Origin of the sequence: Butyrivibrio sp. INlla16 (genome assembly GCF_900104155.1) — a bacterium.
In the GTDB taxonomy this organism is placed as follows: domain Bacteria; phylum Bacillota; class Clostridia; order Lachnospirales; family Lachnospiraceae; genus Butyrivibrio.
The window spans coordinates 1-40,698 of record NZ_FMYB01000041.1; the positions used below are offsets into that span (position 1 = coordinate 1).

At 41.0% G+C, this 40,698-nt stretch carries 52 protein-coding genes and 1 pseudogene; 7 read left to right on the forward strand and 46 right to left on the reverse strand.

From position 1 onward, the window contains the following. From BLR42_RS16200 to BLR42_RS16210, 3 genes are all read left to right on the forward strand, one after another. A partial coding sequence (locus tag BLR42_RS16200; RefSeq protein WP_207648564.1) for a transposase occupies window positions 1-165 on the forward strand: 165 nt, incomplete at its 5' end. 191 nt (window positions 166-356) lie between these two features. Beyond that, complete coding sequence (locus tag BLR42_RS16205) at window positions 357-713, forward strand: hypothetical protein (protein WP_091871300.1); 357 nt, start codon at window positions 357-359, stop codon at window positions 711-713. Continuing rightward, the gene (locus tag BLR42_RS16210; RefSeq protein ID WP_091871303.1) at window positions 697-906 is read left to right on the forward strand and encodes a hypothetical protein; all 210 of its coding nucleotides are present in this window, start codon (window positions 697-699) and stop codon (window positions 904-906) included. Before BLR42_RS16205 ends, BLR42_RS16210 begins: the two co-directional genes overlap by 17 nt. A gap of 89 nt (window positions 907-995) precedes the next feature. Here the strand turns inward: BLR42_RS16210 and BLR42_RS16215 are convergent, their stop codons facing one another. Then, the gene (locus BLR42_RS16215) at window positions 996-1,892 is read right to left on the reverse strand and encodes an alpha/beta hydrolase (RefSeq protein ID WP_091871306.1); all 897 of its coding nucleotides are present in this window, start codon (window positions 1,890-1,892) and stop codon (window positions 996-998) included. Between the two features lie 42 nt (window positions 1,893-1,934). Beyond that, on the reverse strand, window positions 1,935-3,317 hold the full coding sequence (locus tag BLR42_RS16220; protein WP_091871309.1) for an MFS transporter: 1,383 nt from the start codon (window positions 3,315-3,317) through the stop codon (window positions 1,935-1,937). A gap of 191 nt (window positions 3,318-3,508) precedes the next feature. Here BLR42_RS16220 and BLR42_RS16225 point away from each other — a divergent pair, with 191 nt between their 5' ends. Continuing rightward, complete coding sequence (locus BLR42_RS16225; protein ID WP_091871312.1) at window positions 3,509-4,411, forward strand: AraC family transcriptional regulator; 903 nt, start codon at window positions 3,509-3,511, stop codon at window positions 4,409-4,411. Window positions 4,412-4,833: 422 nt separating this feature from the next. After that, on the forward strand, window positions 4,834-5,961 hold the full coding sequence (locus tag BLR42_RS16230) for an IS110 family RNA-guided transposase (RefSeq protein ID WP_242879384.1): 1,128 nt from the start codon (window positions 4,834-4,836) through the stop codon (window positions 5,959-5,961). On the opposite strand, the pseudogene BLR42_RS24255 reads toward BLR42_RS16230, so the two are convergent. The 28 genes and pseudogenes from BLR42_RS24255 to BLR42_RS16365 all read right to left on the reverse strand — a co-directional run. After that, window positions 5,861-6,115: pseudogene (locus BLR42_RS24255) on the reverse strand (Sir2 family NAD-dependent protein deacetylase); the annotation flags it as partial. The gene BLR42_RS16230 and the pseudogene BLR42_RS24255 sit on opposite strands and share 101 nt — an antisense overlap. A gap of 242 nt (window positions 6,116-6,357) precedes the next feature. Further along, on the reverse strand, window positions 6,358-6,921 hold the full coding sequence (locus BLR42_RS16240; RefSeq protein WP_091871317.1) for a histidine phosphatase family protein: 564 nt from the start codon (window positions 6,919-6,921) through the stop codon (window positions 6,358-6,360). 48 nt (window positions 6,922-6,969) lie between these two features. Next, on the reverse strand, window positions 6,970-8,010 hold the full coding sequence (locus BLR42_RS16245) for a phosphotransferase enzyme family protein (protein ID WP_091871319.1): 1,041 nt from the start codon (window positions 8,008-8,010) through the stop codon (window positions 6,970-6,972). Window positions 8,011-8,183: 173 nt separating this feature from the next. After that, a complete protein-coding gene (locus BLR42_RS16250; protein WP_022762984.1) occupies window positions 8,184-8,747 on the reverse strand; it encodes a flavin reductase family protein in 564 nt (187 codons plus the stop codon). Between the two features lie 22 nt (window positions 8,748-8,769). Continuing rightward, window positions 8,770-8,919: a hypothetical protein gene (locus BLR42_RS22910; RefSeq protein WP_170832833.1), complete on the reverse strand. Its 150-nt coding sequence runs from the start codon at window positions 8,917-8,919 to the stop codon at window positions 8,770-8,772. A 111-nt stretch (window positions 8,920-9,030) separates the two neighbouring features. Beyond that, window positions 9,031-9,489 (reverse strand): GNAT family N-acetyltransferase, encoded by a 459-nt coding sequence (locus BLR42_RS16255; RefSeq protein ID WP_091871322.1) that lies wholly within the window; start codon window positions 9,487-9,489, stop codon window positions 9,031-9,033. Between the two features lie 22 nt (window positions 9,490-9,511). Further along, complete coding sequence (locus tag BLR42_RS16260) at window positions 9,512-9,880, reverse strand: TIGR04076 family protein (protein WP_091871325.1); 369 nt, start codon at window positions 9,878-9,880, stop codon at window positions 9,512-9,514. Then, window positions 9,864-10,238 (reverse strand): flavodoxin domain-containing protein, encoded by a 375-nt coding sequence (locus BLR42_RS16265; RefSeq protein ID WP_091871327.1) that lies wholly within the window; start codon window positions 10,236-10,238, stop codon window positions 9,864-9,866. Before BLR42_RS16265 ends, BLR42_RS16260 begins: the two co-directional genes overlap by 17 nt. Beyond that, the gene (locus tag BLR42_RS16270) at window positions 10,235-10,714 is read right to left on the reverse strand and encodes a MarR family winged helix-turn-helix transcriptional regulator (protein WP_022763521.1); all 480 of its coding nucleotides are present in this window, start codon (window positions 10,712-10,714) and stop codon (window positions 10,235-10,237) included. The genes BLR42_RS16265 and BLR42_RS16270 overlap by 4 nt, the downstream gene beginning before the upstream one ends. Window positions 10,715-10,857: 143 nt before the next feature. Then, the gene (locus tag BLR42_RS16275) at window positions 10,858-11,460 is read right to left on the reverse strand and encodes a class I SAM-dependent methyltransferase (RefSeq protein WP_022763520.1); all 603 of its coding nucleotides are present in this window, start codon (window positions 11,458-11,460) and stop codon (window positions 10,858-10,860) included. Window positions 11,461-11,638: 178 nt separating this feature from the next. Further along, window positions 11,639-12,829 (reverse strand): winged helix-turn-helix domain-containing protein, encoded by a 1,191-nt coding sequence (locus BLR42_RS16280; RefSeq protein ID WP_091871330.1) that lies wholly within the window; start codon window positions 12,827-12,829, stop codon window positions 11,639-11,641. Further along, entirely contained in the window at window positions 12,826-13,068 is a 243-nt protein-coding gene (locus BLR42_RS16285; protein WP_091871332.1) for an immunity protein Imm33 domain-containing protein, read from the reverse strand. Before BLR42_RS16285 ends, BLR42_RS16280 begins: the two co-directional genes overlap by 4 nt. Then, window positions 13,061-13,744, reverse strand: coding sequence for a YczE/YyaS/YitT family protein (locus tag BLR42_RS16290; protein ID WP_091871335.1), 684 nt, complete (start codon window positions 13,742-13,744; stop codon window positions 13,061-13,063). Before BLR42_RS16290 ends, BLR42_RS16285 begins: the two co-directional genes overlap by 8 nt. 145 nt (window positions 13,745-13,889) lie before the next feature. After that, window positions 13,890-14,549 (reverse strand): flavin reductase family protein, encoded by a 660-nt coding sequence (locus BLR42_RS16295; RefSeq protein WP_091871336.1) that lies wholly within the window; start codon window positions 14,547-14,549, stop codon window positions 13,890-13,892. A gap of 30 nt (window positions 14,550-14,579) precedes the next feature. Beyond that, a complete protein-coding gene (locus tag BLR42_RS16300; protein ID WP_091871339.1) occupies window positions 14,580-15,059 on the reverse strand; it encodes a GNAT family N-acetyltransferase in 480 nt (159 codons plus the stop codon). A gap of 57 nt (window positions 15,060-15,116) precedes the next feature. Next, window positions 15,117-15,644 (reverse strand): GNAT family N-acetyltransferase, encoded by a 528-nt coding sequence (locus tag BLR42_RS16305; RefSeq protein WP_170832834.1) that lies wholly within the window; start codon window positions 15,642-15,644, stop codon window positions 15,117-15,119. Between the two features lie 49 nt (window positions 15,645-15,693). Then, a complete protein-coding gene (cls, locus tag BLR42_RS16310; protein ID WP_091871344.1) occupies window positions 15,694-17,241 on the reverse strand; it encodes a cardiolipin synthase in 1,548 nt (515 codons plus the stop codon). 181 nt (window positions 17,242-17,422) lie between these two features. Beyond that, entirely contained in the window at window positions 17,423-18,040 is a 618-nt protein-coding gene (locus tag BLR42_RS16315; RefSeq protein ID WP_091871347.1) for a trimeric intracellular cation channel family protein, read from the reverse strand. Next, the gene (locus BLR42_RS16320; RefSeq protein ID WP_242879385.1) at window positions 18,040-18,528 is read right to left on the reverse strand and encodes a hypothetical protein; all 489 of its coding nucleotides are present in this window, start codon (window positions 18,526-18,528) and stop codon (window positions 18,040-18,042) included. Before BLR42_RS16320 ends, BLR42_RS16315 begins: the two co-directional genes overlap by 1 nt. A 53-nt stretch (window positions 18,529-18,581) precedes the next feature. Continuing rightward, window positions 18,582-19,124: an N-acetyltransferase gene (locus BLR42_RS16325; protein WP_242879386.1), complete on the reverse strand. Its 543-nt coding sequence runs from the start codon at window positions 19,122-19,124 to the stop codon at window positions 18,582-18,584. Continuing rightward, window positions 19,108-19,689, reverse strand: coding sequence for a GNAT family N-acetyltransferase (locus tag BLR42_RS16330; protein WP_091871350.1), 582 nt, complete (start codon window positions 19,687-19,689; stop codon window positions 19,108-19,110). Before BLR42_RS16330 ends, BLR42_RS16325 begins: the two co-directional genes overlap by 17 nt. Further along, complete coding sequence (locus BLR42_RS16335; protein WP_091871407.1) at window positions 19,686-20,129, reverse strand: GNAT family N-acetyltransferase; 444 nt, start codon at window positions 20,127-20,129, stop codon at window positions 19,686-19,688. Before BLR42_RS16335 ends, BLR42_RS16330 begins: the two co-directional genes overlap by 4 nt. Window positions 20,130-20,143: 14 nt before the next feature. Then, the gene (locus tag BLR42_RS16340) at window positions 20,144-21,016 is read right to left on the reverse strand and encodes a GNAT family N-acetyltransferase (protein ID WP_091871353.1); all 873 of its coding nucleotides are present in this window, start codon (window positions 21,014-21,016) and stop codon (window positions 20,144-20,146) included. Between the two features lie 23 nt (window positions 21,017-21,039). Next, entirely contained in the window at window positions 21,040-21,483 is a 444-nt protein-coding gene (locus BLR42_RS23975; RefSeq protein WP_330387377.1) for a GNAT family N-acetyltransferase, read from the reverse strand. Beyond that, entirely contained in the window at window positions 21,443-21,847 is a 405-nt protein-coding gene (locus BLR42_RS23980) for a GNAT family N-acetyltransferase (protein ID WP_330387378.1), read from the reverse strand. The genes BLR42_RS23975 and BLR42_RS23980 overlap by 41 nt, the downstream gene beginning before the upstream one ends. A gap of 397 nt (window positions 21,848-22,244) precedes the next feature. After that, window positions 22,245-22,814 carry a hypothetical protein gene (locus BLR42_RS16355; protein WP_091871360.1) on the reverse strand — a complete coding sequence of 190 codons (570 nt, stop codon included), beginning with the start codon at window positions 22,812-22,814 and terminating at the stop codon, window positions 22,245-22,247. 21 nt (window positions 22,815-22,835) lie between these two features. Further along, window positions 22,836-23,096, reverse strand: coding sequence for a fructosamine kinase family protein (locus tag BLR42_RS16360; RefSeq protein WP_091871362.1), 261 nt, complete (start codon window positions 23,094-23,096; stop codon window positions 22,836-22,838). Next, window positions 23,086-23,457 (reverse strand): fructosamine kinase family protein, encoded by a 372-nt coding sequence (locus BLR42_RS16365; protein WP_091871365.1) that lies wholly within the window; start codon window positions 23,455-23,457, stop codon window positions 23,086-23,088. The genes BLR42_RS16360 and BLR42_RS16365 overlap by 11 nt, the downstream gene beginning before the upstream one ends. A gap of 171 nt (window positions 23,458-23,628) precedes the next feature. On the opposite strand from BLR42_RS16365, the gene BLR42_RS22915 reads away from it, so the two are divergent. Beyond that, the gene (locus BLR42_RS22915) at window positions 23,629-23,796 is read left to right on the forward strand and encodes a hypothetical protein (RefSeq protein ID WP_022763173.1); all 168 of its coding nucleotides are present in this window, start codon (window positions 23,629-23,631) and stop codon (window positions 23,794-23,796) included. Window positions 23,797-23,922: 126 nt separating this feature from the next. Here BLR42_RS22915 and BLR42_RS16370 read toward each other — a convergent pair whose 3' ends face one another. The 14 genes from BLR42_RS16370 to BLR42_RS16435 form a co-directional block, all read right to left on the reverse strand. After that, complete coding sequence (locus BLR42_RS16370; protein ID WP_091871367.1) at window positions 23,923-25,281, reverse strand: ATP-binding protein; 1,359 nt, start codon at window positions 25,279-25,281, stop codon at window positions 23,923-23,925. Window positions 25,282-25,398: 117 nt separating this feature from the next. Next, window positions 25,399-25,851, reverse strand: a complete 453-nt coding sequence (locus BLR42_RS16375) for a GNAT family N-acetyltransferase (RefSeq protein WP_091871370.1) — start codon at window positions 25,849-25,851, stop codon at window positions 25,399-25,401. Window positions 25,852-26,114: 263 nt separating this feature from the next. Further along, window positions 26,115-26,882 carry a ZIP family metal transporter gene (locus BLR42_RS16380; RefSeq protein ID WP_091871372.1) on the reverse strand — a complete coding sequence of 256 codons (768 nt, stop codon included), beginning with the start codon at window positions 26,880-26,882 and terminating at the stop codon, window positions 26,115-26,117. Between the two features lie 34 nt (window positions 26,883-26,916). Continuing rightward, on the reverse strand, window positions 26,917-27,192 hold the full coding sequence (locus BLR42_RS16385; RefSeq protein WP_091871375.1) for a helix-turn-helix domain-containing protein: 276 nt from the start codon (window positions 27,190-27,192) through the stop codon (window positions 26,917-26,919). 296 nt (window positions 27,193-27,488) lie between these two features. After that, window positions 27,489-28,889, reverse strand: a complete 1,401-nt coding sequence (locus BLR42_RS16390; RefSeq protein WP_091871378.1) for an MATE family efflux transporter — start codon at window positions 28,887-28,889, stop codon at window positions 27,489-27,491. An 18-nt stretch (window positions 28,890-28,907) separates the two neighbouring features. Further along, a complete protein-coding gene (locus BLR42_RS16395; RefSeq protein WP_091871381.1) occupies window positions 28,908-29,570 on the reverse strand; it encodes a GDSL-type esterase/lipase family protein in 663 nt (220 codons plus the stop codon). A 77-nt stretch (window positions 29,571-29,647) separates the two neighbouring features. Beyond that, window positions 29,648-30,673, reverse strand: coding sequence for a LacI family DNA-binding transcriptional regulator (locus tag BLR42_RS16400; RefSeq protein WP_091871384.1), 1,026 nt, complete (start codon window positions 30,671-30,673; stop codon window positions 29,648-29,650). Window positions 30,674-30,749: 76 nt separating this feature from the next. Continuing rightward, window positions 30,750-32,237 carry a cellulase family glycosylhydrolase gene (locus tag BLR42_RS16405; protein ID WP_091871386.1) on the reverse strand — a complete coding sequence of 496 codons (1,488 nt, stop codon included), beginning with the start codon at window positions 32,235-32,237 and terminating at the stop codon, window positions 30,750-30,752. Window positions 32,238-32,261: 24 nt separating this feature from the next. Continuing rightward, window positions 32,262-33,125 carry a carbohydrate ABC transporter permease gene (locus tag BLR42_RS16410; RefSeq protein ID WP_051200961.1) on the reverse strand — a complete coding sequence of 288 codons (864 nt, stop codon included), beginning with the start codon at window positions 33,123-33,125 and terminating at the stop codon, window positions 32,262-32,264. Then, on the reverse strand, window positions 33,118-33,993 hold the full coding sequence (locus BLR42_RS16415; RefSeq protein WP_026492212.1) for a carbohydrate ABC transporter permease: 876 nt from the start codon (window positions 33,991-33,993) through the stop codon (window positions 33,118-33,120). The genes BLR42_RS16410 and BLR42_RS16415 overlap by 8 nt, the downstream gene beginning before the upstream one ends. Before the next feature lie 3 nt (window positions 33,994-33,996). Further along, entirely contained in the window at window positions 33,997-35,307 is a 1,311-nt protein-coding gene (locus tag BLR42_RS16420; RefSeq protein WP_170832835.1) for an ABC transporter substrate-binding protein, read from the reverse strand. Between the two features lie 131 nt (window positions 35,308-35,438). Then, on the reverse strand, window positions 35,439-35,771 hold the full coding sequence (locus BLR42_RS16425; protein ID WP_026492214.1) for a helix-turn-helix domain-containing protein: 333 nt from the start codon (window positions 35,769-35,771) through the stop codon (window positions 35,439-35,441). 2 nt (window positions 35,772-35,773) lie between these two features. Beyond that, window positions 35,774-36,946: a glycoside hydrolase family 130 protein gene (locus tag BLR42_RS16430; RefSeq protein ID WP_091871392.1), complete on the reverse strand. Its 1,173-nt coding sequence runs from the start codon at window positions 36,944-36,946 to the stop codon at window positions 35,774-35,776. Next, window positions 36,936-38,141: an AGE family epimerase/isomerase gene (locus tag BLR42_RS16435; RefSeq protein ID WP_091871394.1), complete on the reverse strand. Its 1,206-nt coding sequence runs from the start codon at window positions 38,139-38,141 to the stop codon at window positions 36,936-36,938. Before BLR42_RS16435 ends, BLR42_RS16430 begins: the two co-directional genes overlap by 11 nt. A gap of 392 nt (window positions 38,142-38,533) precedes the next feature. Between BLR42_RS16435 and BLR42_RS16440 the strand changes: the two genes are divergently transcribed. Then, window positions 38,534-39,076, forward strand: a complete 543-nt coding sequence (locus BLR42_RS16440) for a hypothetical protein (RefSeq protein ID WP_091871397.1) — start codon at window positions 38,534-38,536, stop codon at window positions 39,074-39,076. A 63-nt stretch (window positions 39,077-39,139) separates the two neighbouring features. Here the strand turns inward: BLR42_RS16440 and BLR42_RS16445 are convergent, their stop codons facing one another. Together BLR42_RS16445 and BLR42_RS16450 are read right to left on the reverse strand one after the other, a co-directional pair. Continuing rightward, a complete protein-coding gene (locus BLR42_RS16445) occupies window positions 39,140-40,114 on the reverse strand; it encodes a hypothetical protein (protein WP_091871399.1) in 975 nt (324 codons plus the stop codon). A gap of 185 nt (window positions 40,115-40,299) precedes the next feature. After that, window positions 40,300-40,698 (reverse strand): ATP-binding protein (locus tag BLR42_RS16450; protein ID WP_139165188.1); only part of this gene is annotated, 399 nt, incomplete at its 5' end.

Here is a 40,698-nt window from a genome sequence, read left to right on the forward strand (position 1 = left end):
AAACACCTTATTGATACTGTCAGGCTCAAGCTTTTAAAGATTGCTACAAAAGTGGTTCACTCTGGCAGATACATAAAATTCAATCTGTGCAGTAGCTGCCCGTACAAAGATGAGGTTTTTCAGATCTTTGAGAATATCTGGCAGCTCAAAGTGCAGTTAGAATAGCAACTATAAACGAACCTTGACAACCTAAAAGCCATTCCAAACGAGCTATAGGGATAGTCTACCCTTTTTCAGTCTCTAAACGCGCCATTTTTCAGCGTTTGTGCTTCGAAAAATTTCCGAAGGCAATTTTGAATGGTTCTAAGGTGTCATGAATAATTCAGGTTAAAACATGTGAGGAGGAGAAAAAGTATATGAAAAACAGATTGATATCTTCTATTATGATGGCGACACTGGCACTAGAACTTGTCGCATGCGGCGGCGCAAAGGATACAGATACTTCTAAAGAGGAAACAACAGTTACCGAGCAGCAGGAAGACGCTGCAGAAGAAGCATCTTCAGAAGAGGCAAGTGCAGAGGAAGAAGCAAATGCCGCTTGTCCCCGCTTATTCAAGGCACCTGAGGATGCAGTTGTAAACGGGTGGAGCCTTATGGATGCGAACAGCAATGAAAACGGCGTTCCCGGAGCACTGGTAGAGCTCGATTTTCGTATGGAGGGCATGGATTATACAGCCAGAGCACAGCGAATGGGTAATGCACGGAACATATGATGAAAGCACACAAACAATTACCTACAGCGACTGCGAGAAACATGATTTTGTTTTGAAGGAAAACGGCGAAGTTGATACCGATGATATTGCTTACACAGACGGTTCAGGCAGCATCAAGATTGTCGATGACAGCTCAATAATCTGGACAGATGATCAGGACCATATCGCAGACGATTTAACTTTGGAAAGATAATAATGTATACAGTATAAAAAAGAGAGTTCTAAAACATCACAGTTTTAGAACTCTTTTTTTTCATTATATATAGCGCTGACAGTACAGTCTTACATCAGATTTCTGAAGAATGCTGTCTCATCATCATTGCACTGTGCTGCTTCCGGAAGCCTCATATTGCAGTGGAATACATGTCCAAGCTCTCCATTGGGACTTGTATAGTACTTGCAGGTAAAGGGCACGGAATTCTTTATCATAACGGCTGCCATCTTGGGAAGCTCATTATTTAAGAAGTCTCCCGTTGCAGACATAAGGAATGACGGAGGATACGCATTTGTTATATATTTTCCTGCGTTCATAACATCGAGATCTTCCTCTGTTACCCTCTTACCGAAAAGATCATCCATGAGATTTCCCATGTTTTCATCTGTTTCGCTTACAGATTTAATCTCAAATGCTGCACAGTTAAATGCAATACCCTTGAAATTAAACTTATCGGATACTGTGAAGTCAAACTTTTTGGAATATTCCTTATTTGTAAGGAAAGCAGCTGTTATGCCTATAAGCGTACCGCCTGCGGAATCACCTACACCAAAAATGTTGTTAAGATCAAATCCGTATTTATCCTCGTTCTCTACAATCCAGTTTGCAACTGCGCAGGTATCCTCCAGACTTGAAGGGAATGTGTATTCCGGTGCAAGTCTGTATGAATAACAAACTACTGCGAAACCTCTCTGGCAAAGAGATGCAGAATAGTATTTGTAAACTTCCTTATCTCCATATACCCAGCCACCGCCGTGAATAACTACAATAACGGGGAGTTTTTTATCTTCCGGAACATCTGCCGATCTGTATACATCAAGCATCTGCCACTCGGGATGTTCACCCTTATCACCATATGTGATATCAGTATATCTTTTTACATCGGAAGGAATTTCAAGTCCTTCATCTCTTATGGCATCGCCTTTAGCAAAATTTGTTCTAATAAATTCGCTTGCTTTTGACATTTCTTTACCTCTTATGATACTAAAATTCTAAATTCTTTACTCTTAATATTCTGCTACTGCTCTCTTAGCTTCAAGATCTCTCTGGATCTGGCCGATGTGCTTATCAATGTTCATAATGATGCACAGTGCCAGAACAACAAGTGAAAGGATTGCTCCGAAGTATCCATAACCGAAACGGATAGATGCAAGAGCTGCCTCTGTCTGAACCTCTGCTGTTCCAACATAACCACCGAAAGCGATGATCCATGTGCAGATAGCAGAACCAAGACCGATACCAACCTTCATACCAAAGCTTGTGCAGCTGTTTACAAGACCTTCTGAACGAACGCCTGTCTTCCATTCGCCATAGTCAACTACGTCAGCTGTTGTAGCGAAGATACCTGACATGATGGGGCCTGTACCAAATCCCTTAACAACAAGTCCGACAACTACAAGCGGAAGATTTGATCCTGCAGCACCGATGAGTACTGAACCCAGAGCCATGATAACAGCACCTGTTATCATAAGTTTTCTCTTACCAAACTTAGCTACGAGCTTAGGCATTGCAAGGTTTACAATCATTGCAGGTATTGTTCCGGCAACAGATGTCCATGAAAGGAATGCGATGTTACCAAGTACGCTGTTGCAGAAGTAGTATGTCATTGAACCTGTTGCAACTACGTTGATGTATAAGAACATGAACATAAGTGCCTGAATAAAGAAGTACTTATTCTTTAAAAGTGCAGGAAGTGCTTTGGAAAAAGGCACCTGCTCTACTTTAACATTTCCGTCCTCTCCTGCATCTACATGCTCTCTAACTCCAAGGAAGCAAAGAATGCACATTGCGCAAGCGATTGTTCCATATATTGCTGAGATTGATCTCCAGCCCATGCTTGCAATAAGGTTAGCTGTAATAACGTTTGTAATAAGTGATGTAACCTGAGTCATTACAAATCTGATAGATGCTGTCTGAGCTCTGTCCTGTACATCAAGTGTCATACGGCTAAGAAGTGCATTATAAGGCAGGTTGTTTGCTGTATAAATAATGCAGTTCTGGAAAATGTAAGTAAGGTAGATATATACCAGTTTGCCGCTGGCACCAAGCGATGCCGGTACATTGAATATCATGAAAAGTGATATTCCCATAAGCGGTGCTGTCCACAAGAGCCAAGGTCTTGCTTTACCATATTTTGTATTAGTCTTATCAACAAGTGCACCCATGATAAGATCTGTTATACCGTCAAATACTCTGCACAGGAGCATCATTGTTCCGATAGCTGCAGCAGCGATTCCAACTGTATCTGTATAATATCCTGTCAAAAAGGATGAGGCCAGCGCAACTATTACATTAGCTCCGCAATCTCCGATACCATATGAGAACTTCTCACTGAATGAGAGACGCCCCTGTTTTTCCTGTTGTTGTTCTTCATAAATTATTGCTTCCATTGTAACCTCCAATCTTGTATTGGGAAACCATATCCCGTTCAACGAATCTTAATATATAAAAAAATGGCAGGTTACTCTTTACATTCCTTGTCGTAAAAATTACGTTTTCTTGACATTGATCAAAAATACACTATAATGACAAATATTGCGATTTTTAATTATTTGAACCATATATATAAAAAGGATTAATCATGTCAGATATGCAAAACAGGGACATCTCCTATGAAGTTGTCCATTACCACACTGAGCTGCCTTTCAAAATACTAAATGTTCATAAAAAGGACTTATACCCGAATAAAGATCTCTCCGCGGTCAGCGATGTCCTCGACCACTGGCACAACGAGCTCGAAATAGTTTATTCTTATTCAAATGATGGAGAATACTATACCGACGGAGTTGCTCATCCCATACAGGAAGATCAGTTTATTATCGTCAACAGCCGAAGCATCCATAAAGTTATCTCAAACAGAACTACGCCTTATGATAAACTGCCCCCGACACTTACGACTGTACTTCAGATAAGTGACTCATTCCTTCGCAATTACATCCCAAACTTCGACGAACTTTACTTTATTCCTGTTTTTAAACCCGGAGAAGAAAGACCCGTCGAAATAATAAAGGATCTCGCACAATATGCAGATGGCAAAGCTCTCACCAAGTATGAAAACATGCGACTTTTAGGCCTTGTTCATGAGCTTTTATATTACATCTGCAAAGATGATCTGAGTCTTAAAGACACCGAATTGCCCGAAAAGAGCAGGAAGAACGCTGATATCCTGCGAAAAATCATTTCATATACTGAAGAAAACTATGACAGTGCCATAAATGAAATGTCTGTTGCCGAGACTTTCGGTTATTCCGCCAGCTATTTTTCCAGATTTTTCAAGTCAAATATGGGAATAACCTATAAAGAGTTCCTGACACGAATGCGCGTCAATGCTGCAAAAGACAGCCTGGTTCAAACCCATAAGTCTATCCTGGAGATTGCCATGGACTGCGGCTTCTCAGACTCCAGAGGCCTTATAAATATGTTCAATAAACTAGAAGGCATAACGCCTCTTCAGTACAGAAAAAAGTATGCGGAAACTATGTAGAGAAATTATCATGCGCTGGCATCCCTGTAGTATTTTGCCTGTGCCTCAAACATAGCGGCATGAACTACCTCCACCGACTCTGCATCGGAAGAGGTTTCTGTTATGCCGCAGAGCGGCATGAACCTTTGGGATGCTTAACGCATCCCAAAGAACAGGGCATGTCCACTACGCCCCTCGTATTATATAGTCATACCCATTCTTTACCTTCTCTATAGGTATCGGGTATGCTGTTGAAGATGCTGTGGATTGGTTTTTATGCCCCTACCGCATAGACGGTTTTGGATAGGCTCCAACCACAGCCTCTTTGTCATAATGTTAATCAGTTAGATACCGCATGACGGTTTATGTAGAACGAGGTTACATCAGCAAAGAGCCCTGTGGATCAACAGCAGCATCAAATACTTTAAAGGAGGATCATGTGTATGATCTATGTTGGCATTGACGTTGCAAAGGATAAGCATGATTGCTGTATCCTCGGTTCAGATGGTGAGATTTTGTTCTCTCCATTCACTATCCAGAACACGTTACAGGGATTTGACGAACTGTATGAGAAGATCTGGTCATTAACCCAAGACCTTGATGAAATAAAAGTAGGTCTCGAGGCTACCGGACATTATCATCTCAATCTTCTGCGTTCGCTCCTTGATAACGGCCTGGCCAGCTATGTTATCAACCCGTTACATACAAATCTTTTCAGAAAAGGTCAGAGCCTTAGAAAGACGAAAACGGATAAAGTCGACGCTGCTTCGATTGCTATGATGTTATTAACCGATAGGACACTCAAGCCCTACTCAGACACATCATACCACAACGAAGAATTAAAGTCGCTCACGAGATACAGGTTTGACAAAGTCCAAGAGCGTGCTAAGCTCAAAACATCTGTCTCCAGACTTGTCAGCATTCTATTCCCTGAATTGGAAAAACTCGTCCCTACACTCCATATGGCTTCCGTCTATGCTCTCCTCTCTGAGTTCCCCGGAGCTTCGTTTGTAGCCTCATCGCATCTGACTCGTCTTAAGCATCTTCTCTATGAAGCATCCAAAGGGCATTACGGACGTGATGAAGCAATCTCTATTCGTGAAGCCGCCATTTCTTCCGTAGGAGCGGTAATACCAGCGAAATCTATGGAACTAAAGCACACTATCCATCTCATTGAAGTGCTTTCTGATGAGATCAATGAAATAGAAACAGCAATCAATTCCATCATGAATACGCTGGAATCTCCAATCACCACTATCCCTGGAATCAAAAATCGAATGGGTGCCATGATCCTTGCAGAGATAGGTGATTTCTCACGCTTTGAGAATGCAGACCAGATCCTTGCCTACGCAGGACTTTCCCCTTCTACATATCAATCCGGACAACTGACTTCATCCTATGCCCATATGGAGAAACGTGGATCTCGCACACTTTCTTGCTCCCTGCCTTCTGGTGGAGCCCGTCTATGTTCTGAGTTATCACGCCGTCCAGCTTTCCGCGTCTTTCCATCTCGGAAAGCTTTTTATGCGCATCATTTGGCAATACATTCCTGCAGTCCAGGTTTTTCCTGAAATAATCAAAGAAAACAGCCGGTTTCTTATTAAGACAGTCATAGCTTAGAAGGTATTCAGGCTTGTATTTACCAAACTTCTGCTCTTCGTTCAAGGAGTGGAAATATTTTTCTTTTTCCCTCTGTGATGAAAAATCAGGTAGCAGCATATGCATTCCTCATGAATGTCAGATTAACCGTATCAATAATTATGATAGCACAACAGGTTTTGGATAAAAAATGGGATTAATGAGGGCTGGCCGACTTTTCATCAAAACCGGCCGTATGTTAGACGAAAGAGTATATATCTATTTCCAAAAGGATTTCTCCTCTCGATGGTTTTACTATACACTCTCTTCCTAAATTGAACCTAAAGGAGCCACTAACTCCGTCCCCAACCTTAGTACACTTATACTTATCACAGAGAATGCCATTTGATGTCCGTACAATTTCCTAGCTCATCAAAACTAAACTCCACAATCCATGGCATCAGAAATCTAATATTCTCAAAATCATCATAGCCAAAAGATTTATCATAATAATTTATAATGGTACTTAATGCTGTGCCATGACTTCCAACTACTATATTTTTTCCTGGATACTTCTTCAGAACATTATCAAGGGCTGCTATATTTCTATCTTGAACTTCCCTAAGACATTCGCCATCTGATAACTTGAAAGAGAAATTGCTCCATTGCTTTTTGGAAAAAGAGGCAAAGTCTTCTATCCAACCACTATCAACTTTTCTTTCTCTAAAGTCCTCAACTATTTCAACAGTCAGTCCATTCTTATCTGCAAAATCCTGAACAGTATCAACGGCTCTCTTAAATGGACTCGAAATAACTATATCTATATTTTTATCAGCCAAAAAAGCAGTAACCTTTTTCCTATCTTCCATTCCACGAGGACTCAACTCACGAATTCTGTCATCATGATTATCATAATTAGGTTCTGCATGCCTTACAAAGAATACTTTTGTCATACTCATCTCTTCATTAAAACTTCTTCAATGGTAAGTTTTACTGCAATTTTATATCTCTACCTCAAAAGGTGATTCGTTATCAAAAATATCACTGTAGAAGCCAAACCAGCTAAGCCCCTCCACAAGGCACTTCACATTGTAGCTTTCTTCCTCATCGAAAACGAATTCTTCGCCGGAAGCCTTCTTTACCTCAAAGACATCAATGATATTTTCCATCAATACTGTATTGACCATCATTTCCAGATGCTCAAGTTCTTCATCGGTTATGGTACACTCAGTCCGGTATCCATTAATGACTGTCTGCATATATTTTTCCATATATGCCCGTCTTTCATCTGCGTCTTCATTCCAGGCGATCCACCCAAGACCATGGGACCATAAATTGGCAATATCATATAAATACCAGCAAGTACGGCAGTTATCAAAATCAAATACATTGATTTTCCCTGTATCATACTCAATGTTATAGTTTCCATCGCTATAGTCAAAGTGAACCATTCCATAGTTTTCGGAGTTCCGCGGAAGTTTGCGCAGTTCCTCCAGAATTTCATGCAGCCTGTCTTTAATCCGACGTCCCATCTTCATATGTGAACAAAAGAAATCATCCGGGATAAGGCTCTCGAAATAGTCTTCATTGTACTTCTCGAAGAAATCAAAACGCTTATGAATCGGGCTGTAGATCTTTGAAAGAGCGTGTATTTTCCCTAAAACCTTGCCTGTAAGATAGAAGTACTCATCTATCGGAACTCCATCAATATACCGGTAACCGTGATCGGCTATCTGATCACCTTTTGCAGCCTCAAACATGGTCACTGCCATCCCATCGATAATTTCAATGCGGTTACCTTTCCTTGAGGGAATGGATTCTGCCACGCTGGCTCCACCTTCAGAAAGATAATGTACATACTCGATTTCCGCCTCATAATCCTTAATGCTTCTATCTGAAAGAGAAGACACTCTGAGGACCGAATCATTTCCAATCATAAATACCAGATTCCTTCCGCCTTCATGCCCTGGGACTTCCTTGGCAGAGGCAGTATCGAATCCGTAAATCTGTGCCGCTTTGATTAAAAGATCTTTTTTCATCATATGACTTTTTTAATCCTTTTCTTCTTTAAGCTGATTTGTGGCCATTTCCTCAATCATAGATTCAAATTGTTCAAGTTTATCAGGTTTTACCTGAAAGAATTTCATCTCGATAAAGGTATTGTTCATCACGCATCCCTCAAAGTATCTTATCTTCAAAAACGAAAATTTATATGTTACTGTACAAAATCTCCAATCTTTCCAAGCGTTTTACCAATGCTATGATACTTTCCAGAATAGATGACTGGATCAAGTACCGTAAGATCAATGTCAAATATATCTTCACATTCAAGTCTTTCATCCATCTGTATATTGCGGATATGACAAAAGAAAGTAGTTGAATCTCCAGTCTCGACAGTTCTTGCAACCTCACATTCATACACCCATCGGCTTTCATTCAATACAGGAACATCCAACACCTCTCCCCTCACAACCTCATAGGAAATATCATTTTTAGCGCCATCTTTGGCATGTTTAGAACCAAAATAATCCATAAGCGACAGCATATCTATGCTGACAAGGTTTGCACTAAAAACTCCGGTTCTTAGAACGTTTTTCTTAGTCATCTTAGTTCCTGCCATACTTATAACAAATAAATATTGGTCGCCATCTTCATGAGTTGCACTTGCCCAGGTGATAGGAGCAAAGTTTTCAGAACCATCCTCGTTATTCGTGCCAATAATAAAAGAAGGCTGAACACACATAGAATATTTAGGATCAACAGATCGTCTTTTTGCCATTTTTTCTCCTTAGATAGTAATTTTATACTGGAAAATATCTTACTTGTGCAAGTTGTACCGCATCATCAATCATTAAGACAAACAGGTTATCTGCTGAAAATGCTATTCCATAAACCTGTTTTACCGGTAACTGTTTGGGAACAGAATCCTTAAACCATGTAAAGTCAGCCATAATGCAATCCCCATAGTATTATTTCCATATTAAGAAAAAGGCGGCAAGTCTTTTAACTTACCGCCTATAATTGTCTGAAGTCACAATGAGTATTATACTAAATTCTGAAAATTATTTCAAAGACATCACATATATCTGACAGGGATTTGCCTCATCCCAAAGAAGCGGGAATACTTCCAGCTCCCTGAACCCACAGCTTATATAAAAGAGATTAGTCCTGTCATAGTCCTCATACATTCCCATCTTCACAGTCTTAACCTGCATGAATTCATACCCTTGAGATCTGGCAGTTTCTTTAGCCCTTTCTACGAGCTGCCTGCCAAAACCGCTCCTGTGATGATCCTGTAAAACACCCATAACAGCCAGTTCGACAGTGGCCTTTCCTGTTTCTTTTAGGCAAAGAAATCCTACATATTCATCATCTTCCTTTGCTGCAAAGAACGTCCAATTGGCGCTCCCGGAAATATATTCCTCTCTGCTCTCTTCTACACCAAACCAATCAGTAAGAGCCTCCAGAACTTTCCTTGCGATAGCTTGTTTTTCATTTGGATCTTTTATCTCCACAATCATTATTATCTTATCCTTTCCCCCTTTATTTTAGCGTTTCATCCGGGTAGTCATAAAAGGCACCCGTGTGAAAGTTTTCATTTCCCAATGGTTTTGCCGTCAGTTTGAAGATCACGCATCCATCCGGACATACAACAGTTTTGGAGTATTTTCCATCACCACCAACTTTGGTGAGATCACCGCCGCTTCTAACTGCTTCCATCAAAGGAAACAGCATCATCATTGTCTTTGAACAGATTCCGTAGCCGTCCGCATTTACCGGACATCCATAGGTACATTTGTAAACATCACCGATTTCTTCACCGTTGCGACAATATCTCTCTGTATGATCTCCATGTAAAAAACCTGTTACCTCTACAGTAAATTCATATTCTTCATCATACCACTTTTTCATAGTTAAAGCCTCCCTGACAATAGAATACTCTAATATACTTCTTCTGCTCATCTGTAAGAGCATTCTGAAGAAAAATCTCTACATCCGGATTATCATTAGGGCTGCCACCCACGCAGAACATAGCCAGGCGCTTGTTCTTCCAGTTAACAGCTTTTTCAAGAAACCACTTACATTTTACAATATTTCCTGCCATTGCCCAACCGCCGTAGCAGATTGCATCATAGTCCTTGAAATAATCTGCACTCTTCTTCTGCGCATTTTTAAGGTCAAGCAGATCTCCACTCATTCTCTCTGCAAGCCACTCTGCGTATCTTTTGGTAAAACCTGTCTGTGATGTGTAAATGATCAGTGTTTTCATAATTCGCTCAAGTTCCTTTCCATTTTCATGATAGTTTGTATGGTAGTTTGCAGGCTCTTTTCATCGATCCCAGCAAAAATGCGTCCAATGATGTACTGGCTCTGCTGACCGTTATTGTCATTCTGTTCCAAAAAGGCCCTGCATTTATCTGTGACAAATATCCGCTGCTTTCGCTTGTCTTTTTCATCGGGAACAGCTGTGACAAAGCCTTTTTTCTCAAGCTTCAGCAGAATCTGCTTCACATTCTGATGAGAGCTGCCCATTACATCAGAAAGCTCATTCAGTGTCGGAGGTTCCTTGCAAAGGTTGATACAAATTATGGCAAAGAACTGTTTCCAGGTAATCTCCTTGAAATATGCATCAGCTGCAGCCTGATATCTGTTATCAAACGCGCTGAGTAATCCAAGTAAAAATGGCTGTGGAGGCATATCTCCAAAATTTACTTTTTCGATATTCATCACTTCATCGTAATTCATGTGAACTCCTTTTATATTATGTAATATATTACCTATATAAACAATGTAATATATTACTTATTTTTTGTCAACTCTTTATGCACGAAAAAAGCTCCGGCATTTTTACCGAAGCTATATAGTGAAGCCTTAGGCCATGAACTTCCTTATACCCTTTTTGTGATTACCGCTATGGCGCAAGGCATACGCCCATCCACCACATAATACTCAACTTCTGTATATCCCATGTCTGCAAAAAATTGCTTGTAGGAATCCAGATCAAACTGTCTCTTAAAATCTGCTCCAAGAAGCGTAATGACCTTTACTGCCGCAGTTCCCGTTCCCTTGGACATATTTATATACGTGGGAATTATGACTTTTCCTCCCGGCTTAACAACACGCTCCAATTCCCGCAATGCCTTCTCCGGTTCCGGCAACAGATGAATCACATTTCCCGCCACCACTTTATCAAACTGACTATCCTTACACTTTATGTTCGTAATATCTGCTTTTTTGAATAGCACGTTCGAATATTTTCGGCATTTCTTTGATGCCTGCCTAAGCATTCCTGAAGCACAGTCAGTCGCAACCAGCTTCCTGCACTTCTGCGCTATATACATGCTGATTGCTCCTGTTCCACATGCACATTCCAGAACTTCATCAGAAGGGTCGATAAATTCAGCAACCTTCTTTCCGGTTCCGGAATAAACCTTTCCGTTATATACATTCTCAAACAAATCATATAAAGGTGAAATCTTATCCCAAAACATAATACTGCTCCTATTTCTCTTTGATTTTTCGGAATCATCCTATCATACTTATAATGAAACAGGCCCAAATACACTTATTTGAGCCTGTTTCACACTTATAATCACAATTCTTTGAAGATCATTACATGCGAACGTATTGCCCCATCCATACGCCAGTCTCCATCTTGATCAGTTCTCCTTACTCTCCCAGTATACAATCATTGAACTTCGCAAAATTCTTTAATGTCCGCTCCAACGCAGCACTAAGCTTTTTCGTCTGACGGATTCCGTCTTCCCACCATAGTCCTTTGACTCTCAAAATTCCCTCTTTGCGATCCGGTATGGCTTCGATACGCCCTACAAACTTATCTCCGTAGAGGATAGGCAGTGTGTAATAGCCATATTTCCTTTTCACAGCCGGAGTATATATTTCCCAGGAATACTGAAAATCCCACAAAGCCTTTATAAGAGCCTTGTCCCACATCAGCGGATCAAGCGGAGCTATGAAAGACATACGAGGCTTAAGATCAGCATCTCCCTGAATCACCTGCTGCATCAGTTCTTCATCTTCTACTCGGTAATAAAACAGCGGCTTAAAGCCTTCCACAATTATCGGAGCTATTTTCCCCTCAGTTGTCAGCCTATCAAGTATCCCTTTACGTTTCTCGGCATTTATATTTATGCCAAGAAGGGCTGTACTGTTTTTATCCCACAAAAGACCTGCCGCACCGATTCTACGAAGAACACGCCACGCGATAAAATCATCTTCATTTTTACAGGGATTATCTGCATTAAGAATTGTCTCCGGTATATGTCTTTTGGCCAGATCATAGTACTTTCGACTTCCCTTTTTGTGGTGTATAACAAGTTCACCGTCTGTATATAACTGCTCCAGTACAGATCTTGCAGCCTGAGACTTTTTATGCCAATTACCACTCCAATGCATTGAAGAATGCCAGAATATCTCTCCTTCAATAGGAAGTGAATCGCTGGACACAGGGCCATGCTCCTTTATGTAGGATATCGCCTGCTCCTTAAGTTCATCCAGCCCTTCAAAAGTATCTCCCAGTTCATGGCTCCTATCCCTATAAGAAGAAAAATAAGGCCAGTCTTCCGTCGGCCATATGGATAACTCTTTATCCGCATAGTCCACAAGTTTGCGGTCTTTATACAAAAGATCCTGCAACATAGATTTCTTAAATCCTTTAACTCTGGACTGCAAAGTCAGCTCTGCATTTTTCCCGCAAACATCTACAGGATCATACTGTATGCAGCCTGCCCGGCGCACATACTCGTATGCTCCATCTTTTCCGATAAACCGATATGTTCCTATCAATCCCTGTTTTAAAAGAATAAATTGTCTTGCCTGTTCATTGGTAATTGTTTTCATCTATATTCTTTCCCGGTATTTGAATCAATAAAGACCATTCGTTCCGAATCAAATTCCAGGTCCGTTCCAACCGGCAAATCATATATAGCTAAAACTGCAGGCTCTATTTCAACAAGCCTGTCAAAATCTACCACTAGATTGTTTTCGGTCACATTTATATATTCCTGGGTATCTGTATCACCAATGGCTCTCCATCCATTATCGACAGGGTTGGCAGACTCTTCTCTAAAGTCATGCAGCTTTTCTGGCTACGAAAACCTTCACCGACTCTGCCAGATGCTGATGGTGCACATGCGTCGCATCAAACTTCACAGTTGAAAAAGCCATCTGCATTATCGGGCCGGTTGCAAATGCGCAGATCAGCGTACCAATACCTACCGGGCCTCCCAACAGCCAACCCACAAACGTTGCCAAACTCAGTAGCGCAATACTCACTGCTCCGATTGGAATCTTCCCGGCTCTCTTGGCAAGCGCCACAAGAAGAGTGTCTCTGGGTCCGCATCCAAGAGAAGCACTCATATAGGTATACTGTGTGTATGCCATTATCACCAGACCAATCACCATGACTACAACGCCCTTTACTAACGAATCACATTCCGGAACAATGTTAATCCTGTTAAAAAAATCTACAGCTTTCCCCACTACAAAAGCATCAATGAACATTGCAATTCCGATAGGTTCTCTTAAAACAATGTCCACTCCAAGGATCGCATAAGATATGGCAACCGAAGCTGTTCCGTAAAGAATCCCAAAAGTTTTTGCCACACCAAGATTCAATACATCCCAAGGACCTGCGCCGATATTGGCCTGTATTGTCAGATACACACCAAAACCATTGAAGAACAGGCTGATCGCAGCCAATAATATATTTGTTGCTATCGCACTTACTGTGCGATTTTCTTTAAACTTAATCATATTTTCTCACTTATAAAAATGGGTTTCAAACTCACATCTTATTATATTCTAACATTCCCATAATAAAACAGACCCAAATACACTTATTTGAGCCCGTTCTACGCTTAATCTATATATTCCGATATAACTTACCTCAGTCTTTCTCTTAATACTCCATTACATCAATTTTCTTCTGCAGTACTCCGGCATAGTCGTGGGCTGTTTTGCCGACTTTCTCAGGGTTGATGGGATAATGGATGTTATAAAGAAGTCCATTATCGCCTGTTTTGTCTGCTAAATGGTCTTCATCAATATGAGCACCGAGAACCTCAAGGCAAAGGATCACGTGGTCGTCGCCGGGAACGACTTCTTTCTCCCAAGCAAGATTACATTCAAGGTTCATGAAGCATTCTTCGACCATGGGCGCATTAACCCACGAAGCCTTAGTAACCCTAAGCCCAGACGCTGTAATCTCATCTGCATCAAACTGATTATTTTTGATGGTATCCATACAGGCAGCATGATGATCGGCGGAAAAGAAGTTGATCACAGCCTGCCCCGTTTCCTGAAGGCTCTTGTACAGATGGCCATTCTTGTTCACGCTGGCGAGTATGGCATAAAAGCCGTTGCCGTGGTCTGCACTGGTAAAAGTCGCCCAGGATTGCATACAGGCATTGGGCTTGCCGTTTGATTTATAAGTTGTAACAAGAAACATCGGAGATGGAATGGTCATAACAAATTCTTTCCATGAGAATCCGAAAGACCTTGATATATCCCCGAAGGTTCCTTTCATCTGTTCAGGCATTTCTTTGTATGAATACTTCATAGCTGGTCTCCTTCGATTTAAAACTGGAATTTAAAGTGTGTGATAGTAGGGGCAGATATTTTCATAATGTCCGTCCTTCATCCTGAATCCGCTAGGTATAGTTCCGAGCTGAACAAAACCAAGTCTCTCATATAAATGTCTCGCATGAACATTGCTCTCTACAACAGCGTTGAACTGCAATACACGAAATCCAAGGTCTTTAGCCTTTGCCAGACAATCCATCACCAGTTTTTCTCCAATATGCTGGCCGCGGCACTTTGAACTTACCGCATAGCTGGCATTACAAATATGTCCGCATCTTCCAACATTGTTTGGATGCAAGATATACAATCCTACTGTTTGTCCGTCATCCTCCGCCACGCCGGTATAGCTCTGTGATTCAAAGAACTCCTTACCGGATACTTCATTAAGCAGATCTTCCTGTGGAAATGCTATTCCATCTTCAACAACTTCATTCCAGATATCTATCATCCGTTTAAGGTCTTTTTCTTCGTATTGTCGAATTATCATTTATAATCTCCTCGTCAGTTATGCTGGAGTATAGTTTCCGATATGACTTATCAAATGCTAATACATTTCCTCTCGTATTTTTCTCATCCTCGCCCATACATTATCGCCATAGTTGCTGAGCAAAACCGTTATCATTCCATTATTGGGATTATATTCGGAGATGGCGCTTACTCCATCACCGGTACCTTTAGCTCCAACAGAGTAGATATTTGTACGGTAATCATCCGTATCAGAGCAATAGATATAACTGTTTGCACATCTTGCAGGGAGTTTGTCAAACGAATAATACCCAGTATAGCTCATGCGTTTGTATAATCCATATCCAATGCTCATCACTTCTGGTTTGGTAGTAAATGTGACCTCTTTAAAGCCTAATTTTCTGCTTCTATGCAGCATCTCATTCATAAGAACTCTTGCATAACCTTTGCCGCGATAATCCGGCTTAATATACAGTCTTTTTGCCTCACATGTGTCTTTATCAATACGCTTAATTGCTATAGTAGCTATAGGATTCGCATTTTCAAATCCAATCAACAATGCACCATCTTTATAATATGTATCAAGATCGGCTAATTCTTTATCCAATGATATTTGTTCGGTCTTACACCGTTTGTTTACGAAAGAAGATTATTAATCACAACAATGGCGCTAACACTCTCAGGAAGTTGTTGATGAGCTTGTGTATCAGCTTTCTGTTGATATCCTCAAGACTCCTCTCCTTGCACTCTTTTAAAGTATTGAGATAGTCTGCCTTCAGTTCTTTTACTATATCAGCCTTGTAAAAAATAGAGCTGCACTCGAAATGTAGGAAAAGACTTCTGTAATCAAGGTTGACCGTTCCAATTCCTGCAAGCTTGTCATCCGAAACAAATGCTTTGGCATGAACGAATCCGGGAGTGTACTCGTAAATCTTAACGCCAGCTTTAAGCAGATCCTCATAGTAGCTCCTGGACAACCTGTAAACCAGCTTCTTATCCGGAATACCCGGCATAATGATCCGAACATCAAGTCCCCTGCGAGCTGCTCTTATAAAGGCATCAAAGAGCGCATCGCCAAGCATAAGATAAGGTGTATAGAACCAGACATAATCCTTTGCCGTCGAAAGTAATTCTGTAAATAGAATGTTGCTGGTATGCTCATCTCGCATGGGAGAATCATAGTACGGAAGAATGTAGCCATTGTCCTGACATGATGCTTCTTCAAGAGCTGCCACTTTCTTAAGTTCCTCGTCAGAAATCTTATCGTGGGCAAATGCATTCCAGAACTCAGCAAACATATAGGTGTAACAAGCCACTGCTTTTCCGGTCACACGGAATCCTATATCCTTCCACCTTCCGAACATCTGCTTCTCATTGATGTACTCATCCGCAAGATTCACTCCACCACTATAAGCAACCTTTCCATCAATTACCATTATTTTCCTGTGGTCTCTGTTATTAAGCTGCGATTTGATCAGGAAGAACGGGTTGAAGGGAACACATTTGATGCCCAATTTAGATAGCTCCGTTATGTCTTTTACCGAGTAAGTGGCGATGCTTCCCAGATCATCATACATGACCCTTACATCAACACCTACCTGTACTCTTTCAGCAAGAATTTCAGTGATCGTGCCCCAAAACTTACCACTCTGAATGATGAAGTATTCTATAAAGATAAAGCTCTCTGCTCTCTTAAGATCCTCACACATGTCAGCAAACATCATTTCCCCAAAGGGATAGTACTTCGATGAATCATTTTTCAAAACAGGAAAACCGGTAGACTCAGTGATAAAAGACAGTGTCTGTGAAAGCCTTACGTCTTCCTTTTCGATTTCATCCAAATTTCCGGTGTTTCGTAACTGCTCACCATTATATAGTCCTTTGAGCTCCGAAGCAGTTTTTTGAAGTTTTCTCCTGAGCGCTCTGCCTGTTGTCTTATTTCCCAGGGTGAAATAAAGCATTGCTCCAAGAACCGGGAGCGCCACTATTACAAGCACCCACAACAGTTTATATGAGCTCTCATCTCTCCTTGCTATGAGCCTCGCCACAAAGAAAACTGCAAGCACGGTGAATATACCATTTATGATCTCTCCAAGGTGCCCTTTTGTAACTCTGTTCAATAGCCCCAGCGTCAGATAAAACCATACCACCTGAAGTGCCAACGCAGGTATAACGATTATGATCCTGCCAATTATCTTCTTCATAAGAATATCTCCTCCAAAGTTCTTAAGCTAGTTTTCTGGAAACTATTACTTCAACCAGTCCTTAACCTTATCTTTCGATTCCTATTCCTACAAAAATCTTACTATATACCTTTTTCATACTTTCTCCATTAGTCTGCCGCCCAATCCTTTTCCTCGATGCTGTCTTCACTGTCCTTACCTCTTATTCTATTTTCGGCAGACTCCATCGGTAATGGGCAGCCATGTTCCGAAGAACGATAATGGTCATAGCCCCAACCAGCATGGATATGATAGGACTGAAAAATGACCAGCACAGGGAGCAAACCAACGCTCCGATCAACGATGCGCAGGCATAAAAATGTTTAGTAAAAATATAGGGCATATTTCCGGCCATTACATCTCGCAGCACCCCGCCGCCTACGCCTGTGACAACTCCGACAAACACGGCAAGATACACATTAGTCTCTGTAACGTTTGTATAAGCAGTTTGAACGCCTATAACCGTAAACAAACCAAGACCGACCGCATCCATGGTGCGAAGCAGAATCTCATATGTTGGTCGCTTCCGAACCCGAAAATGACTTTTTTCATAGAAGAATACAATTATCCCGACGGCAATACCAAGCAGCGCAAAGACCGGTTCCCTAAAAGCCACAGGAGGCGTGATATTCAGGATTATGTCCCGAATGATACCGCCGCCAACCGCAGTAGTCATTGCGAGAATGGCAACTCCAAAAACATCCATCTTCTTTTGTATTCCCACCGTAGCACCTGAAAAGGCAAACGCAACGGTTCCAATCAATTCAAGAACAAAAAGCATTAGTTATTTTTCTCCTCCACCAAAACTCCATTATAAAACTGCTCTTGAAAGGCAATCTGCGCATAGATTTCATCTTTACCCGGAATCCTGATATTGTCCAGGACATTGCCATTTTCATCGCAAGGAACTACAATCCATTTATTTTCGCTGTCATCATATCTGTGATACACAGCAATTACTTTTCCTATGAATTCTTTAACTGCCGAGCTTTCGCCCAGGAGATATATATCCTGTTCTTCTCCGTCACCTCCGATTACTCCATCAACATAACCATAGTTGACCGGGTAGTACAAATTTTTGTGACGCGGGTGGTAACTTCCCATTGGTCGATCAATTTTTCCTCTGACTATCTGACCGATGACATTCTGATATTCATGATTCGGTACAGGGTTTAATTCATCTTTTGATAGATTTCCCTGCTCCCCACGTATACAAGTCTTTCCGGTCAATTTTCTGTCTATTGTATATACATCCCACAACTCACCCATTTTTCCATACTCCCTCTATAATAATTATCTGAGCAATGAATTTAACGCATCAATTATTTGATCACCAAATGGTACGCTAATCTTGGCGCACCATTTTCAAGATAAATCGTCCCACATTTCCTAAATCCGTTCTTTTCAATCTGACGTTGCATGATCTTATTATCTTCATGTGTATCAATCCGAATATTCGAACAAATCGATCGACAATAACTCACAGCGCAGCTAAGCAAACCATGAACCTGCCCATCTCCGGCAATTCTATGGATTGTGATATAAGGATCATCATTGAGCCATTCTCCATTTTCGATGTAATTGTATGTCGGATCTTCTCCATCAAACAATGCAAATACTCCATGTATACCCTTATTGTCATGAATAACTTTACACCTGTTGGTCCGAATATCGGCTTTTATCATCTCCGCCTCAGGATAAGCATGCCCCCATTGAGATGGATTTCCGGACCTGATCATATAATCCTGAGCATACCTGTATATTTCCATGATTCTATTAAAATCATGTTCTGATGCGGTACTTACACTTAACAATTTCTTTGTCCCTCTAATTTTTGTTAAACTGGAATCAATATCTTTTTCCATCTCTATTAAAAAAATATCCCAAATTGATTCTAACTTCACGTCTGCCTATATCATTATTTGTATAACAACAAGTATCAAATCCTATAAGTTCAAATCCTTCATGCAGGTAAAAACCTATTGCATTGGTATTGCATGATTGTGTCTCAAGCATGATTGCTCTTCTTTTCTGCTTCCGGGCAACCTCTTTGGCCTTATCCATCAGCTGTTTACCAAGCCCCTTGCCTCTGAGATTATCTGATACCCAAAGTTCTGTAACCAAAAGTCTGTTTGACCATTCTTCGGGACAGACTTCTATACATGCCAAAAGTTCATTGTTATCGCCCACAACTCCGAAAGCTTCGGCATTTTCCCAATGATCCTGGTACAAAGAATCCGGGAAGTCATATTCTTCAGGAGTATGAACGATTTCTTCCTCAGCCTTTCTTTTAACAAGCTCTATCTTACAGCCTTCACTATCAAGCTGTTTTATTTCAAAATCGTAATAGCTGTCACTCCTTGTAACCAGCGGAACCACAGCCCCTTTCCACTGTTCTTTTGGTAAATCTATAATTTCAATTTTATTCATAATTGCTCCTTTTTCATAAGAATAAGATACTCGGTGGTACCTTCTTCAAGTTTCTTCTCTCTTGTCGCATAAAAGCCATGTCTTTCATAGAAGCGTATTGCTTTTTCATTCTTTTGAAGTGCCCAAAGATGGTCTGCGTTATGTTCATTTACAGCATATTCCAGCAGCTGCGAGCCGATAGAGCCGTTTTGAAGAACAGGCTCCACAAACAGCCGCGCTATATAAGTTCCTTCAATCTTTATAAAGCCCTTAACCACTCCATCATAATATACATACAAGCTATCAATGTCGGCTTCATATTCTTTCATGAGGGCCGGAACTTGCAGTTCGTCAAAGTAGTACTCATCTGACTTAAATATAGGGTAAAAGAATAAACGGTAGTTAAAGACCAGTATCTCTGCTATACGCGATAAATCGCTAATACTTGCTTTTCTTATCATGATAACCGCTTTCCTCATACTGTCCATTCCGTCCACTCTATGTGGTTGTATTGCATTACATCGTCAGCCCTTTTCATGCCGATCTTCTCATAAAAACCTACAGCATCTTCATTGGCAATCAGATATACCGCAATATCCTTTTCACCACCGGCAATTTCATGTGCAGTCTTCATGAGTCTGCTTGCAATGCCTTGCCGCACATAATCCCTGTCCACCCCAAGGTCTGTCACGTACAGCCAATAACAGAAATCCGTAAGTCCAAACAAAGCTCCCACAATCATACCTTCATCATTACGTGCAATCAGACTGATGGAAACATTCTTAACAAGCTTCCTGATTCGTTCTTCAAAACGCTCCTTTGGATATTGTGACCCCAAATCAGTTCTCTTCAAAAAATCAATATATTCCTCTGCAGTAATGCGTTCTTCCGAGATATTAATCTCAGCTTTTTTCATCATATATCTGTTGCCGTCATCACGGAAAACTTTATAGCCAAGCCTTTCATATAATCGAAATGCTTTGGTATTAGATTTTTCAACATGAAAAAGAATGTGCTGTATACCAATTTCTTTTGCATAGGCCTCTGCTTCATGGATTAGTGCACTTCCGATTCCAAGACCCCGATAGCTTTCTGTAACAGATAAGTCATCAAGATATATATAATCTGCTTCCGGCTCATGGTGAACTTCAATTGATAAATACGCCACAACAGCTTCATCCTCTGCCACCAAAATACGATCTTCACCATTTATCCAATATCGATCCAAAAAGCCGGATTCGTAGCCCTCCACATCTTCTGTATGATAAATTGTCTGAAGCATCTCTATAAACAATTCACGAATTTTCTGCTCATCTTCCGGAATTGCCATCCTAATTCTATGCCCCATTTTCCCTCCTCCTATACTTTCTCTCAGTGTGTCCGTCCTTCACGAGATACCTCATATGCCGTATACTCGTGATCAAATTCATACCCCAGCTTTTCCGCGAGATGAACCGAATTCATATTCTGCGCATCCCAGCTTGGATATAGTCCTTCTTCAAGACATCTTAAAATCAGAGCAGCACACGCAATCGTCGCAAGACCTTTTCTGCGCTCCGCCTCTACAGTGTCAACCTCTATCTCTATGCCTTCTTTGTACCTTGTATATGAGGATGCCCCGGCTACAATCTGGCCGGATTTCATAATTACCATGCCTCTCCCGATCTCCAAAAATTTCTCTTTGCTTTCAAAAGACGATACAAAATCACGCGTCACCGGATCCGGCAGACACATATCATAAATTCTATCATCAATCTCTTTTAGCTCATATCCCTCAGGAATATCTTTTATCAGACTGCGCAAAAAAAAATTCATCAAACTGTGTGTCCTTCTTTATGGCATATCTGGTAACCTTCTTAGCATCCGAAAAGCAATCTTCAATACATGCTTCCCATTTTTCGTTTTGGGGTATCATGATAACAAAGCCATCCGGCTTGGTCATAACAAGCTCCTTACTGTGCTCTCCCGCATAAAAAGCAAAGCATCCAACATAAGCCATCGCAGACTTCGGAGCATCTAAATCAGTAACAAAAATTTTTCCCATTACATTCTGCAGACAGGAATATATCAGGGTCTCTTTCCATCCCTCAAAAAGATGATTTGCTTTTAATCTATCATCCAATTCATATACCATTATGAAAATCTTTCTTCCAGTTCCGGTTGAAGAATGTAGCGCCATCCGGCCTCTTCTAATCCCCCTCCGAATATCATCATTGGTATCAGTAGTATAAGTGCGTATATTGGGGCGCCTTTCTGATAACCGGTTACGATACATTGCGGTAATACATACAAGACAGACAAAATTATCACAAGAAAATATGACGTTAACCCATGTTTAAAATCAAAAATATTTTTCATCCATTCCTTAAAGCTTTTCACCCTGTCATTTTTCTTTAAGACAATGTATGAGGCAATGGTCGGCGACCAGCCACCAACTAAATATGGAACATATAAAAGATAGTTTTTGTCTAACGAAAAGCCAATATACATTTATCCTATAATGCTTATAAGGAAACAGGCCCAAATACACTTATTTGAACCTGTTACACACTTATTTTTCTTATTTATAATTTAGTTCATTCTAATATGTTATAGTCGTCAAGCCAATAGCTGTCACCATAGCCATTTGAGACCACATCATCTATGATTGCAACGCCTGTCGCTTTAGGTATTATCCTGCCCTCATCGGCAAGCTTATCAGCTTCAGCAGCAGTAAGAGAATAATATGTAGTACTTACGCCGTAATCCTCGTATTCTATATTATTTACGCTACTCTGGTCAATCCAGGTGCGATCATTCTCATATTTCAGACCGGATGGATCATTTAAGATTTTCCACTCCAGAGTAAAATGTGCCCATTCCGCAGGATCGTAGCCAGCGCAGTTATACCCCTGCTCTGAAAAATTAGACAAAAAAATGTTAAGGTCATGCTGAAGCTCTTTTGAAATCTCCTGGGGTTCTTCTGTCTTCCCCAGAGGATCTTCTGTTGCTTCAAGAGGATCTTCCACTGCTTCAAGAGGCAATACATCCTCTTCAATCTCTACGGGCTCTGTGACAACTTCATCATTTCCCGTTTTCCCGCAACTCGTAAGCAGACCACACATCATAGCAGATATCATAAATATAGATAACGACTTAATATTCATCCGGTCACCCCCGTAACCCATCTAGCTATACCTTTCAATCGTCCTCACCACAGCTGACAAATATGCGCTTCCAAACAGATTAAGATGATTTGTCAGGTGATAGAGATTGTACAGATCACGCCTCTCCTCATATCCCGGGACAGTGCCCATCGCTTCAAAATATGCCATGTAAAACCTGCTATCAAAGCCTCCAAAGAGCTCTGTCATAGCAATATCAGCCTCATTACAGCCGACATATACCGCAGGATCAATAAGCATCGGCTGACCATTTTCATCCGACATAAAGTTCCCTGACCACAGATCTCCGTGCAAAAGAGACGGTTGCTCCGGCTCTGTCTATATATTCCATTAAAAGAAAGGAATACCCATTATCCGTTCCAATTGCATGAATCTGAGGAACCCTGATGGCATGAGTAGCCCTTATCGCATCAATTCCTTCCGCTTCCGCTCTAAAGAAATCAGCATTCGATATAGTATTTACTTTAAGGAAAAGAGCCTCCCCATTGGAAAGAAACAGCTTATAAGCATCATTGGCATCCCCACCATGTACTGTCTGCTTTTTCTCTATAGCCACATCCTTTCCATACACTTGTGAGACAGCCTCTTTTAATGAATTGCACTTTGTTGTTTTGTTTATTTCCATTCTATTTACTTTTTTCGTTCATTCCTCTCTATATAGTCTAACATACGATTTAATGCTAACTTAAACGTTTTTTATAAAGTTTTTATATATGCGTCGCAATTTGGTCACATTTTGAGACTATTATTTTCAAAATCAAAAGTATATGTGTTATTTGTATATGGAGGTGCTGATATGGGGAAAATTATTCAATTTGACAAAAACGATCCTAATATCATTGATACCGTAGAATGCAACGGAAGATACACAGACGTGGCAACACTCAGAAATAAAGTTATAACTGCCGGAGCAGTACTAGTTGCAGCGGCAGCGTTCGTTTGTGCCCAGTTCTTCTTTATTTAAGAATACTTATCAAGCCAGGGGACAACAATTTCAGCATTAGGTGTGTAATCCAAGTTTTTCCAGGATTCAGGATCTTTAGCATTCTCGAATTTCACGCTATTCAGCTACTGCGTTTAGAACTGTTGTTTATATTAGGTGCATCATATATGGAGGTATCTTTATAACTCCATCCGCTTCTGAATAGCCCTTAGGGTGCACTATTATCTGCTTATCTATTCTTTTCTTAAAGAGTTCTTTGAATGTTCCAAGCGATGATGTCGTATAATTTTTCGATGATTTTACTTCTATAGGGCTGATTTTGAACTTAGTCTTGCTCTCGTTCGAGATGATGAAATCTATCTCAATATCATTCCTATGTTTTTTCTCGCTATATCTTGTGTAAAAGAAAAGCTTACGACCTGATGCTGTAATCATCTGCGCTATCATATTCTCATAGATCATTCCCTGATTAAGTGACAGTTTCCCATCCATTATCTGCTTATAAAGCTGTTCATCCATGATTTCATTCTCACTGAATGCATGGCTGACCAATAATCCTGTATCTCCCATATAACATTTTACATAGGATTCATTTTTATTTAATGCCAGACCAACATTTGGATCATTACATTTGTAGCAAAGATTACATATCATGGAATCGCCAAGCCAGAACAAGGGCTCATCATAGCGGTCAAAGGTTCCATTATTACGATCCACTTCACTTAAAACAACCCTTTTTTCGTGCGTTGACAAAAAGCCCGGAATATTATCAAAGATAGCTGAGACCTTTGATTTATATTTCTTTGCTGCCTTTTTGATATCATCTTCATAGAGTGCAAGGATATCCCTCTTTTCTATATCGGCAGCATGAAAATCTCTTCCATTTTGCTTGAATGCGACTATCGCCTGCGGCATTCCTCCAACAAGCATATACTCCATAAATAAACGCATAGCTTTATTATGCATCTGCCTATCAAGAGGCTGACTTTTCTCAAAGCACTCCCTTATATGATCAAGAAGTATTTCTTCGCCCATGTAAACCATGAATTCCTCAAAATTCACCGGATACATCTGCATTTTTCGTTCTTCTGATGGAATTGTTATATTCTCAACATTCTCTTTGATCGATATCAGTGAGCCTGTCTCGATGTAGTCATATCTTCCGTCGGCTACAAGATACTTAATTGCCTCCCTGGCCTTTGGATATTTCTGTATTTCATCAAAAATTATCAGTGATTCTCTGGGGTACAGCCTAGTGTTGTATTCAAGCGTCAGCGTCTGAAAGAAAATATCCAGATCATCAAGAGATTCAAAGGCATCTTTTATCTTTTTTTTTGCCTTATTAATATCGATTAGAATATAGGACTTATACTCATTCTGAGCGAATTCTTCAGCGACTGTTGATTTTCCGATTCGTCTTGCTCCTTCGATCAGTAATGCCTTTGTCCCATTTGTTTCTTTCTTCCACTCAGCTATCTTATAATAGATATTTCTTTTAATTTCCATAGCCACTCCTTGTCAATAATACGCAAGGTATTATTTTGCGATATATACCGCAGTGCGCAGACTAATATTATCATATTTTCACTCTTATACGCAATGTATTTGTGCTACATTTGTCCATCACAGATGTTTCTCCATAACGTCAAAGCACAAATAATCTCCGTTTTCTGTTTCAATCATGTTATATTTTGTGGCTACATAACCACGTTTGAGATATAGCTGTTTAGCCGGTAGTGATGCATCAAGAATAATATGGTCATGCTCCCTTCTTATCATTTCTTCAGCAAAATCCATCAGTTCTCTACCATATCCCTTCCGTTGAAAATCAGGAAGAACAAACAACCTGTTTATCTCATTATCTGAAACGGTGACAGTTCCAACCCCATTACCATCTACTTCAAGAAGAAATACTTTTCCGGCATCGATGTCCGCTTTGATTCTGTCATCTGAATGGTGGTCACTGAAAAACTGCACCGCTCCGCTCGGATAGTACTTGGGGTAAACTGACCATATAGTTGTTTGCGTTATGTTTTTTACAGAACCAAAGTCTGTCTCCCTCGCAGCTCTGATCATCTCTGTCCCCCTCTTTTATGTGGTGTGTTAGTCACCTTTTTAATCATATCCGTCTACTTTCCCTTTACGCCTTTTTACAAATCCATCTTATTACAGGCTGTTCGCATTCCTCGTCCAGATCAACCCCATCGTCAAATTGGAGATAAATTTTAGATTCTCAATCCCTATTATACATAAAAAGAGCCCCAAAGCATCTGCTTTAGAGCCCATATGATTCAATTTATCCTCGTTGTATCGCTCCATCTATACAGCTGCCACCCTCTTCACCCTAATCCTACATCCAAAGCCATCATGAGTATGAATCCCACGGCAAAAGAGATTGTTCCGATATTTGAATGCTCACCCTCGGACATTTCAGGAATGAGTTCCTCTACTACAACATATATCATAGCTCCTGCAGCAAAACTCAAAAGATATGGCATCAGCGGAATAAAAAATCCTGATGCAGCAATGACCAAAAGCGCACCTATGGGTTCAACAATTCCGGACAAAACGCCATAAAAAAACGTCTTTCCCTTAGGAACACCCTCACCTAAAAGCGGCATTGAAACAATTGCTCCCTCTGGAAAGTTCTGTATAGCAATACCGATTGCCAGCGCCAGAGCTCCTGTAAAAGAGATCGTGCTGTTTCCGTAAAGCCAGCCAGCACATACTATTCCTACTGCCATTCCTTCAGGAAGATTATGGAGAGTGACAGCCAGGACAAGCTTTGTTGTTCTCTTGAGCCCGCTCTTTGGACCTTCCTCATTTTTATCCAAATGCATGTGAGGCGTCACCATATCCATTACCAGAAGGAAAAGCATTCCTATCCCAAATCCTACAGATACAGGAAGAAACCCAAGCTTTCCCATTTCCGTAGTCTGATCAAGTGCAGGAAGCAGGAGGCTGAAAAAAGATGCGGACACCATCACCCCCGAAGCAAAGCCTGTCAGCGCACGTTGCATCTGCTGGCTCATTTCTTTTTTAAACAAAAATACACTGGCAGCGCCAAGCGCTGTTCCCAGGAATGGAATGATGATTATATTCCACATATCTTGTAGCTCCTTTCCTTTATTAATGTCATATTTAAGTCTTATCAGGCCACATCAGACCTACTGCCCTGTCCAGAATTCTTTTTAAATGAGTGATGTCCTCATTAGGTAGTTTTAAAAATCTTTCCATTTCCGAGGGCACTTTAAGTGCTTTATCCTTTAATGCTTTCCCTTCTTCTGTCATGTCTCCATGCTTCCATAGTACCATCATAACTATATACTGTGTATATGTAAGACCAAGTTTTTCAAGTGGCTTCCTGTACTGCCTCACCACTTCCTTAGCACAGGCATAATACAAAAAAAGAGCCATGACAAAAGCCACAGCTCTTAATAGCAAGTATGATATTATTCAATTCCTGACGCCCTTCATTAAGAGCCCAGCAAAAGCAACAAAATAACCATCATCAAATATAACTCACTGTCTCTGACAAAGGCTTCCTGCTTTTTGTGCTTAGTTCTATTAGATTGCATACAATATATAGTGATATATTAAAGCTCTTTTAGAATTAAATCAATACTATTATGCAGGTCTTCCTTCACACTGATATAGCTTCTCAAAAAAACGCCTTGAGCGCCTCATCATCATGTATGTATTCTTTGATATCTTTAGAAAGCCTTTTCCGTTTTCTTGTAGCCATTTAAGTTCCCCTTATCTTCACTAAGCATTTTTCTCGCTGTAAACAGCATGGTTATAAAGCATGCCATTCCACCCACAACGTTACTTACAGGCTCCGCAGCAAACACTCCGTCCGTTCCCAGGTGGAAAATGTAAGGCAGTGCGTAGGTCAGAGAAACCACGATAACAGCCTTTCTGAACAATGAAAAGAATATCGCATGCCCTTTTCGTCCAAGAGATTTGAACACAACCTGGCCTGTATGCTGGAACGTCATGAAAATGAAGGTCGAGAAATACAGGTTAAACGCAGGTACAGCATCCATAAGAATCGTAGTGTCAGAGCTGAATATTCCGATGACCTTCGCAGGGAAAGTCCTTATGAAAAGCCATACGATTACAGAATAGCCAAAGTCCAGAATAAACATCAGCAAAATGGCCTTCTTTACCCTGTCATATCTTCTCGCACCGAAGTTGAAGCTTATTACAGGGGATGAGCCCTCTGTTATAGCAATGATTGGCGTTTCAATCATCTGCCTTGCGCTGTTTACGATTGTCATGATGGAGATGTAGATGTCTCCGCCCACGTCTGCCAGAACATTGTTGCAGCATATCTGCACAAGCGCATTTGTAAACTGCATCATAAATGCGGCCATTCCAAGACCTACGATATTGAGGATTCTTGCGCCGCTTCGCATTACCTGATCGAACCTCAGAATGCTTACAGGAATGCTTATCTTTTTTCCGAAAATGAATTTAAGAACATACGCTGCGGAAAGTGCCTGAGATATTACAGTAGCAATCGCAGCGCCTTCAATTCCCATACCAAGCGCAAAAATAAAAATGGGATCAAGGACAATATTGGCCGCTGCGCCAACAATAACAGTTGTCATTCCTACAAGTGAAAATCCCTGGGCATTTATGAAAGGATTCATGCCGGTGGCGATCATCGAAAACGCCGTTCCGATCATGTAAATCCTAAGATAAGGCAGGGCGTAAACCAGAGCCTCGCTTGATGCTCCAAACAGCCTCAGAATCGGCTCTCCGAAAAACTCTCCAATCAGGAAAAGTGGCACAGATGTTGCAATCAGCAGAAAAAATGAAGTGTTCTGAATAGCTGCGGCCTCTTCCTTTTCGCCCTTTCCTCTAGCCATTGAGAAAAGCGGAGCGCCGCCACTTCCGTACATATTTGTAAAAGCCGTGACCAGAATAACTATGGGGAAGCACAGTCCCACTGCTCCAAGAGCCGCCGTTCCGATCAGCGGAATTCTGGCGATATAAATCCTGTCCACGATGTTATATAAAAGGTTCAGAATCTGTGCAACCAGCATCGGAAGCGCTGTTGCCAGAATAATGTTCAAAGTTCTGCCGTTTTTAAAATCAATCTGTTTCATTTCCCAATTTGCCTGCCATTATAGATATTTCTTCATGTTTTCGAAGATGACCTCGTATGCATCACTCCACATATGAATGCCATCAATCGAATACTCCTCCTTGGTTCTGCCATTTTCATCTGTCAGACCATCGTTTACATCGATATAATTATACCCAAACTCCTTAGCCAGCTCTTCCACTGCCTTGTTGGCTTCATCAAGTCTCTCCATACGAAGCTGCACTGCCTTAAGAGCACCCGGCCAGGCCTCATTTGCGGCGACCGCATCATTTACGGGATAATATGCCATCATGAAAACTTCAGCATCGGGAAGTCTCTTCTTGATATTGTTAAGAGCCTCCCTATAATCAGAAATCAGCTTTTCCTTAGTTTTTTCAGGTATGCTTATATCATTAGTACCTATATTAATAAAAATTTTTGAAGGTTCAAGAGCAAAAATCTGTTCATCCAATGCCTTAAGCATCTCAGGGATAGTGTATCCGCCTATTCCCCTGTTATAAATTATTTTGTTCATTCCGTGATTTAGCATGATCTCCTGTATAGGAAACTGCTCCATCAGTGATGAACCTGTAAAAAGTATCTCACCCTTTTTCACGAATTTATTAAGATGCCTGTATCTTATAACCTTGTCATCCTTCTCTTTTTGAAAAAAATCCTTTGCGTTATCCTTTTCTCCTGACATTTTTATCCTCCTGTTTTTCTATTACAAAATGAATAAAAACAGACTGCCAATAATATAGATACAGTCTGTTTTCATCTTTACTTTATGGATTTCACACTCTCTTTTTCCACGATATGTCCGGTAACTATATGAACATGCTGATCAACAGTTTTGCCCTGAAGTAGGCTTTCTACAATAGAAATCGTTCTGTCGACCATCTGCTTCATGTCTACTTCATAGGTAGTTATTTTCACATCGCAAACGCCCGGGAATATAAAATTATCATATCCAACCACGGAGATATCATCCGGAACATTATAGCCCTTCTCCTCCAGCTTTTTGATAAGCTCGCCCGCAGTCAGATCGCAGTTACATACGAAGGCTGTGGGCATTTTTGAAGGGAGCTTAAACTTGTGCGCTTCAAAAATAATACCTGTATCCTTGTCTCTATCCTCTATAATCCGGTCTTTTCCGGGAGTAATTCCGTGCTCCATCATGGCCTTAAGATATCCAAGATATCGGTCAGTTATTGATGCAGTTTGTAAAAGCGATCCCACAAATGCGATGTCTGTATGTCCTTTTTCGAATAAATAGTTTGTCAGATAATAGGATCCATAAAAACTGTCCGATATTACGGACTGCATCTCCTGGTTCTCATCGTTAAAATCGAGATAAACCGTGGGAACAGATACATTTTTCTTAAGAAAAGCGCAGTATTCCTTTGAAAATTCGCCAAGCAGAATAAGCGAAGACACCCTCTTCTCACGAAGCATATTGGACAGTATCAGCTCATCCTCCATATTGTAGGTGATGACCTCCAGCATGCTGTAGCTCTGCATATCTGAAATCTTGGCTGACAGCATCTGATACATCTGCAGATAGAAGGAATTGTACTTGCTGAAATGCTTCTCATGAATAAGAATACCAATATTGTAGCCTGCGCCTTCACTAGTCTCCTTTGCAGAGGCCGAGGGCTGCTTGTAGCCGAGCTCGTCAGCAAGCTTAATTATCTTTTCTCGCATCTGCTCGCTTACACCCTTTTGTCCTGACAACGCCTTTGAGACTGTTACAACGCTTACGCCCACTTTTTCGGCTATGTCCGCTAATTTAACTGACTTTGCCATTATCTGACTCCTTATAAATTCATGTTCTGTTTAGCTAAAATATAAAACAATTGATTAATTTAGTCAATAAATTAGCTTAAATTTTATGGCATACATTTTCCACAGTAATTATATTTGACCAGACGCCTTTACCGCTTTCATTGCAAGCCCTTAATCTATAGGAATAAGTCTGGCCATCAACCGCGGTAATATCATTAAAGCCGGGAATGCAATTTATACAGTCCACACCGTCAACTTCAATGTTTTTTCCGGAATCAAAAACGTATTCCTTTTCGCCGGCTACTGTTGTCCAACCGAATTCATCTGCGTTTTCGCTTACTCTTCCATTCGCTCTTTGAATCTCATAGTAGGCGCCTCCAACAACTCCTCGCCATTTGATATCTGCCACATTCCCATTTGCAAAGCTGTCCTCGTATAAAACCGGTGCTTCTTCAGTTTCAGGCCCAGGTATCGGTATCAGCCTTGCTTCTTCATAAGTATCTGCCTTACCATTTGCTATCTGTGCATAGGCATAAATACTTCTGACGATCTCTGTTTCACCATAATAATCGCCTGCGGGAAATCCCGGCCAGTGATAGGAAGCCCAATATCCATCCTCATCATGAAAATAGAAGCCAAAGCCATCCTTATGGGCTCTAAGGCTCCACATCATTACTCCGTTCGCATGATGTATGCGCGCCTGCTCAAATACCTTGATGCAGGGATCTGCTTTAATATAGGTCCCAAATTCCCCGAGAATATAGGGCTTTCCGGCTTCTTCATGAACTAGCTCCGTTTCATCTGCACACCTTTTTGCAAAGTCGCCTTCATAATAGTGTGCTCCCAGAATATCTGCGGGGTTCTCGGCACCTCTGCTTCTTTTTGTAGTGGACATTCTGCCGTCAAGAACCAGGTGATTACTGTCTAAACACTTGATAAAACTAATTATGTCTTTTGTCCACTCAGACAGCTCTTCATCATGTAAATCCTGACATTCCGGATTGCCGCCGAGCTCATTTCCTGTCTCCCAGCAAAGGATAGCCTTATCATCCTTGTACTTAATTCCTGTTACGGAATTTTCTCTTTCAAGCACATGGGCTATCATCTGCTTAAACAGATCTCTTGGCTTTTCTTCAGTGTAGAATTTCCACGCCCACTGATAGAAGGTGCCTCTTATGGGTGACTCACCCTCTGATAATCCTGCGAGCCAGACATAGCTCTCCATGCCGCCTACCCAGTGCCAATGATCCACGAAAGGAATGATCAGTCTGATTCCATATTCGTTGCAGACAGCAAGAAGATTGTCGAGCTCGTTAAGCGCATCTTCATTGAACTGGAGCTTTCCGTTTTCATCCACTCCCTTTACGTAGGCCCATTCATCATTATGTCCGTTAAAAACAGGGATTACATAGCTTCTTGTTACATTTCCGCCCATGGTTTTTATAGTCTTAATAGCGTTTCTCTGCTCCCAGGGCTTATCGCTTGTGGCCTGGGGATAGTTGAGCGAAACAAACTTAAGCTCTTTATCCCCATCCATAAGCCTTGTACCACTTCTGGTTATAAAATTTTCAAATACACTTTTCACCAATCATCCTCCATATCCTTGTTGTTATTTGACAGCTCCGTCTGTTACGCCGCTGATTATGTATTTTTGGAGGAAAACATATATGATTATCGTCGGTACAGCTACAAGTATTATTGCTGCAGACATAAGTGGCCATTCAGCAAGCTTATCTCCGGAGAACGAATATAAGCCTGTAGCCGCAGTTTTTACCTTGGGCATATACATATACGGTGTAAAGAAATCATTGTAAATTCCAAGCATTTTTAGTATGACTGTCGTTGCGATCGCCGGCTTAAGCTGTGGAAGAATGATCTTATAGTAGATCTGAATCCTGCTTGCGCCATCTATCCTCGCACTTTCATCAAGAGCCTTCGGAATCTGATTTATAAACTGAATGAAAATATAAATCTGCATGATATCCGTTCCTATGTACAGGATGATTCCGGCAAGCAACGAATTATAGAGTCCAAGGGCTTTGATGATCTGAAAAGTCGCTATTGTTACTGTCATTCCGGGAATGAAGGTCGGCACCAGGAATGCCATATATACTATCATTTTGCACTTGAAGTCATATCTTGAAAGTATGTATGCAACCATGGTTCCGAATAAAATGGCAAGCGGTACGCTTATAACCACCAGAATCCCGGTGTTTATAAAACCTGTGACAAAGTTTCCTTCATTGAAGGCTCTAATGTAATTCTGAACATTAAACAGATTTTCAGGGATCGAGTAGACACCCTTCATCATGTACTCATCATTCGATTTAAGGGATACGTTAAGTATGATGAAAAGCGGTGCGAACACGCCTATTACGCCAATACTCAGAAGCAGATATATGAAAAATCTGCCCAGCTTATTATTTACAATAAAGGGAGAGGATGGAATATCTTTCATTTTTATCTTATGCATTTTCTTTATCCTCTTTTAATAACACTCTCTGAACCAGCACCAGGAGCATGATGATCATAAGCAGTATCACACCCATGGCTGCGGCTTTTCCATACTTGCGGTAATTATATGCAAGCTCAAGCGACTTACTGATAAATGTTGCGGTTCTTCCGTTAGGGCCGCCCTTCGTAATGAGGAAGGGCTCAAAGTACACCTGAAGCGCTCCATTCAAGCTAAGAAGGAGCGATACCTTGAGCATACTTTTTATATTAGGAAAAGTGATATATGCAAGAGTTCCGAAGAATCCCGCACCATCTATCCTCGCTGCTTCAAACACTTCACTGGGGATGGACTGTAGGGCAGCCACGTAGATTACCATGGTATACCCTACATATTTCCAAAAACTAATGAAGGACAAAGCAAAATTCGTCATGTATGAAGTGCTGATAAAATGTACCGCATTTATCCCCAGTGCCTCCAGGATGAGGTTTACCGGTGAATTGCTGTAGTCATACATATAATTGAACATGAAGGCTACAGCCACACCGTTTATAATATATGGCATGAAAAGGACTGCCCTGAAGGTGGTTTTCATTCTGATGTTGCTGTTGAGGAGAACTGCCAGGAATAAACCCGCGAACTGCTGCAAAATCGCAGTAAGTACATAAGCCATATTGTTGGAAAAGGTGCTGAACAGCTCTTTTTGTCCGAGAATATCCTTATAATTTCTCGTCCCGATGTACTTCAGATTCGGGCTCATTCCGTTCCAGTCCGTGAAGCTAAGCTGTATAAGCTTAGCCAGGGGATAATATGAAAATAATGCCAGCAAAATCATTGGGATGAATAAAAATCCCACAATTATAATTCTGTCTTTTGCTTTTGAACTCATCTCTTAATTTCCTTCTACCCAGTTAGGACGCTCCGCTGCCCACTTTGCATTCCAATCATCCACAAGCTGCTGTGCCTTGGCATCATCTTCCTCCATAACGTATGTAAGGAAGAACTGCTGGCCATCGAGCTCAATTGCATTTCTGATGTTACTGAACGCAGCGTTTCCTAAAATAGGTGAAAGGGGCTCCACACCGTAGCTAAGAAGTTCTGCAACAAAGGGATCCTCTACAGCGATATTCTTGTTTGAAGGAATATCTGCATCTGAAACGGGGTTATTAAGCATATAGGAAAGGAATGCCTTTGCAAGCTCGGGAGACTCTGTATCCTTTGAAATTCCCCACTGTTTTCCTGATCCGGCCTTGATATTCTTAGCTCCGGGGAAGGGGAACATTCCGATATCCTCAGCATTTGCGCCAAGCTCTACAAACTGTTCAGGGAGCCATGTCTCTGAATAATGCATTGCTACTCTGCCCTGAGCCAGATCAAGCTTGAACTGATCCCAGTTAGCTGACATAATGTCTTCCTCCAGCTCACCCTTCTTGTAGAGATTTCTTACAATATTCATGGAATCGAGCATTACGTCATCGTAGATTTCATCCTGCTCTGCGTATTTGTTCTCACCGCGCTCATCACCTGCTGTCAGGTTTACTTCGCCCCATCCGCACCATGCATAAATCGGCCAGATATCCTTAAAAGCTGTTCCCACAGGTGTAATTCCTGCTTCCTTGAGCTTGTCGCAGTCTTCATAGAATTCATCCACAGTCTTGGGAACGTTCTCAATTCCTGCGTTTTTAAAAGCCACCTTGTTGTAGATCATTCCACAGTAGGAAACTGTCAGCGGAAGAACATAGAGATTACCGTCCGAGCCGCGGCCATTTTCATAGAAAAGTATGTCGTCAGCAGTAAAATCGAGATCATCTATAGGCAGGAAATAATCTGCATAAGTATCCTGGTTAATAGGATCAACCACATAGAACAGGTCCGGTGCTTCACCACCGGCAATTCTTGTAGGAATCACATCGTCGTATTCCTTGATGGTCTCAAACTCTACTGTAGTTCCGGGATTCTCCTCCATGAACTTAGCAGCGTAGGCGGCAAGATCCTCTTCCAGATCAGTTCTGTTACTTGCTACCACGATTTTGCCTGTAAGCTCAGGCTTTGCAACTTCTCCGGTACTGTTTGCTGTTTCGCTCTCTGTAGCTGTATTACCGGCCTCAGTTACTCCGATTTCTTCATTCTTCTCGCTGGCGCATCCTGCCAGTGTACTTAATGACATGGCCGCTGTAAGGCCAAGTGCTATTAGCTTTTTCATCATAACCCTCCAATGCTTCTCATTCTTGATTGTTTAATTATTTACCTAAATTTAGTTGCAACTGTTGGTATTATGATAGTTAATTTTACTTTGTTTTTAAATAGCACCATTTTGGATTTATGTGCATATCTTTAGCTATGTGCAAAATTCCTGTATTCATTTGGAGACATGTGGAATTTCTTCCTAAAAGCCCGGCCAAAGCTGGGTGCATCCTCATAGCCCACGGCATTTCCTATTTCATAGACCTTGAGCCTTGGATCCTTCAAAAGTTCAATAGCCCGCTCCATCCTTACCTCAAACACATAATCTGAGAATTTCATTCCGGATTTGAGCTTAAATAGGTTGCTGAAATATGATGGATTAAGGTCAACTAACGCAGCCACATTCATAAGGGAAAGAGACTTTTCATAGTTGGTCCTTATATAGCTCTGGGCCATCTCTATTTTGGATATATATGTCTTCATTCTTACTCCTGATGTAACGCTTCCAGATTTTTCCTGATGAGATCACATCTCTGTCTTACGCAAAGAACTGATCTGCCCGGATCCTCCGGTGTGTTGAAAACGTAGTCAATAAGCTTGTTCACAGTTGTTGTGGCAACATGCATCCTTGTATCGGATGACGCATAATAGATGAAAACTTCACCCTTTTCATTGACTATGGCGCCGTTTGTGAATACCACATTTGACACATCTCCGACTCTTTCCTCGCCTCTCGGTCCGATTAAAAGTCCGGAGGGCTCAGCGATCACCTTAGACGGGTCATTAAGGTCCGTTGCGAATGCATAGATGACATATCTAAGTCCAGCTGCGGTATTTCTTACTCCATGTGCAATATGAATCCAGCCCCTGTCTGTCTTTATCGGGGTTGCGCCGGCACCGTTTTTAGCCTCTGTGATAGTGTGATATTTCCTGAGACTGGTCATCTTCTCTTCGTCTATAACAGCATGAGTTATGTCGTCACACAAGCCAAAGCCGATTCCGCCGCCACTTCCTGTTTCAATGAAATCGTCCATGGGCCTTGTGTAAAAAGCGTATTTGCCATTTACAAACTCAGGATGCAGCACCACGTTTCTCTGCTGAGGGGAATTAAGTGTCACAAGATTTGGAAGCCTCTCCCAGCTCTTAAGGTCCTTGGTTCTGACAATCCCCGCAGCAGCCACAGCCGCTGAAAGGTCTGAAGAAGCTTTATCCTTACTTTCTGAGCAAAATACTCCGTATATGTATCCATCTTCATGCTTGGTGAGTCTCATATCGTATACATTGGTCTCCTCCGGGCAGACATCCTCAAGAAGTATCGGATAATCCCAGAATCTGAAGCCATCTACTCCGGTGCTGCTCTCAGCAACTCCAAAGAAAGACTTTCTGTCATTTCCCTCAATTCTGGCGATCAGATAGTACTTTCCATCAAGATAGATCGCGCCGGAATTCATCACTGCATTTATTCCAAGTCTTTCCATGAAATAAGGGTTTGATTCCTTTACCACATCATATCTCCAGGTGATAGGCGCATGATCCCTGGTAAGCACGGGATTCACATATCGGTCAAATAAGCCATTATAAAAGTCGGACTTATTGTTCTTTAGCTCTATCAGCTTATTTTGCTTCTCAAGTTCCACATAGTAGTTTTCATGTATCATTGTTTTCTCTCCTCCATCCAAGTATTTTCATAAGTTCAAAACACATTCTTCCGTTGTGATACGGGCATTTCCAGGGCTCAACTATGGGTTTCTTTGAAGGTGTACCGTCAGGACTGACCTCCCAAAACCACTCTGAGCCTTCTCTTTTATCTATCAGAGACTCCTCCACAAAATCCCATAAGGTCTCTGCGCCTTTAAGATATCTGGTGTCCTCGGTTTTCATAAACGCATTCACAAAGCCTACCATGGCCTCGGCCTGAACCCACCAGATTCCGGTCTCATCGACAACGCCGTTCTCGCATTCATTTACAAAATACCTTCCGTTATAGGCCTTTTCATAGGTTTCCGATGCCATTTCAAGTGTTATCTTTTTTATGTCATCAAGAGCTTCCTTTGTTAACGCATTCTCTCCCAGCACCTCAACCGCACGATCAATCAGCCAGGATGCCTCAATATCGTGTCCGTAGCTGTGAAGATCCAGAAGGCTTCTATATTTTCCATCGAAGAAAACCTCCTGCCTTCTCTTATCAGCGTTATATATCTTGCTTCTCACAATATTAAGAAGCGCCGCAAGCTTCTGGCCTACCTGTTCATGCTCCTCTATGCCGGCTGTCACCTTGTACAGCTGTGTGTAGGCTTCAATGACGTGAAGCGCTGTGTTCATGGTCCTCTCTGCGATCACTCCGTTTTCAGAGAGCTTGTGGTTTGCAACCGGATTAAATTCTCTGGTAAAGGCTTCGCAGTAGCCTTCCTCATCCCTGCATTTACTCTCGATTATTTCGAAGATTTCCAGTGCCATTCTCAGAGCCTCTTCGTCCTTACTGGCTTCATAGTATTCAGCCAAAGCGTAAATTGCGAAAGCCTGATTGTATGTATGCTTGGTATTATCAAAGGGCTTCCCATCATAGGTAAGTGACCAGTATATGCCGCCATAGGTCTCATCAATACAGTAATTTTTCAGAAAATCATAGGCGTGCTTGGCCTCTCTCAGAAGGCTCTCGTCCCCCAGTTCCACGTAAGCCCTTGAGAAAAACCACATTATCCTGCTGTTAAGGATGCAGCCCTTCTCTGCCTTTTTGTCCACGTTCAGGTCATAGTCCATGTATCCGTAGAAACCGCCATGCTCACTGTCATGAAGGCTAGTCCAGAACGGGATAATGCCATTCATAAGTTCGTCTTTAATTCTGTGTAACATCTCAAATACCTTTCTCTTTTAACTAATAATGTTGCTTAATATCAGGTCATGTGTGGTTTAGGTAAATTTAGCTTTATTTAGCTAAATATTTTGTTGTTTAACCTAATATTTAGCGTGATTGTAGTATTATTTAAGTTATTTGTCAATATTTTCAACTTAATTTTAAGTTAAAACACAACAAAAAAGGAACCTGTTATGACTTCCATTAATACACAGGCAGCGCCAAACAAAAGTCTAACAAATAGTGAAAACATCAGCTTAAAACCCTGCTTTACTTGTTATTCTGATATAATCATTTAAGAATTGAACACGTAGCAACTCCACAAGAATATTAGCCAACAAATATTTGACAGATTATTTTAGAAAAATCAGTAAAGAAAATGAGGAAAAATATGGAATCCACAAAGAATATAGAAACTGAAGAAAAGCAACAGAAATGCAAAGAAGATAGTCTCCTTCTTCGTTCCCTAAAGACAAGCCTGGTCGCAATTGTCCATGCCAATCTTGTGATACTTCTGTTTAATTCGATTGATCTGATATGGATTGATTTTATAAACCCTGTAATTTTTATGATCGCAGCAATTTTACTGGTCATGGCTATTACCTTCGCTGCGTTTCTTTTTTCAAACAGAATATTATTTAAGGCACAGAATAAGCAAAACATGCCGCTTATTTACTTTGCTGAAATATGCATTTCCTACCTCATTCACGAGGTTATTTGCTGGTATATACAAAGGACAGCTCCGGCCAGCGCGGATCTTGGGCCATATTTTTTTAAACTGATTTCTACTTTGCCCTATTTCCCAGTAGGAATGTTTAACATCATCAGCTTTATGAAAAGTAAGGCAAGAAAAATAATCCCCACTATCATTTTGGTAGCAGGGATGGTTTATCTGGCATTTGTAGTAGCACCTTTTTGGGCTCTATTATTTTGAGGGATACCCTGATTAGCGCGGCATATTGCCTTAGCTTTGTTATAAAACTTCCCTTACACTCTGTTATTGCATCATTTCACGACGCTTTATAGCTTTCTCAGTTAGCTGCTTCTGATAATCCTTTTTCTTGTAATACTCTTCAAGCTGCTTCTTTTGTCTGGCAGCTCTTTGAGCTCTCCTCTGAGCGTTAGTATTATTATTGTTTCTCTGTCGATTCTGAGTACTCTGGTTTCTTATCTGTTCCATTAACTGATCAAGCTTTTCTTCATCCGATAAAAGCTCAGCCTCGCGTCCTTTTATAGCCATATCCACATGCTGGATAGTCCCTGCTCCCCCGTTCTCTTTTAGGAACATGCCTGTTTTCCGGATCTTTCCGTCAAGAACCTGATCTGCGCCATCCATTCTGAATTCTGTCTCTTCTGCTCCAAGGAAAATCGCTCCGACGCCTGCATCCTTAAGACTCTTTAACTCATCACCGTTTTCAGTCTTGTACCACACTTTGAGCTGATCAAAAACCTCATCATTTTCATCTATCCAGCCGTTACTATCTGTATCATATTCTGCAAGGTCCTTGAATCCATCACCACTTTTTACACCAAAAAGTTCATTTCCATCGTTAATCTTGCCATCTTCATTTTTGTCCAGCACCAGAAATCCGCTTCCTTCTCCGAGGGTTGAAATCTCATCCTCTTTTCCATCTGCATCCAGGTCAAATTTGAACTTCTTATCACTTAGCCCTGCAGTATCAGCGCCTGTATTTATGATAAGTGGATCAAACAGCGCATCTAGCGGAGAAGCCATCGGTACAAAAACTTCTGACACTTTGCATCGTTCCATAGAGGCGTTCATATCAACATCAATACTTCTACCATCTGTAGTTTTGACTGTTCCCTTGGCTTCATAGGTTGTCGTTTCAGTCTCAGTTGTTTTATCGACGAGACCAACAAATCCCATGTTGCTGCCTTTTCCAGTTTGGCCGTACTGTTTATCATAATACCTTGAAGCTGTACTGTTTATTTCACTCTGATCAATTCGCATATATATTTCCTCCAGATACTGCCGAGGCACAAAAAAGCACCTTCGTTCAAAAAAGATCCCTCGAACCAAAGCGCTTTCCGTAGCTTTAATCTATGTAGTTTTTCCTTTGCTATTTCAAGTATCGTCCATGAAATGAGACAATTAAATAGGATTGTAACGAACGGACAGTTTAATGTAATGAATAGTCATTTTTCTTTTGACTGCAGCATTACCGTAACGATAAAAGTATTATTATCAGTCTCCACTTTGACTCCGCCGAGATATTTTTCTGCGATGTTTTTTACACTTTTTAGTCCAATACCATGCTGCCCATTATCTGTTTTTTCCTTTTTCCTGCTAACTATTGAGCTATCTTTGTCCCGTATAACAGTTCCATCATAGGAATTTTCTGCTTTTATCAGATAAAAGTTATCTTTTGAAGTCCCATATAGCTTAATAAATCGTTCTTTTTCCGATACCAATGCCACCGCTTCCAATGCATTATCTAAAAGGTTATTGAGTACAATAGCCATATCCATAGCACTGATGCTCTTATCCTCAGGGTAAGAAAACTCACACTCAAAGGTACATCCCTGCTTTTCTGC

What these genes read in the sequence shown, in the direction of transcription:
- BLR42_RS16205 (WP_091871300.1), top strand. Translation starts at nt 357, where the DNA reads ATGAAAAACAGATTGATATCTTCTATTATGATGGCGACACTGGCACTA.
- BLR42_RS16210 (WP_091871303.1), top strand. Translation starts at nt 697, where the DNA reads ATGCACGGAACATATGATGAAAGCACACAAACAATTACCTACAGCGAC.
- BLR42_RS16215 (WP_091871306.1), bottom strand. Translation starts at nt 1,892, where the DNA reads ATGTCAAAAGCAAGCGAATTTATTAGAACAAATTTTGCTAAAGGCGAT.
- BLR42_RS16220 (WP_091871309.1), bottom strand. Translation starts at nt 3,317, where the DNA reads ATGGAAGCAATAATTTATGAAGAACAACAACAGGAAAAACAGGGGCGT.
- BLR42_RS16225 (WP_091871312.1), top strand. Translation starts at nt 3,509, where the DNA reads ATGTCAGATATGCAAAACAGGGACATCTCCTATGAAGTTGTCCATTAC.
- BLR42_RS16230 (WP_242879384.1), top strand. Translation starts at nt 4,834, where the DNA reads ATGATCTATGTTGGCATTGACGTTGCAAAGGATAAGCATGATTGCTGT.
- BLR42_RS16240 (WP_091871317.1), bottom strand. Translation starts at nt 6,921, where the DNA reads ATGACAAAAGTATTCTTTGTAAGGCATGCAGAACCTAATTATGATAAT.
- BLR42_RS16245 (WP_091871319.1), bottom strand. Translation starts at nt 8,010, where the DNA reads ATGATGAAAAAAGATCTTTTAATCAAAGCGGCACAGATTTACGGATTC.
- BLR42_RS16250 (WP_022762984.1), bottom strand. Translation starts at nt 8,747, where the DNA reads ATGGCAAAAAGACGATCTGTTGATCCTAAATATTCTATGTGTGTTCAG.
- BLR42_RS22910 (WP_170832833.1), bottom strand. Translation starts at nt 8,919, where the DNA reads ATGGCTGACTTTACATGGTTTAAGGATTCTGTTCCCAAACAGTTACCG.
- BLR42_RS16255 (WP_091871322.1), bottom strand. Translation starts at nt 9,489, where the DNA reads ATGATTGTGGAGATAAAAGATCCAAATGAAAAACAAGCTATCGCAAGG.
- BLR42_RS16260 (WP_091871325.1), bottom strand. Translation starts at nt 9,880, where the DNA reads ATGAAAAAGTGGTATGATGAAGAATATGAATTTACTGTAGAGGTAACA.
- BLR42_RS16265 (WP_091871327.1), bottom strand. Translation starts at nt 10,238, where the DNA reads ATGAAAACACTGATCATTTACACATCACAGACAGGTTTTACCAAAAGA.
- BLR42_RS16270 (WP_022763521.1), bottom strand. Translation starts at nt 10,714, where the DNA reads ATGAATTACGATGAAGTGATGAATATCGAAAAAGTAAATTTTGGAGAT.
- BLR42_RS16275 (WP_022763520.1), bottom strand. Translation starts at nt 11,460, where the DNA reads ATGTTTTGGGATAAGATTTCACCTTTATATGATTTGTTTGAGAATGTA.
- BLR42_RS16280 (WP_091871330.1), bottom strand. Translation starts at nt 12,829, where the DNA reads ATGAAAACAATTACCAATGAACAGGCAAGACAATTTATTCTTTTAAAA.
- BLR42_RS16290 (WP_091871335.1), bottom strand. Translation starts at nt 13,744, where the DNA reads ATGATTAAGTTTAAAGAAAATCGCACAGTAAGTGCGATAGCAACAAAT.
- BLR42_RS16295 (WP_091871336.1), bottom strand. Translation starts at nt 14,549, where the DNA reads ATGAAGTATTCATACAAAGAAATGCCTGAACAGATGAAAGGAACCTTC.
- BLR42_RS16300 (WP_091871339.1), bottom strand. Translation starts at nt 15,059, where the DNA reads ATGATAATTCGACAATACGAAGAAAAAGACCTTAAACGGATGATAGAT.
- cls (WP_091871344.1), bottom strand. Translation starts at nt 17,241, where the DNA reads ATGAAGAAGATAATTGGCAGGATCATAATCGTTATACCTGCGTTGGCA.
- BLR42_RS16315 (WP_091871347.1), bottom strand. Translation starts at nt 18,040, where the DNA reads ATGCTTTTTGTTCTTGAATTGATTGGAACCGTTGCGTTTGCCTTTTCA.
- BLR42_RS16320 (WP_242879385.1), bottom strand. Translation starts at nt 18,528, where the DNA reads ATGGGTGAGTTGTGGGATGTATATACAATAGACAGAAAATTGACCGGA.
- BLR42_RS16325 (WP_242879386.1), bottom strand. Translation starts at nt 19,124, where the DNA reads ATGGAAAAAGATATTGATTCCAGTTTAACAAAAATTAGAGGGACAAAG.
- BLR42_RS16330 (WP_091871350.1), bottom strand. Translation starts at nt 19,689, where the DNA reads ATGAATAAAATTGAAATTATAGATTTACCAAAAGAACAGTGGAAAGGG.
- BLR42_RS16335 (WP_091871407.1), bottom strand. Translation starts at nt 20,129, where the DNA reads ATGATAAGAAAAGCAAGTATTAGCGATTTATCGCGTATAGCAGAGATA.
- BLR42_RS16340 (WP_091871353.1), bottom strand. Translation starts at nt 21,016, where the DNA reads ATGGGGCATAGAATTAGGATGGCAATTCCGGAAGATGAGCAGAAAATT.
- BLR42_RS23975 (WP_330387377.1), bottom strand. Translation starts at nt 21,483, where the DNA reads ATGAATTTTTTTTTGCGCAGTCTGATAAAAGATATTCCTGAGGGATAT.
- BLR42_RS23980 (WP_330387378.1), bottom strand. Translation starts at nt 21,847, where the DNA reads ATGGCGCTACATTCTTCAACCGGAACTGGAAGAAAGATTTTCATAATG.
- BLR42_RS16355 (WP_091871360.1), bottom strand. Translation starts at nt 22,814, where the DNA reads ATGAATATTAAGTCGTTATCTATATTTATGATATCTGCTATGATGTGT.
- BLR42_RS16360 (WP_091871362.1), bottom strand. Translation starts at nt 23,096, where the DNA reads ATGTCGGATGAAAATGGTCAGCCGATGCTTATTGATCCTGCGGTATAT.
- BLR42_RS16365 (WP_091871365.1), bottom strand. Translation starts at nt 23,457, where the DNA reads ATGGAAATAAACAAAACAACAAAGTGCAATTCATTAAAAGAGGCTGTC.
- BLR42_RS22915 (WP_022763173.1), top strand. Translation starts at nt 23,629, where the DNA reads ATGGGGAAAATTATTCAATTTGACAAAAACGATCCTAATATCATTGAT.
- BLR42_RS16370 (WP_091871367.1), bottom strand. Translation starts at nt 25,281, where the DNA reads ATGGAAATTAAAAGAAATATCTATTATAAGATAGCTGAGTGGAAGAAA.
- BLR42_RS16375 (WP_091871370.1), bottom strand. Translation starts at nt 25,851, where the DNA reads ATGATCAGAGCTGCGAGGGAGACAGACTTTGGTTCTGTAAAAAACATA.
- BLR42_RS16380 (WP_091871372.1), bottom strand. Translation starts at nt 26,882, where the DNA reads ATGTGGAATATAATCATCATTCCATTCCTGGGAACAGCGCTTGGCGCT.
- BLR42_RS16385 (WP_091871375.1), bottom strand. Translation starts at nt 27,192, where the DNA reads ATGGCTCTTTTTTTGTATTATGCCTGTGCTAAGGAAGTGGTGAGGCAG.
- BLR42_RS16390 (WP_091871378.1), bottom strand. Translation starts at nt 28,889, where the DNA reads ATGAAACAGATTGATTTTAAAAACGGCAGAACTTTGAACATTATTCTG.
- BLR42_RS16395 (WP_091871381.1), bottom strand. Translation starts at nt 29,570, where the DNA reads ATGTCAGGAGAAAAGGATAACGCAAAGGATTTTTTTCAAAAAGAGAAG.
- BLR42_RS16400 (WP_091871384.1), bottom strand. Translation starts at nt 30,673, where the DNA reads ATGGCAAAGTCAGTTAAATTAGCGGACATAGCCGAAAAAGTGGGCGTA.
- BLR42_RS16410 (WP_051200961.1), bottom strand. Translation starts at nt 33,125, where the DNA reads ATGCATAAGATAAAAATGAAAGATATTCCATCCTCTCCCTTTATTGTA.
- BLR42_RS16415 (WP_026492212.1), bottom strand. Translation starts at nt 33,993, where the DNA reads ATGAGTTCAAAAGCAAAAGACAGAATTATAATTGTGGGATTTTTATTC.
- BLR42_RS16420 (WP_170832835.1), bottom strand. Translation starts at nt 35,307, where the DNA reads ATGAAAAAGCTAATAGCACTTGGCCTTACAGCGGCCATGTCATTAAGT.
- BLR42_RS16425 (WP_026492214.1), bottom strand. Translation starts at nt 35,771, where the DNA reads ATGAAGACATATATATCCAAAATAGAGATGGCCCAGAGCTATATAAGG.
- BLR42_RS16430 (WP_091871392.1), bottom strand. Translation starts at nt 36,946, where the DNA reads ATGATACATGAAAACTACTATGTGGAACTTGAGAAGCAAAATAAGCTG.
- BLR42_RS16435 (WP_091871394.1), bottom strand. Translation starts at nt 38,141, where the DNA reads ATGTTACACAGAATTAAAGACGAACTTATGAATGGCATTATCCCGTTC.
- BLR42_RS16440 (WP_091871397.1), top strand. Translation starts at nt 38,534, where the DNA reads ATGGAATCCACAAAGAATATAGAAACTGAAGAAAAGCAACAGAAATGC.
- BLR42_RS16445 (WP_091871399.1), bottom strand. Translation starts at nt 40,114, where the DNA reads ATGCGAATTGATCAGAGTGAAATAAACAGTACAGCTTCAAGGTATTAT.